The following is a 57,429-nucleotide window of genomic DNA, read 5'->3' as shown; positions in this document are numbered from 1 at the left end:
GTCCTTGAGAACGTCATCGGCAGGCGCAGTGCTTTTGTAGTAACCGACACGGTATTCGCCCGGCAGGTTGTTGACCTTCGGCGACCAGACCAGCTCGACCGGCAGTACGGTGCCATTGGTACCACTGCCGCTGAGCTTGAAGCCGTTACCGTGTTCCAGTTGCGACGTGTTCTGGTTGTACGCGCCAATCTGGGCGTAGAGCTCGTCATTGATGTTGTACTTCACGCGGATCGCCGCCTGCATCACCGGCCAGTTGTACCAGATGTTGGTGGCCCAGTTACCCACCTGGGATCCGCAGAACGCCAGGTTCTGGAATTCGCACGGGAAGGTGTTGAAGTCTTCACCTTCACCGAAGTAACCGGCTTTGACGTCCAGTTTGTTGTCGAGGAACTGGTGCTGAATCCACAACTGGGTCAGACGCACCATATGGCCACGACCGAAGACTTCCTGCGAGGAACTCAAGGTGCCGGCACGCGGATCGCCGATACGGTCGTTGGAGATGTTCTCACCGTTACGGTTGGTGAGCTGGATCTTGGCCTGGGTGTTATCCCAGCCGAACAGTTTCTCCAGGTCCAGCGCCGCGCCCAGGCCAAACTGGTCGGCGTAGCGCGCGGTCTTGTCATCGTTGAAACCGCCATGCAGGTTGCCGCCGACTTCACCGACGTAGTCCATCTTGATGTCGATGCCTTGCTCGATCAGCTTGGTACGCTCGCCACCCCAGTCGCCCGTCATCCACTTGGAATCGGAGCTGAACGCTTCATCGGCCATCGCATTGCCGGCCAGAACCAGTGCTGCCGCTGCTGAAACCTGGCAGATCAACCGGGCCTTGTTCTTCATCTTCATCCCTACTTCCTCGTTTTATTGTTATTAACTTTTCTTCTTTAACGCGGTTACATCGGTTGCGACGGATGTCTCCACCCAACGCATATCCCCCCCTGTAGGAGCAAGCTCGCTCCTACAGCTTTGTTCTTCAGCGGCCTTTGAATTGGGCCACGTTGTCAGCATGCGCCTCGGCTTTCGGCACGCCGGCAACCCCCAGCCGCTCCCCGCTCTTGGCATCGAACAGCAGCACTTTCGCCGGGTCGAATTGCAGGGTCAGGGTCTCGCCCACTGCCGGCGCCACGTCTGGCGCCAGGCGGCAGCAGACCTTGGTGTCGTTGAGGTTGACGAAGACCAGGGTGTCGGGACCGGTCGGTTCGGTGACCTGGACTTCGGCACGAATGGTCGGCAAACCGTTCGCTTCGCCGTTGGCCAGGATGATCTGCTCAGGGCGCATGCCGAGGATCACTTCGCGATCTTCGAGACCGGCGTCCTGCATGCCCAAAGGCAACTCGCAACGGGCCTGGCCGCTGTCGAGCAGCGCCAGCAGTCGACCGTCCTTGCGCTGCAGGCGCAGCGGGATGAAGTTCATCGGCGGCGAACCGATGAAGCTCGCCACGAACAGGTTGGCCGGGTTGTTGTAGATGTCTTTCGGCGTGCCGAACTGCTGGATGATTCCGTCCTTCATCACCGCCACTTTGTCGCCCAGGGTCATGGCTTCGATCTGGTCGTGGGTCACGTAGACCGTGGTGGTTTTCAGGCGCTGGTGCATCAGTTTCATTTCGGTGCGCATCTCGACCCGCAGCTTGGCGTCGAGGTTGGACAGCGGTTCGTCGAACAGATAAATCTTCGGCCGCCGCGCCAGGGCACGGCCCATCGCCACACGCTGTTGCTGGCCACCGGAGAGCTGGCCGGGCTTGCGGCTGAGCAGGTGCTCGATCTGCAACAGCTTGGAAACCCGAGCGACTTCTTCGTCGATTTCGGCGGTCGGCATTTTGCGGATCTTCAGGCCGAACGCGATGTTGTCGCGCACACTCATGGTCGGGTACAGCGCGTAGGACTGGAACACCATGGCGATGTCGCGATCCTTGGGGCTCATGCCGCTGATGTCGGCGTCATCCACCAGGATCGCGCCGCCGCTGATGGTTTCCAGGCCGGCGATGCAGTTCATCAGCGTGGATTTGCCGCAGCCCGACGGGCCGACCAGGATCAGGAATTCCCCGTCATCGATTTTCAGTTCGATGTTTTTCAGGGTGTCCGGCAAACCGGCGCCGTAGGTCTTGTTGACGTTGCGTAATTCGAGAGTTGCCATGTTCTACCCCTTGACCGCGCCGGACGTCAGCCCACGCAGGAAATACTTGCCAGCGAATATGTAGACCAGCAGTGTCGGCAGCCCGGCGATCATCGCGGCGGCCATATCAACGTTGTATTCCTTGGCCCCGGTGCTGGTGTTGACCAGGTTGTTCAGGGCCACGGTAATTGGCTGGGCATCGCCACTGGCGAAGACCACGCCGAACAGGAAGTCATTCCAGATCTGGGTGAACTGCCAGATCAGGCAAACCATCACGATCGGGATCGACATCGGCAGCAGGATTTTCAGGAAGATCGTGAAGAAGCCCGCGCCATCGAGCCGCGCCGCTTTGACCAGCGCATCCGGAATGCTCACGTAGTAGTTGCGAAAGAACAGCGTGGTGAACGCCAGGCCGTAGACCACGTGCACCAGCACCAGGCCGGTGGTGGTGTTGGCCAGGCCGATCTTGCCGAGGGTGAACGAGGCTGGCAGCAGCACGGTCTGGAACGGCAGGAAGCAGCCGAACAACAACAGGCCGAAGAACAGTTGCGAACCACGGAAACGCCACATCGACAACACATAGCCGTTCATGGCACCGATGAACGTAGAGATCAGTACCGCCGGCACGGTGATTTTCACCGAGTTCCAGAAGTAGCTGCCGACACTGTCCCAGGCCTTGATCCAGCCGATGCCGTCGATCACGGTCGGCCAGCTCAACAGGTTGCCGGTACGGATGTCTTCCGGGGATTTGAAACTGGTCAGCAGCATCACCACCAACGGGATCAGGTAGATCGCAGCGGCCAGCAACAAGGTTGCGTAGATCGCGATACGGCTGAAGCTGAGCGATGGTTTGCCGAGTTGATTAGTCATGACGTTTGCCTCGCAGCTCGGAGTACAGGTACGGCACGAGGATGGTCAGCACGGCGCCGAGCATCAGCATGGCGCTGGCCGAACCGATGCCCATCTGGCCACGGCTGAACGTGAAGGAATACATGAACATCGCCGGCAGGTCGGAGGAGTAACCCGGACCGCCCGCGGTCATCGCCGCGACCAGGTCGAAGCTCTTGATCGCGATGTGCGCCAGGATCATGAAGGCACTGAAGAACACCGGGCGCAGGCTCGGCAGGACGATCTTCAGGTAGATGGTCGGCAGGCTCGCCCCGTCGACTTGCGCGGCACGGATGATCGACTGATCGACACCGCGCAGGCCGGCGAGGAACATCGCCATAACAAACCCGGAGGCTTGCCATACGGCGGCGATCACCAGGCAGTAAACCACGCGATCCTGATCCACCAGCCAGTCGAGGCGGAAGCCTTCCCAGCCCCAATCCCGCAGCATCTTGTCCAGGCCCAGGCCAGGGTTGAGCAGCCATTTCCACGCGGTACCGGTGACGATCATCGACAGCGCCATCGGGTACAGGTAGACGGTGCGGATGAAGCCTTCCTTGCGAATGCGCTGGTCCAGCAGCACGGCGAGGAACACGCCCAGCACCAGGCTGATGCCGATGAACATGCCGCCGAACAGCGCGAGGTTCTTGCTCGCGACCCACCAGCGGTCGTTGTCCATCAGGCGCATGTATTGCTGCAGGCCGACCCACTTGTAGCTCGGCATGAAGCTGGAGTTGGTGAAGGACAGAATGAACGTCCAGATGATGTAACCGTAGAAGCCAACCAACACGATCAGCATGCTCGGCGCGAGTACCAACTTGGGTAGCCAGCGTTGCAGCGCATCGAACGGTGAGGCTTTGCTGAAAACCGCCACAGAGCTCATCGGGATAATCCAGGTTTAGATAAAAGGATCGGAGTGCGATCCCTTGTAGGAGCTGCCGCAGGCTGCGATCTTTTGATTTTGTTTTTGAAAATCAAGATCAAAAGATCGCAGCCTGCGGCAGCTCCTACAGGGGGGATGCCAAGGGATTACTGGGCCGCTTTGACAGCCGAGGCCAGTTGGGCGCTGGCCTTGGCCGGGTCTGCGTCCTTGTCGTTCATGAAGTTGGTGACCACGTCGAAGATCGCGCCCTGCACGGCCAGGGAAGTGGCCATGTTGTGCGCCATGCTCGGTTGCAGACCGCCGGTCTTGTCGTCCGCGACAAAGTCCTTCGCCGATTTCTGGGCGCACTCGTCGAAGCCGAGCTTGTCCATTTCGTTCAGCATGTCGTTACGCACCGGGATCGAACCCTTGTTCATGCTGAAGACTTTCTGGAAGTCGGTACCCAATGCGACCTTGGCCAGGTCTTGCTGGGCGGCGATGTCACCCTTGCGATCGGCCTTGAGCTTGAACACCGCCAGGGAGTCGATGTTGTAGGTGAAGGCTTTTTCAGTGCCCGGGAACGCTACGCACTGGTAGTCCTTGCCGGCGACTTTCTTCGCCGCAGTCCACTCGCTTTTTGCCCAGTCGCCCATCATCTGCATGCCGGCCTTGCCGTTGATGACGTCGGCGGCGGCGATGTTCCAGTCACGACCGGCGCGGTTCGGGTCCATGTAGCCGGTGATCTTTTTCAGCTCGGCGAACGACTGGGTCATCTGCGGGCCGGACAGGGTTTTCTGGTCCAGGTCGACCAGGGCTTTCTTGTAACCGTCGGCGCCCATGACCGAGAGCACCACGTCTTCGAACACGGTGCTGTCCTGCCAAGGCTGACCGCCGTGGGCGAGCGCGATGAAGCCGGCGGCTTTGAGCTTGTCGCCGGCGGCATAGAATTCTTCGAGGGTGGTCGGGGCTTTTTCGATCCCGGCTTTCTTGAATACTTGCGGGTTGATCCACAGCCAGTTGACGCGGTGGATGTTCACCGGCACGGCCACGTAATCGCCTTCGTACTTGACGGTGTCGGAGACTTTCTTCGACAGCAGGCCATCCCAGTTTTCCGACTTGGATACTTCTTTCAACGCGTCGGTGCTGAGCAGGCCAGTGCTACCCCACTCCTGGATATCCGGACCTTTGATTTGCGCGACGCCCGGCGGGTTGCCGGCTACGGCGCGACTTTTGAGTACGGTCATGGCCGTGGAACCGCCGCCACCGGCGACTGCGCCGTCCTTCCAGGTGAAGCCGTCTTTTTCGACTTGAGCCTTCAGGACATCGACTGCTGCTTTTTCACCACCGGAGGTCCACCAGTGAACGACTTCAACGGAACCTTTGGATTCAGCGGCAAGAACACTGAGGGGGAGCGCAGACAGGGAAGCGAGAGAAATGACAGTAGCGAGGCGAGAAATCGCATTCATCCAGGAGCACCTTTCTTGTTGTTATGCATGCAAGTCTATTGCTTGCGCTGCATAGGAGTTTAAACAGGGGATATCCCCTCGCAGGTAACGAAGGGATGCGCAAATGTCACCGCATGGTTACATAGAACCGCTCTGGGACAACTGCGCCAGCGCCGTGGCCATGCTCGGCGCCAGCGCCAGGCGCGGAATCAATACGGCTTGCCAGGCGTGGTAAAGGTCAGGTTTGCCGGGCCAGATATCGGCACTCGGGCGGTTCAGCGGGTCGAGTTCGTGATGCCAGCTGCCATCGCAGCGGTCGATGAAATGACTGTCACAAAATTCCCAGAATAGTCGGTACCAGTGCTCGTACTGCTCATCGCCAGTACGTTTGAGTAGCGCACTCGCGGCGGCACTGGCTTCGCAATGGGTCCAGTGCAGGCGATGGCGGACCACCGCTTTGTTGTCCCAGTCCAGGGTGTAGACAATCCCCGGCGCGCCGTCGATGCTCCAGCCGTGACGGCAATTGTGCTCGAAGAGTTTTTGCGCGTCGGTGACCAGCCAGCCGGGTGTGAGCATCCCTGCTCTCACCCGCGAAGCTTCGAGGTGCAGCAACAATCGCGCCCACTCGAAACCGTGGCCCGGGGTGGTGCCGTACGGGCGGAAGCCGTCGGCGGGGTTGTCGTGGTTGTATTCCCGCAGCGGCTGCCAGTCGCGGTCGAAATGCTCGATCACCAGGTAATCGTTGGCAGCGGCGTGACCATGGATCACTCGCTCGACAATCCGTTGGGCGCGGCTCAGCCAGCGGTTGTCTTCAGTGACATCGGCCAGGGCGAGGAAGGCTTCAGTGGCGTGCATGTTGCTGTTGGCGCCTCGGTACGCCTCCTCCTCGCTCCAGTCGCGATTGAAGGATTCGCGCATCGCGCCTTCTTCTTCGCTCCAGAAACAGGTGTCGATGATATCGATCGCATCATCGAGCAAGGCTTGCGCACCGGGGCGCTGCGCGACCACCGCAGAACTTGCCGCCAGCGCCACGAAGGCATGCAGGTAGGCGTTCTTGCCGGTGTTGCCATCGCGATGTTCGGCGGCCGCGAACCAGCCGCCATGCAGCGCGTCGCGCAACGGCCCGCGCAGCGCCGCAACGCCGTGATCCACCAGCTCGGCAAAACCCGGCAAGCCCTGAATATGGGCCATGGCGAAGCTGTGGGTCATGCGCGCGGTGTTCATGGTCTGGGCTTGCGCATCAGCCGCGAGACGGCCTTTTTCATCGAGGTTGCCGAAGCCTTCAGGCAGCTTCGAAGCCTTGGCGAAGGCCAGCAGGCGCAAGCCTTCGGTGGCGAGCCATTGCTGATGGGCAGGTGCGTTCAGCCAACTGCTGAAGGCCGGTTGGAAGGTGTCCATGGCGTACCTTTTTTGTTGTTATGACTGTGGGGCAGCATAAACAACGGACGAAGGCGGGCTTGTAACGAAGGGGGTGGGGTTTGTCACCACTCAGTGACAAAGAAAGATCAAAAGATCGCAGCCTGCGGCAGCTCCTACGCCGATCTCTGTAGGAGCTGCCGAAGGCTCGGGCCGCGTTCGGACGATCTTTTGATCTTTCAATCAACCGAACGCGGCAACTGCAGGGTCACCCGCAACCCGCCTTCACGCAGATTCTGCAAACTCACTTCACCGCCATGGCTATGGGCAATGTTGCGGGCAATCCCCAGCCCCAACCCATAACCCTGCTGCTGCCCGGCCAGGCGAAAGTGCGGTTCGAACACCTGCTCCAGCCGCTGCTCCGGTACGCCCGGCCCTTCATCATCGACGTGCAGGATGAACGCGCTTTCGTCGTCATCGATGTGCAGGTGCGCGTTCTGCCCATACTTCAACGCATTGTCGATCAGGTTGCCGATGCAGCGCTTGAGCGCCAGCGGTTTCCCCGGATAGGCCGCCAGCGCCCGCCCCTGCTGGGTCACGCGGCCGTTGCCGTTCGGCGCGAGATAGGGCTCCACCAGGCAGTCGAGCACATGGTTGAGGTCCACCGGCTCGATGTTCTCGTGGATATCGGTGTCTTTCACGCATTGCAGCGCGCCCTTGACCAGCAATTCGAGCTCGTCCAGATCGCGGCCGAACTTGGCTTGCAACTTCTCATCTTCCAGCAATTCAACGCGCAACCGCAGTCGGGTAATCGGCGTGCGCAAATCATGGGAAATCGCGCTGAACAACTGGCTGCGCTCGGTCAGGTAACGACTGATGCGCTCGCGCATGGTGTTGAAGGCGCGCCCGACCTCGACCACTTCGCTACCCCCGCCTTCGGCCACCGGTTCCACGTCGGCCCCCAGCGACAGGTCCCGCGCCGCCCGCGCCAGGCGCTTGAGCGGACGACTCTGCCAGTGCACCAGCAGGCCGATGAACAACAGCAGAAAGCTGCTGGTCAGGACGATGAACCACACCTGCTGCGCCGGCAGGCCCTGCTCTTCAAGACTGGTGTAGGGCTCGGGCAAAAGCGAGGCGATGTACAGCCACTCGCCCGGCGCCATCTGGATCTGCGTGACCAGTACCGGCGGGTTCACCGGTTCCAGGGTCAGCGCGTAGTGCGCCCATGAGCGTGGCAACTCATCGAGCTTCAGGCCGCCATTGAAGATGCGCAGGTCTTCCGGGCTGACGAAGGTCACCGAGATGTCGGCGTCCTGACCGAGGGACTGGCGTAGCACTTCGTCCACCGCTTTGAGCACCGCTTCTTTGCGCGGGGTGATGGGCAGCACTTCCATGCCCAGGGGTTTGTCATTGAGCGTCACCACGAACCGGGTGCCGCCCATGCTGCGCAACTGATCGAGCACCAAGGGCCGAAACGCCACTGGCAACGAACGAAAATAACTGACACTGGCCGTCATCGAATGGGCCAGGCTGCGGGCGCTGGTGACCAGGCCCTCGAGCTGCGTGGCACGCAGTTGCGATACCCAGATCACGCTCGACAACGCTTGGGCGAACAACACCGCCAGCAGGGTCAACAGCAACATCCGCCCGAGCAGCGAACGCGGCATCGGCACCTTGGCGGCGAGCTTGCGCAATAGCTTAGTGGCCATTGCTGGCAACCACATTGGCTGCCAATTGGTAGCCGCTGCCGCGCACGGTGCGGATCAGCCGTGGCGGTTTTTCCGTATCGCGCAGGCGCTGGCGCAACCGGCTGACCGCCATGTCGACGATGCGATCGAGGGGCATCAACTCACGGCCACGAGTGGCGTTGCCGATGGTGTCGCGGTCGAGGATTTCCTGCGGGTGATCGAGGAACAGTTTCAGCAGCGCGAAGTCGGCGCCCGAGAGAATCACCTCTTCGCCATCGATGTGAAACAGCCGATGGCTGACCATGTCCAGCCGCCAGTCATCAAAGGCCAGCACCTCACCGCCGCTACGTTCCTGACCAAACTGCGCGCGGCGCAGCAACGCCTTGATCCGCGCCTGCAATTCCCGTGGGCTGAACGGCTTGCCGAGGTAATCGTCGGCGCCCAGTTCCAGGCCGATGACGCGGTCGGCTTCATCGGAACTGGCGGTGAGCATGATGATCGGCACCTGTGCCTGGCGTGGATGCTGGCGAATCCAGCGACACAGGCTGAAGCCGTCTTCGTCGGGCAGCATCACATCAAGGATCACCAGATCGGCCGGCGCGTCGTTCAGCGCCTGGCGAAAACCGGCGCCGTCGGCGGTGGCACGCACCTGGAAACCGGCGCGGGTCAGGTAGGTGTCCAGCAACTCGCGTATCTCTTGATCGTCATCGACCAACAAAATCGACTTGTTGACTGAGCTCACGGGCGGCGTCCTTGTTGTTTGAATTGGGCGGATTATGCCTGATGCGCAAAATATACAAACACCACAGAAACAACTGTGGGAGCGAGCCTGCTCGCGAAAGCGGTTTTACATTCAACACATTCGTTGACTGACACACCGCATTCGCGAGCAGGCTCGCTCCCACATTTTGATCGCATTTTCAAACCGGAATAGATTGCTCCAGCGCTACACCTGCGCCGACGAGGCCCGAATACGGCGCCGTCACCAGCCACACCGGAATCCCCTTGAAGTAATCGCTCATGCAACCCTTGTCGGCGAAGCACCGGGCGAAACCGCTTTCGAGGAAGAAATCGGCAAACCGCGGAATCACCCCGCCAACGATGTACACGCCACCGCGACCACCGGTGGTCAGCACGTTGTTGCCGGCCACGCGACCGAGCCAGCAGCAGAACTGCTCAAGCACTTCCACGGCAATCGGATCGCCCGCCAGCCCGGCAGCGGTAATCGCTTCCGGTGTGTCGAGCACCGGCGTGTGTCCATCCACCGCACAAATCGCCCGATAGACGCGGGGCAAGCCGCCACCGCTCAGGGCTGTCTCTGCACTGACATGGCCAATTTCGTTGAAGATGTGCTGCCAGAGTTGAGTTTCACGCGGACTGCTCAATGGCAGATCAACGTGACCGCCCTCCCCCGGCAACGCGGCGAATCGGCCCTCGCCCAAATCGAGCAAGGTGCCGACACCCAGGCCGGTGCCCGGGCCAATCACCACCGCCGGACGCAACGTCTCCGGCGTGCCTTCGCAGACCACGCGGAATTCGCCGGGCTGCAAACGGGTCATGCCCAGGGCCATGGCCGAGAAGTCGTTGACCAGCAACAGTTGCTCGACCTGCAAGGTCTGGCAAAAGCCCTTGCGGCTCAGGCGCCAGTGATTGTTGGTGAACTTGAATTCATCGCCACTCACGGGACCGGCCACCGACAGGCACACCGAACCGATCGACCCCGGTGCCAGCCCCAGGCCATTGAGGTAGAGGCTGATTGCCTCCTCCGGGCTGGGGAAATCTGCTGTCGCCAGCACCTGGACCGATTCCAGTTGCTGGTTTTTCCACAACGCGAAACGTGCGTTGGTCCCACCGATGTCACCGACCAAAGCCAGTTTCAATTAAGCGTCTCCAGGGCAGAAGTGAAGGCGCTGGCGCCCTGCTCCGCCGAGCTGAAGGCCATGCGCATGAAACCAAACAGCTCGCGACCGGTGCCGATGTTGTTACCCAACAGACCTTTGGCCGGTGTGCGCGCTGCAAATTCTTCGGCATCCACCTTAAGCTCCAGGGTGCCTTTGACGCCATCGACGCGGATGATATCGCCCTCTTGCACCCGCGCCAAAGCGCCACCGACATAAGCTTCGGGGCTGACATGAATGGCCGCCGGAATTTTCCCCGACGCGCCGGACATGCGCCCATCCGTTACCAGCGCCACCTTGAAGCCACGGTCCTGCAACACGCCGAGGAACGGTGTCATCTTGTGCAGTTCCGGCATGCCGTTGGAGCGCGGGCCCTGGAAGCGCATCACTGCGACAAAATCCTTCTCCAGCAAACCGGCCTTGAAGGCATCGGCCAGGTCCTGCTGATCCTGGAACACCATGGCTGGCGCTTCGACGACCTGGTTTTCCACGGCCACGGCGGAGACTTTCATCACGCCACGACCGAGGTTGCCTTCCATCACCCGCAGGCCACCCTCTGCCGAGAACGCGCGGGCGACCGGGCGCAGGATGCTTTCATCGAGGCTGTCGGTCACGCCTTCGCGCCAGACCAACTGTCCATTGTCGAGGAACGGTTCCTGGGTGTAGCGGCTCAGGCCGTGGCCCATCACGGTGTTGACGTTTTCGTGGAGCAATCCGGCTTCCAGCAGTTCGCGGATCAGGAACGACATGCCGCCCGCCGCCTGGAAGTGGTTGATGTCGGCTTTGCCGTTCGGGTAGACGTGGCTCAGGGTCGGCACGACTTCGGAGAGGTCGGCCATGTCCTGCCAGGTCAGCTGAATGCCCGCCGCCATGGCGATGGCCGGCATGTGCAAGGTGTGGTTGGTCGAGCCGCCGGTGGCGTGCAGCGCAACAATCGAGTTGACCAGCGAACGCTCGTCGACGATTTCACCAATCGGGATGTAGTCACCGTTCTGCTTGGTCAAACGCGTGACCTGATGCGCCGCTTCGCGGGTCAAGGCATCGCGCAATGGCGTATTCGGGTTGACGAAGGACGCGCCCGGCAGGTGCAGGCCCATGACTTCCATCAACAACTGGTTGGTGTTGGCGGTGCCGTAGAAGGTGCAAGTGCCAGGGCTGTGGTAGGACTTCATTTCCGATTCCAGCAGCTCCTCGCGGGTCGCCTTGCCTTCGGCGTACTTCTGGCGCACGTCGGCTTTTTGCTTGTTGGAAATGCCCGAGACCATCGGCCCGCCCGGTACGAAGATCATCGGCAGATGGCCGAAGCGCAGCGCGCCCATCATCAGGCCCGGCACGATCTTGTCGCAGATGCCGAGCAGCAGCGCGCCGTCGAACATGTTGTGGGACAGCGCCACGGCCGTGGACAACGCGATCACTTCACGGCTCGGCAGGCTCAGTTCCATGCCCGGCTCGCCCTGGGTCACGCCATCGCACATGGCCGGGGTGCCACCGGCGAACTGGCCGACGGAGCCGATTTCGCGCAGGGCTTTCTTGATCAGTTCGGGGAAGACTTCGTACGGCTGGTGCGCCGAGAGCATGTCGTTATATGACGAAACTATCGCGATGTTGGCGGAGTTCATCATCCGCAGGCTGTGCTTGTCATCGCTGCCGCAACCGGCCACGCCGTGGGCGAAGTTGGCGCATTGCAGCTTGCCGCGCATCGGACCGTCGCTGGCCGCACCGCGGATCAATGCAAGGTAGGCCTCACGCGTGGCGCGGCTGCGGGCGATAAGCCGTTCAGTGACCTCAAGGACGCGGGGATGCATGTGTAGAACTCCAGGCTAACGGATGTGGCGACCTGATTGTCTATGTTGATCAAAGGCCGGTGTCGATGGGATGACAGACGGTTTGTTTGACCATTCGGACCAGTTGATTCAGGTCACTCGTTGTAGATCGAACAAAATATTGCCATCAAAAAGGCTTGTTTTCTATTTTTTTACGAATAATCTTGTAATTCCAACAACAAAACGACGGTAGCGCCGCAATATGACTCTTCGAATCGCAATCAATGGTTTTGGCCGCATCGGCCGTAATGTCCTGCGTGCACTCTATACCCAGGGCTACCGTCAGGATCTGCAGATCGTCGCCATCAACGACCTGGGCGACAGCGCGATCAATGCTCATCTGCTCAAGTACGACACCGTTCACGGCACGTTCGATGCCGATGTCCAGCACGATCTGGAGACCCTGACGGTCAACGGCGACCGCATTTCGGTCAGCGCCATCCGCAACCCGGCCGACCTGCCTTGGGCCGCGGAAAAAATTGATGTGGTGTTCGAATGCACCGGTCTGTTCACCGACCGGGCCAAAGCCGCCGCGCATATTACAGCCGGCGCGCGCAAAGTGATCATCTCGGCCCCGGCCAAAGGCGCCGACGCTACCGTGGTTTACGGGGTGAACCACGACATTCTGCGCCAATCGCACCAGATCATTTCCAACGCATCGTGCACCACCAACTGCCTGGCCCCGGTGGCCCAGGTGTTGCATCGCGAATTGGGTATCGAAAGCGGTCTGATGACCACCATCCACGCCTACACCAACGATCAGCACCTGACCGACGTCTATCACGTCGACCCGTACCGCGCCCGTTCGGCCACCCAGAACATGATCCCGAGCAAGACCGGTGCTGCCGAAGCGGTGGGCCTGGTGCTGCCGGAACTGGCGGGCAAATTGACCGGCATGTCGGTGCGCGTACCGGTGATCAATGTGTCGCTGGTGGACCTGACGGTGCAACTCAAGCGCGAAGCGTCGGCCGATGAGGTCAATGCGCTGATGAAAGAAGCCAGCCAGCACTCGAAGATCCTTGGGTACAACACCCTGCCGCTGGTCTCCAGCGACTTCAACCACAACCCGCTGTCGTCGATCTTCGACGCCAACCACACCAAGGCCAGCGGCAAGCTGCTCAAGGTATTGGCGTGGTATGACAACGAGTGGGGCTTCTCCAACCGCATGCTCGATAACTGCCTGGCGCTGTGCAACGCCGAGTAAGCGAAGCTTACGACTGTAGGAGCTGCCGAAGGCTGCTCCTACAGATACGTGCAATGCACAGCATCGTGTTCATGCCTTGGAGCCCCCCATGATCGGCATCAGCTTTACACAAAAGACCCTGGCGGCGCGCAAGCGTATCGCCCTGGTCGCCCATGACCACTGCAAGGTGTTCTTGCTGGACTGGGCCGAACGGCAAAAAGACAGACTGGCCCAACATGATCTGGTCGCCACCGGCACCACGGGGTTGTTGTTGCAACAACGCCTCGACCTGTCGGTGCAAAGCATGATCAGCGGGCCACTGGGCGGCGACCAACAGCTCGGTGCGCAAATCGCCGAGCAGCGGGTCGACATGCTGGTGTTTTTCTGGGACCCGTTCGAACCCCAGCCCCACGACCCGGATATCAAGGCATTGCTGCGGGTCGCGGCGGTGTGGAACATCCCGGTGGCCTGCAATGAATGCAGCGCCGACTACCTGCTCAGCAGCCCGTTGATGGATCAGGCACATACCCATCGGATTCCCGATTACGCGACCTATTTGCAGGGTCGTGCGTAAATGTGCTGTGGCCCGCAGTTCGCCGCGCCTGAGTGCCTGGCTGGGCAATCTGTGGATCTGGTCACGACCGGAATCACTGTCGCAAGTCACCTGAAGTCTCCTCAAGCCGCCCTGTAACAGCCGACAACGGCACACTTGAAAGTACCTACTTCCTGTTCGGATTTCTCCTACGTGTTTATCAGGTCATCCATGACCGGGTTTGGCCGTTAAGCACCATGAACCCCCACAACGAGAAGCTGACATGAATGTAAGTGCCGCTGCATCTTTTCAAGTTCCGTATCCGCAAACATTGAAGGCGAGCACGGAAAAAGCCCAGCCTGAGAAAGTCGACATTCCGGTAATGGATGACAGGTTAAGGTTGACCATCGAGAAACTCCGAGCTCCTCAAAGTGAAGCTAGAAATCTCAGCAGCGAAAAACTGAATGAGGTGGAGGAGTTTTTGAATGCGCTCGAACCACTTAACGAGTTCACTGACCTCCCCCCTCGGATAAAAAGCTACAGACATTCAATGATTAGGCATCATGAATTCTACGCAAGTTTGACGCTAAAAAAAATGGAAGGGATTTACTCCGATTTCAAAAAAGACCTGCAAAGCAAATGGTCTGGCTTGGCCAATAAAGTAATGGGCTTCACCGTGGCCGAAGACGGTCAGTTGAAAGTCACTTCGCCCCCCGACACACTGACTGCCAGGGATGAGGAGATATTGAATACCCTGTTGAACGAGACCAAAGGTTTGCAAACCCTGACACTCAAGCATGCCAAGCTCGTAATCGAACTGGTCCAAATGGATAAACCACAGTTCGAAGGCAAGGTGAATCTTGACCTGCGCAACTTCCATAAGATGATTGACTATGGATTATTGCTGAACAAAGGTGCGCTTGACCTGAGAAATTCAGACTCCTGGCTGGATCAATTGCATAAAAACGCTGAAAAATATCCGTTTGAAAAAAGGCAGGGGCTACACATCGAAGCCTGATCGTTTGATAAAGCCCGGTAACGCGGGTGTGCACTACCGCGTTACCGGGAATATAACAGGCCTAGTTACGCAACATATTTTGATAGCATATCTGAGCAAATGAAACGTTCCGCACGTTGTAACCTCCCACCCCCGAATCCTCTTTGCGTTGAACCTGGATCAACCAATACCCCAGGTTGTATTCAACTTCCCACTTATAGCGATACTTGCCACTGCTGGTCCAGAAAGGATCAGACTTCAACTGGCCATAACACCTGCCCAACTCAAGGGCTTGCACAGCGCTACCAGTGCTGTCCGTTATAAGGTCGAACCTTTCATCATCCGCCCCCGCCCCCTTGTTCAATATCAAGGTAGCGGTAGCACCTTCGAGCGGCTGCCCTGTCGAATCCCTCAACCGGACCGACCAGTTCAAGACTCTGTAGGCCTGTGTGGTCGCCCAGTAGTGCCGCAGATCACCGGTATCGCCCTGGACACGACTGTCGGCGTAGTAAGGCGCTGAACCAAACTCGAGCTTGTAGATATCACCTGCCACGAACGGGGCGGACGGCTTCTTCGAGATACGAACCTGAACTTCCTCATTCGGCTGTAAGCCAGACACCGTAAAGGGTACACCCCAAGGGATTACGGCCCATGTGCCATTTCGATTGTATTCCAGCGTCAATGGCCCGCCTTTCGTCCCACTCGCATGGATCCACACATCCTGTCCCCGCACCGCCATGAAGCTGTATTGCTTCACATCCGTTTCGTCAGCCAGACTTTCCTTGAGGGTGTTCAGTTTGTCCGGCAATACCGTTGCCGCCGAGGGAATTTGAGAGGCGATACCCGAAACAGCTGCCGAGCTCAGAAAAGACATCGCAGGTGCCGCACCTGCCGCCAATAACATCCCCCAAAACAACAACACCGAGCGAAGCCCGATCCCTTTAAAACAAGTCATACACATGAAGTCCTTCTCATTATTTTTTGTCAGATGCCAGAAGCGAAAACTTCCGCAAGCGTTCCACCGAGGTGGCCTGCGCATTTAAGCGGTCTGCCCTGAATGAGAAGCGGTACATATGTATTTCGTGAATTTCATTTTCGGCGCCACTGCCATGAAATGACTCCGCGCTTTTTCCTCTTTTTACCCCCATTTTCGGCACATTTTTCTGCGCAAACGTTCAACCACTACCGTTCGTCGAGTTGCCCCTCATGTAACCTCAGCGCCACGCCGATGTGCATTGGTCGGCGCTAAATGGATTTAGCGAGTGAGCCGCAACGGCCCACAGCCAACACTTCATCCATTCGCGAGTTCGCCTCATGTTCGACTCACTGTCCATTCGCCTGAAAATCGTCCTGCTGTCCGGTCTGTGCCTGCTGGGTGTAGTCGCCTTGATAGTGGGCATGAACATTTACCAGACCAATCAGAACGATGACCTGGTCAACGATTCCAGCAGCGCAATGCTTACCGCCAGTGTGCAGGACCTGCTTCAGGCCAAAGCCGCCGAGCAAGCGGTGCGGGTGCAGAAGACATTCGGTGAAACCCTGACGGTGGTGACCGCCCTCGCGGACCAGATCAAGGACATGCGCACCCTGGCCGCCAAGCGCGAGCTTGCGCCCGGTGCCCTGCGTGAAGAGTTGAACCAGAGCCTGAAAACCGCCTTTGAGCGTAACGGCAAAGTGCTGGGCATCTGGCTGGCGTTCGAACCCAACGGCCTGGACGGCAAGGACAACGAGTTCGCCAACGACGCCGCCCGCCAGTCTAACGAGATCGGCCGTTTTGCCACCTACTGGAGCCGTGCCGGTGGTGAGTCGCTGAACACCATCATGGTCGAAGAGGACATGACCAAAACCACCCTGAACCTCAGCGGCACGCCGTACAACGTCTGGTACACCTGCCCGCGGGACAGCCAGCGCACCTGCCTGCTCGACCCCTACGCCGATACTGTCGGCGGCAAGGAAGTGTTGATGACCACCATTTCCGTACCGCTGCTGGTGGATGGCAAGTCCATCGGCGTGGTCGGTATCGACATCGCCCTCGATGCCCTGCAAGCGGCGGCGGTTGATTCCCAGCGCGTGCTGTTCAACAGCGCCGGACACATGCTGATCGTCTCCGGCACTGGCGTGCTGGCTGCCTACAGTGTCGATGCCGGTAAAGTCGGCAAGAACATCGGCGACACCCTGGGCGCGGATGGCAAGGACATCCTGCAATTGCTCGCTACTGGCGCGCCGAAGATTCTCCAGCAAGGTGACCTGATCCGCGCGGTGTACCCGGTGAGTCCGATTGCCGATGCCAAGGCCTGGGCCGTGGTCATCGACCTGCCCAGGCAAGTGCTGCTGGCCGACTCGGTGAAGCTGCAGGCCGTGCTCGACGATGCCCAGCAAAGCGGCACGATCAAGGCGCTGTCGGTGGCGGTGATCGCCGGCCTGCTCGGGCTGTTGCTGATGTGGCTCACCGCGTCGGGCGTGACCCGGCCGATCAACAGCGTGGCACAAATGCTCAAGGCGATTGCCAGTGGCGACGGCGACCTGACCCAGCGCCTGCACTACAGCAAGCAGGACGAACTGGGCGAACTGGTGAGCTGGTTCAACCGCTTCCTCGACAAGCTGCAACCGACCATCGCGCAGATCAAGCAAAGCATCACCGATGCCCGTGGCACCGCCGACCAGTCTTCAGAAATCGCCCGCCAGACCAGCGAAGGCATGCAGGTGCAATTCCGCGAAATCGACCAGGTCGCCACCGCGTCCAACGAGATGAGCGCCACCGCCCACGATGTCGCCAACAGCGCCTCGAACGCGGCCAACGCCGCCAAGGGTGCCGACCAGTCGGCCCGCGACGGCATGTCGATCATCGAGCGCAGCACCCGCGACATCAATCAACTGGCCAACGAAGTCAGCAAGGCCGTGACCGAAGTCGAAGCCCTCGCGGTCAACAGCGAGCAGATCGGCTCGGTGCTGGAGGTGATTCGCAGCATCGCCGATCAAACCAACCTGCTGGCCCTCAACGCGGCGATTGAAGCCGCCCGTGCCGGCGAGAGCGGTCGCGGCTTTGCGGTGGTCGCCGATGAAGTGCGTAACCTGGCCAAGCGCACCCAGGATTCGGTGGAAGAAATTCGCCTGGTGATCGAACGCATCCAGTCCGGCACCCGCGGCGTGGTCGCGACCATGCATTCAAGCCAGACCCAGGCCCACAGCAACGCCGGGCAGATTCAGCAGGCGGTCCAGGCCTTGAGCAAGATCAGTGACGCGGTCACCGTGATCAGCGACATGAACCTGCAAATCGCCAGCGCCGCCGAGCAGCAAAGCGCCGTGGCCGAAGAGGTCAACCGCAACGTCTCGGCGATCCGCACCGTCACCGAAACCCTGACCGGCCAGGCCACCGAATCGGCACAGATCAGCAGCCAGCTCAACGCCCTGACCACCCAGCAGATGAAGTTGATGGATCAGTTCCGCGTTTAAACAATCGCCACAGGGATTTCATCTGATCTGGATTTTTTCAACTAAGATCGGGCTCTCGTTCCGGAGGGCCCTTCGATGACTGATCTGCTGACGTCCATTCAAGCTGCACTCGGTTTGCCTTACACCCCGATTCCATTCACGTCCAGCGGCGCCCTGCCCTCGGCGTTTGCCGTCACTGATCTGGCCTGCGCCAGCATGGCCACCGCCGGCCAGGCCGTCAGCGAACTGCTGCACCAACAAACCGGACGCCTGCCCGATCTTGAAGTTGACCGGCGTTTGGCGTCCTTCTGGTTCTCAACCTCGATTCGCCCGATCGGCTGGAGCGTTCCGCCGCTGTGGGATGCGGTGGCCGGTGACTACGCCACCCGCGATGGCTGGATTCGCCTGCACACCAACGCGCCCCACCACCGCGCCGCCGCCGAAAGCGTGCTCGGTGCCTGTACCGACCGTGCAGCGATGGCTTGCCAAGTGGCGCAATGGGCGAAAAGCGAGCTGGAGCAGGCGGTAGTCGATGCCGGTGGCTGTGCCGCCGAAATGCGCACCTGGGATCAATGGCAGACCCATCCTCAAGGCCAGGCGGTAAATGCCGAACCCTTGATTCATTTCACCAACCACCCTGGCCAGAGCGACAAACCGTGGGCGGGTTCAGTGGCCCGGCCACTGTCGGGCATCAAGGTGCTGGACTTGACCCGGGTACTGGCAGGCCCCATCGCCAGCCGCTTTCTGGCAGGCCTGGGCGCTGATGTCTTGCGCATCGATCCGCCGACCTGGAACGAGCCGGGGGTGGTGCCGGAAGTCACGTTGGGAAAACGCTGCGCGCGTCTTGATCTGAATGACAGGTCCGACCGCGGCATATTCGAATGCCTGCTCAAGGATGCCGACATTCTGCTCCACGGTTATCGCGCCGATGCACTGGAGCGACTTGGCCTGGGCATGAATGAGCGCCGGCAACTGAACCCAGGCCTGATCGATGTTTGCCTCAACGCCTATGGCTGGAGCGGCCCCTGGCAAAACCGCCGGGGCTTCGACAGCCTGGTGCAGATGAGCAGCGGCATTGCCGAAGCGGGCATGCGCTGGAAACAGGCGGACAAGCCGACACCGTTGCCGGTGCAGGCCCTCGATCACGCCACCGGGTATTTGATGGCGGCCAGTGCGATCAGGTTGTTGGCAGGACATTTGAGCAGCGGGATGGGGGGATCGGCCCGGTTGTCGTTGGCGCGTACGGCGAAGTTGTTGATCGAACAGGGTGCCGGCCCGAGTGAACCGTTGCGTGGCGAAGATCAAAACGATCAGGGGATACAAGTTGAGCAAACACCGTGGGGACCGGCGCATCGGTTGCACGCTCCGCTGAGGATCATGGGAACGCCTTTGCAATGGGCCTTGCCTGCTACTGAATTGGGTTCCCATCGCGCGCAGTGGTGGTGACGGTGAGATAGCCTTCGCTGGCAAGTCGGATCGCCGCAACGCAGTTCCTACAGGTATTCGCGGAGCACGGACGAATACGATCTACTGTAGGAGCTGGCTTGCCAGCGAAGGCGCCAGACCATTCAGCACAGAATCCGGATCAGCTCAGTCCGCCCGACTCAACGAAGTCCACAGCACCTGCGCCGCATACCCTCGATAAGGCCGCCAGCTTTCGGCTCGCGCCAAAAGCTGCCGCGCCGTCACCGGCCCACCCTCCAGCGCCGCCAATGCATTGATCAACCCCACGTCGCCATTGGGAAATCCATCCATCTCCCGCAACTGTCGCAACGCAATGTATTGCGCCGTCCAGTCGCCAATCCCGTGCAAGGCCAATAACCGCGCTACGCCTCCCTCCCGACCGGGCTCGAACAACCGTGGATCATCGAGTAATGCCTGGGCCACCCCCGACAACGTCCGGCCTCGGCTTTTCGGCATGCCCAGCGCGGCCAGATCTGCACCTGCCAAAACGCTGGCCTCGGGAAACACATGGGTCAACCCCGGCAACCGTGAATGGAATGGCGTGCCGTACTGCGCCACCAGTTTCCCCGCCAATTTGATCGCCGCCACCACTGTGATCTGCTGCCCCAGTACCGCGCGGATCGCCAACTCCAGGCCATCCCACGCCCCCGGCACACGCAGCCCGGGGTGCTCGGCAATCAGCCGCGCCAGCAGCGGATCAACTGCCAGGTGCCGGTGAATCGTGGACAGGTCGGCGTCCAGATCAAACATCCGCCGCACGCTTGCGACGATTGCAGGGACGGCGCCCGGATCAGGAAAATCCAGGGTCAACTCAAGGGCATCCAAGGTGCCAGGCTGGATCGAGAACATACCGCAAGCACCGTTCAAACCGATGCTGCGCGAATACACACCGTCGACCACCGTTTCCAACCCGACAATCGCCCGCGCCGACAAAAACCCGAGTAGCGCCGGCCAGTCATAGGGTGGCTGGTACGCCAGCAACAGCTTCACAGACTCAACAAGCCGCTGTACACGCCATAGGCCGCCAGCCCCGCATAACCCAGAGCGATGCCAGCAATCATCGAACCCACCACCAACGCGATCAACGCGCTCAGGCGAAGCTTGTTCGGTGATTGCGACATCGTTGCATCTCCATTTTTGGGGGCGGCAACTGCCGCGAAGTCGTCACATAACGGGCGGCAACTAAACTGATGAAGAGTAATAACGTTTATTGGATAACGCCAACAAGCTTCTTTTTTACTTGCACAAAATGGCTATTTTTACACCGATATAATCATTTGTTTTATACGTCTTTTTAATACATCAATTCAGTACAAAAAATGCATGAATAAAATTTGCAGATTTTGAAAAACCAACTAGCGTCATAATTCGAAACAAATGCTAAAAAGTTCTTGAATAATCTGCAGAAGCCTCTAGAACAGGCATTACAGGCAGCAACATTGTAAATGATGGCACTCCGCCAACAAACTGGGAACGCTCTCATTTAGTGATCTAAGTCAGCTGATTGAGCAGTCAACGGAATTAGTCTGTTGCCTCTCTTCTCCTGCATTGGAGTCATGCAATGTCTGAAGCTCCCGGAAAACTGAAACTCGGCGCGCTGGTTGCGTTAGTCGTGGGTTCGATGATTGGTGGTGGGATCTTTTCCTTGCCACAAAACATGGCCGCCAGTGCCGATGTCGGCGCCATTCTGATTGGTTGGGCGATCACCGCCGTCGGCATGCTCACCCTGGCGTTTGTGTTCCAGACCCTGGCCAACCGCAAACCCGACCTTGATGGCGGGGTTTACGCCTACGCCAAGGCCGGTTTCGGCGACTACATGGGCTTCTCGTCCGCTTGGGGGTACTGGATCAGTGCCTGGCTGGGCAACGTTGGCTACTTCGTCTTGCTGTTCAGCACGCTCGGCTACTTCTTTCCGCTATTTGGGGAGGGGAATACCCCTGCCGCCGTGATCGGCGCCTCGGTGCTGCTCTGGGCCGTACATTTCCTCGTACTGCGAGGAATAAAGGAAGCAGCGTTCATCAACCTGGTGACCACCGTCGCCAAGATCGTGCCGCTGCTGCTGTTCATGTTGATTGCATTGTTCGCCTTCAAACTGGACATCTTCACCGCCGACATCTGGGGCCTGAAGAACCCGGACCTGGGCAGCGTGATGGACCAGGTACGCAAAATGATGCTGGTCACCGTGTGGGTGTTCATCGGCATCGAAGGCGCGAGCATCTTTTCGGCCCGGGCGGAAAAGCGCAGCGATGTGGGTAAGGCCACTGTGATCGGCTTCGTCACCGTGCTGCTGTTTTTAGTGCTGGTCAACGTGCTGTCGCTGGGGATCATGACCCAGCCGGAACTGGCCAAACTGCAGAACCCCTCAATGGCCGCCGTGCTGGAACACGTGGTCGGTCACTGGGGTGCGGTGCTGATCAGCGTCGGTTTGATCATCTCGTTGCTGGGGGCGTTGCTGTCGTGGGTGCTGCTGTGCGCGGAGATCATGTTCGCCGCCGCCAGGGACCACACCATGCCGGCGTTTTTGCGCAAGGAAAACGCCAACCATGTACCGGTCAACGCCCTGTGGCTGACCAACGCCATGGTGCAGATTTTCCTGATCATCACGCTGTTCTCCGCCAGCACTTACCTGTCGCTGATCTACCTCGCCACCTCGATGATCCTGGTGCCGTACCTGTGGTCGGCGGCCTACGCGTTGCTGTTGGCGGTGCGTGGCGAAAGCTACGAAGGCGCGGCGGGCGAACGGCAGAAGGATCTCATCATCGGCGCCGTGGCCCTGGTCTACGCGATCTGGCTGCTGTACGCCGGCGGCATCAAGTACCTGCTGCTGTCCGCCCTGCTCTACGCCCCCGGCGTGATCCTGTTCGCCAAGGCCAAGCTGGAAATCAACAAACCGGTTTTCACCAACGTCGAGAAGCTGGTTTTCGCTGCGGTGGTCGTCGGCGCCGTGGTGGCGGCCTACGGTCTCTATGACGGCTTCCTGACTCTGTAACTCCCTTGTTTTGTCATCTGGAGGATCACTGTAATGACCACGGAAAAAGTTAAGTACGGCGTCCATTCCGAAGCCGGCAAACTGCGCAAAGTCATGGTTTGCTCCCCAGGCCTGGCCCATCAGCGGCTGACCCCGAACAACTGCGATGAACTGCTGTTCGATGATGTGCTGTGGGTGGCCCAGGCCAAGCGCGACCACTTCGACTTCGTCACCAAGATGCGCGAACGCAACATCGATGTGCTGGAAATGCACAACCTGCTGACCGACATCGTCGCCATCCCCGAAGCCCTGGACTGGATTCTGGAACGCAAGATCACCGCCAACTCGGTGGGTCTGGGCCTGATCAACGAAACCGCCTCGTGGCTGCGCAGCCTGGAGCCGCGCAAGATCGCCGAGTTCCTGATCGGCGGCGTATCGGGCGATGATCTGCCGACCAGTTTCGGTGGCAAGGCCATCGAGATGTTCCGCGACTTCCTCGGCAACTCCAGCTTCATCCTGCCGCCGCTGCCCAACACCCAGTTCACCCGCGATACCACCTGCTGGATCTACGGTGGCGTCACCCTCAACCCGATGTACTGGCCGGCACGCCGTCAGGAAACCCTGCTGACCACCGCCATCTACAAATTCCACCCCGCGTTCACCAACGCCGACTTCCAGATCTGGTACGGCGACCCGGACAAAGACCATGGCAACGCCACCCTTGAGGGCGGTGATGTGATGCCGATCGGCAACGGCGTGGTGTTGATCGGTATGGGCGAACGCTCGTCGCGCCAGGCCATTGCGCAACTGGCGGTGAACCTGTTCAAAAACAAGGCCGTCGAGAAAGTGATCGTCGCCGGCCTGCCGAAATCCCGCGCGGCGATGCACCTGGACACCGTGTTCAGCTTCTGCGATCGCGACCTCGTCACGATCTTCCCGGAAGTGGTGAACCAGATTGTCGCCTTCACCCTGCGCCCCGATGAAAGCAAGGCCGGTGGCATCGACATCCGTCGCGAAGAAACCAACTTCCTCGATACCGTGGCCCAGGCCCTGAACCTCAAAGCTTTGCGCGTGGTGGAAACCGGCGGCAACAGCTTCGCCGCCGAACGCGAGCAATGGGACGACGGCAACAACGTAGTGGCCGTGGAACCGGGCGTGGTCATCGGCTATGACCGCAACACCTACACCAACACCCTGCTGCGCAAGGCCGGTGTGGAGGTCATCACCATCAGCGCCGGCGAACTCGGCCGGGGACGGGGCGGCGGCCATTGCATGACCTGCCCGATCATCCGCGACCCGATTGACTACTAACCTGTTCACCTTAGGAGATCCAAAATGGCGTTCAATATCCATAACCGCAATCTGCTGAGCCTGGAACACCACACCCCTCGCGAATTGCGCTACCTGCTCGACCTGTCCCGCGACCTCAAGCGTGCCAAGTACACCGGCACCGAACAGCAGCATCTCAAGGGCAACAACATCGCGCTGATCTTCGAAAAGACCTCGACCCGCACCCGCTGTGCGTTCGAAGTTGCAGCCTATGACCAGGGCGCCAACGTCACCTACATCGACCCGAACTCTTCGCAGATCGGCCACAAGGAAAGCATGAAGGACACCGCCCGTGTGCTCGGGCGCATGTACGATGCCATCGAGTACCGTGGCTTCAAGCAGGAAATCGTTGAGGAACTGGCCAAGTTCGCCGGTGTGCCGGTGTTCAACGGCCTGACCGACGAATACCACCCAACGCAAATGATCGCCGACGTGCTGACCATGCGCGAACACGCCGACAAGCCGATCCACGAGATCAGCTACGCCTATCTCGGCGATGCGCGTAACAACATGGGCAACTCGCTGCTGCTGATCGGCGCCAAGCTCGGCATGGACGTGCGCATCTGCGCGCCGAAAGCCCTGTGGCCGGCGGACGACCTGGTGGCTCGCTGCAAGCAATACGCAGAAGAAAGCGGCGCGCGCATCACCCTCTCCGAAGACCCGAAAGCCGCCGTCAAGGGCGTGGACTTCATCCATACCGATGTGTGGGTATCGATGGGCGAGCCGGTCGAAGCCTGGGCCGAGCGCATCCAGCAACTGCTGCCGTATCAGGTCAACGCCGAACTGATGAAAGCCACCGGCAACCCACGCACCAAGTTCATGCACTGCCTGCCGGCGTTCCACAACAGTGATACCAAGATCGGCAAGCAGATTGCCGAACAGTACCCGCACCTGAAGAACGGCATCGAAGTGACCGATGACGTATTCGAGTCGCCAGCCTGCATCGCCTTCGAGCAAGCGGAAAACCGCATGCATACCATCAAGGCGATTCTGGTGTCGACGCTGGCGGATCTCTAACGGCTGATCATGTCCTCTTGATCGCTCACTGACCCGTAGGAGCTGCCGAAGGCTCCTACTCTAGAAGGACTAGCACCATGCGTATCGTCGTAGCTCTTGGCGGTAATGCCCTGCTCCGCCGCGGCGAACCGATGACCGCTGACAACCAGCGCGTCAACATCCGGATCGCCACCGAACAGATCGCCAAGATCCATCCCGGCAACCAACTGGTCATCGCCCACGGCAATGGCCCGCAAGTCGGCCTGCTGTCATTGCAAGCGGCGGCCTACACCTCCGTCACCCCTTACCCGCTGGACGTGCTCGGTGCCGAAACCGAAGGCATGATCGGCTACATCATCGAACAGGAACTGGGCAACCTGCTGGACTTCGAAGTGCCCTTTGCGACCTTGCTGACCCAGGTCGAAGTCGATGCCAATGACCCGGCCTTCAAGAACCCCACCAAGCCCATCGGCCCGGTCTACAGCAAGGCCGATGCGGAAAAACTCGCCGCCGAAAAAGGCTGGACAATTGCCCCGGACGGCGACAAATACCGTCGCGTGGTCGCCAGCCCGAAACCCAAGCGCATCTTCGAAATCCGTCCGATCAAATGGCTGCTGGAAAAAAGCAGCATCGTGATCTGCGCCGGTGGCGGCGGCATTCCGACCATGTATACCTCACCCGGCAAACTCGAAGGCGTCGAAGCGGTCATCGACAAAGACCTGTGCTCGGCGCTGCTGGCCGAACAGCTGGAAGCCGATCTGCTGGTGATCGCCACCGACGTCAACGCCGCCTTCATCGATTTTGGCAAACCCACGCAGAAAGCCATTGCCCAGGCACACCCCGACGAAATGGAAAAACTCGGCTTCGCCGCCGGCTCCATGGGACCGAAGGTGCAGGCAGCCTGCGAATTCGCGCGCCATACTGGAAAAGTGGCGGTGATCGGCTCGCTCGCGGACATCGAAGCGATCGTCCAGGGCAAGGCCGGCACACGCATCAGTACGGCGACACCGGGCATCAGCTATCAGTAAACAAAACTGCGGGGCCGGCCTGAGGCCTGCCCTGATTCAAGACCTTTTGAAGGAGAGTCAACAATGGCAACGTTCGAGCCGGGTCACCTGCACATCGAGCGACACGCGCTGAACAAGGACGACGTCAGCTACAACATCTACCTCGACTATGAAGTCAGTCAGGACCCCAAGGAAGGCAAAGGGATGCTGTTCAAAATGCACGGCAGCATTCAGAACAAAGACATGAGCGAGTCGTTCTTCCTGCCCAAGGACATGGCCTACAACTTCGCCAGCAACGTCACCAAGATTGCCGAGAAGTACGGTGTCCCGAAAACCCATAGCAACATCGGTTCGGTGCACAAACATTACGACGCCATGTTCGAAGACGTGCGGGTGCAGCTGAACATGAAATCGGGCGACCCGGTCAAACCCGAGCACCTGGAATAACGTTTGGAAGATCAAAAGATCGCAGCCTTCGGCAGCTCCTACAGGGGAATGCGTTCAGCGTAGGAGCTGCCGAAGGCTGCGATCTTTTCAAGCCATCCCCCATCGCCGATTTCACCTCCCCCCTCCTCCAAGGCATACTTGCCTCCCTCCGCACTGCAGAACCCAAGACCGCCCCATGCGTATCCACGTCAGCTTCATCGACCGCGTCGGTATCACCCAGGAAGTCCTGGCCCTGCTCGGCGGGCGCAATCTGAACCTGGATGCGGTGGAAATGGTCCCGCCCAATGTTTATATCGACGCCCCGACCCTGAGCGCGCAAGTGCTCGAGGAACTGCGCGATGCCCTGTTCAGCGTGCGTGGCGTACAAGCGGTGACGGTGGTCGACATCCTGCCCGGCCAGCGTCGTCACTTACAGCTCGACGCGTTGCTCGCAGCCATGACCGACCCGGTGCTGGCACTGGACAGCGACGGCAAGGTGCTGCTGGCCAACCCGGCCCTGATCGCCCTGTACGGCCGCGAACCGGACGGTGAAAGCGTGGCCGAGCTGTTTGCCGACCCGGCCTTGCTCGACGCCCTGCTCGAACACGGCTTTCGCCTGCCGCTGCGGGAAATCACCGTCAACGGCCAGACCTTATTGCTCGACGCCACACCGATCACCGACGCCGGCGCCCTGCTGACCCTGTATCAACCGAACCGCATCGGCGAACGCCTTTCCGCGCTGCACCATGACCACGCCGAAGGTTTCGACGCACTGCTCGGCGAGTCCCCGGTGATCCGCACCCTCAAGGCGCGCGCCCAGCGGGTGGCGGCCCTCGATGCACCGCTGCTGATCCAGGGCGAAACCGGCACCGGCAAGGAACTGGTGGCCCGGGCCTGCCACGCCATCAGCGCCCGGCACAGTTCACCGTTTCTGGCGTTGAATTGCGCGGCATTGCCAGAGAACCTCGCCGAAAGCGAACTGTTCGGCTACGCCCCCGGCGCTTTCACCGGCGCGCAGCGAGGCGGTAAGCCAGGACTGATGGAACTGGCCAACCAGGGCACGGTGTTTCTCGATGAAATCGGCGAGATGTCGCCGTACTTGCAGGCCAAATTGCTGCGTTTCCTCAACGACGGCAGTTTTCGCCGGGTCGGCGGTGACCGTGAGGTCAAGGTCAACGTACGGATCCTCAGCGCGACCCACCGCGACCTGGAAAAAATGGTCAGCGAAGGCCTGTTCCGCGAAGACCTGTTCTATCGCCTCAACGTCCTCAACGTTGAAGTGCCACCCCTGCGTGAGCGCGGCCAGGACATCCTGCTGCTGGCCCGCTATTTCATGCAGCAGGCCTGCGCGCAGATCCAGCGCCCGATCTGTCGCCTGGCGCCGGGCACTTACCCGGCGCTACTGGGCAACCGCTGGCCGGGCAACGTGCGGCAATTGCAGAACGTGATCTTCCGCGCCGCGGCGATTTGCGAAAGCAGCCTGGTGGACATTGGCGACCTCGACATCGCCGGCACCTCGGTAGCGCGCCAGAGCGACAATGACGTCGACAGCCTGGAACAGGCCATGGACGAGTTCGAGAAAACCCTGCTGGAAAAGCTCTACATCAGCTATCCCTCGACCCGGCAACTGGCGACCCGCCTGCAAACCTCCCACACCGCGATTGCCCATCGGTTGCGCAAGTACGGCATTCCCAACAAGGCCTGAGGCCTTGAGTCCACAGATGGCGGGCTATGTACACCAACCCGTGTAGGAGCTGCCGCAGGCTGCGATCTTTTGACTTTGATCTTATGGTGCCTGCGACAAGATCGCAGCCTGCGGCAGCTCCTACGGAACGGATTGTCACTTCGAAAACTTCTTCACCTGTTTAAAAACGACCTCTATCTGTACTGAAAGCGCTACAGCGGAACGATATCGCTACACCCCTCTCCGGTCACGGCTGTGCAAGGCTTTGATCCACCTCGGCTTTCATCCTAGACATATGCCGTATCGATTTCGCTACAACGATTGAATTTCAACCTTTGTCTAAACAACCTAAGTTATTGATAAATAACAGTAAAAACAACGTTGGCCGTGTTCTTGCTATGTACTCCCCCATAACCCGGGCATCGCCCAAGCATTCAATCGCGTCCACCAGACGAGTCTGGCCCCTTAGGAGTTTCCATGAGCGAGTTGCGTTTTACTGAAGATCACGAATGGCTGCGCACCGAAGCTGACGGCAGCGTCACGGTCGGCATCACCGCTTTCGCACAGAACGCCCTGGGCGACGTGGTTTTCGTTCAACTGCCTGAGCTGCAGTCCTACGACAAAGGCGCCGAAGCCGCCACCGTGGAATCGGTAAAGGCTGCCAGCGGCGTGTACATGCCGCTGGACGGCGAAGTGCTGGAAGTGAACCCGGCGCTCGACAGCAGCCCTGAACTGGTCAACGAAGATCCGCTGGGCGAAGGCTGGTTCTTCCGCTTTAAACCTGCCGATGCCACCGCTGTCGGCCAACTGCTGGATCAGGACGCCTACGACCGCCTGATCAAAGCCCAAGCCGAAGCCTGAGGAGCACCGACATGACTCAAATAAATTTGACCACCGCCAACGAATTCATCGCCCGTCACATCGGCCCGCGCGCCGGTGACGAGCAAGCCATGCTCAACAGCCTCGGCTTCGACTCCCTGGAAGCCCTGAGCGCCAGCGTGATTCCCGACAGCATCAAGGGCACCAGCGTCCTCGGCCTGGAAGACGGTTTGAGCGAAGCCGATGCCCTGGCCTTGATCAAGTCCATCGCGACTAAAAACCAGCTGTTCAAGACCTTCATCGGCCAGGGCTACTACGGCACCCACACGCCGTCGCCGATCCTGCGCAACCTGCTCGAAAACCCGGCCTGGTACACCGCCTACACCCCGTACCAGCCAGAAATCTCCCAAGGCCGTCTCGAAGCGCTGCTGAACTTCCAGACCCTGATCAGCGACCTTACCGGCCTGCCGATCGCCAATGCCTCGCTGCTGGACGAAGCCACCGCCGCTGCCGAAGCCATGACCTTCTGCAAACGCCTGAGCAAGAACAAGGGCAGCCACGCCTTCTTCGCCTCCGTGCATTGCCACCCGCAGACCCTCGACGTGCTGCGCACCCGTGCCGAGCCCCTGGGCATCGACGTGGTGGTTGGCGACGAGCGCGAACTGACTGACGTGACGCCGTTCTTCGGCGCACTGCTGCAATACCCGGCGAGCAACGGTGACGTGTTCGATTACCGCGAGCTGACCGAACGCTTCCACGCCGCCAATGCCCTCGTTGCCGTGGCTGCCGACCTGCTGGCCCTGACCGTGCTGACCGCGCCGGGCGAATTCGGCGCCGACGTGGCCATCGGCAGCGCACAGCGCTTCGGCGTGCCGTTGGGCTTCGGTGGCCCGCACGCGGCGTACTTCTCCACCAAGGACGCGTTCAAGCGTGACATGCCGGGCCGCCTGGTCGGTGTTTCCGTAGACCGTTTCGGCAACCCGGCCCTGCGCCTGGCCATGCAGACCCGCGAGCAACACATCCGTCGCGAGAAAGCCACCAGCAACATCTGCACCGCGCAAGTGCTGCTGGCCAACATCGCCAGCATGTACGCCGTGTACCACGGTCCAAAAGGCCTGACGCAAATCGCCAATCGCGTGCATCACCTGACTGCGATCCTGGCCAAAGGCTTGAGCACATTGGGCCTGAGCGTCGAGCAAGCGAGCTTCTTCGACACCCTGACCGTGAAGACCGGCGCGCAAACCGCCGCCCTGCACGACAAGGCGCACGCCCAGCGCATCAACCTGCGCGTGGTCGATGGTGAGCGCCTGGGCCTGTCCCTGGACGAAACCACCACTCAGGCCGACGTTGAAACCCTGTGGAGCCTTCTGTCCGACGGCAAGGCCCTGCCGGACTTCGCCGCCCTCGCCGCCTCGGTGCAGAGCGCCATCCCGGCCACGCTGGTACGTCAGTCGCCGATCCTCAGCCACCCGGTGTTCAACCGCTATCACTCGGAAACCGAGCTGATGCGTTACCTGCGCAAACTGGCGGACAAGGACCTGGCGCTGGACCGCACCATGATCCCGCTGGGTTCGTGCACCATGAAACTCAACGCCGCCAGCGAAATGATCCCGGTGACCTGGGCCGAGTTCGGTGCCCTGCACCCGTTCGCCCCGGCCGAGCAAAGCGCCGGCTACCAGCAATTGACCGACGAGCTGGAAGCGATGCTCTGCGCCGCCACCGGTTATGACTCGGTTTCGCTGCAACCGAACGCCGGCTCCCAGGGTGAATACGCAGGTCTGCTGGCGATCCGTGCCTACCACCAGAGTCGTGGCGAAGACCGTCGCGACATCTGCCTGATCCCGTCGTCGGCCCACGGTACCAACCCGGCCACCGCACAAATGGCCGGCATGCGCGTGGTCGTCACCGCCTGCGATGCCCGCGGCAACGTCGACATCGAAGACCTGCGCGCCAAGGCCATCGAGCACCGCGAACACCTCGCTGCGCTGATGATCACCTACCCGTCGACCCACGGTGTGTTCGAAGAAGGCATCCGCGAAATCTGCGGCATCATTCATGACAACGGCGGCCAGGTGTACATCGACGGCGCCAACATGAACGCCATGGTCGGCCTCTGCGCCCCGGGCAAGTTCGGCGGCGACGTTTCGCACCTGAACCTGCACAAAACCTTCTGCATCCCCCACGGCGGTGGCGGCCCGGGCGTCGGCCCGATCGGTGTGAAATCGCACCTGGCGCCATTCCTGCCGGGCCACGCACAGATGGAGCGCAAGGAAGGCGCCGTTTGCGCGGCACCGTTCGGCAGCGCGAGCATTCTGCCGATCACCTGGATGTACATTCGTATGATGGGTGGCGCGGGCCTCAAGCGTGCTTCGCAGCTGGCGATCCTCAATGCCAACTACATCTCCCGTCGCCTCGAAGAGCACTACCCAGTGCTGTACACCGGCAGCAACGGCCTGGTGGCGCATGAGTGCATCCTCGACCTGCGCCCACTGAAAGACAGCAGCGGCATCAGCGTCGATGACGTCGCCAAGCGCCTGATCGACTTCGGTTTCCACGCGCCGACCATGTCGTTCCCGGTGGCCGGCACGCTGATGATCGAGCCGACCGAAAGCGAATCCAAGGAAGAACTGGACCGCTTCTGCGACGCCATGATCCGCATCCGCGAAGAAATCCGCGCAGTGGAAAACGGCACCCTGGACAAGGACGACAACCCGCTGAAAAACGCGCCGCACACCGCCAAGGAACTGGTCGGCGAGTGGTCGCACCCGTACAGCCGTGAGCAGGCGGTGTACCCGGTTGCGTCGTTGATCGAAGGCAAGTACTGGCCGCCGGTCGGTCGCGTCGACAACGTGTTCGGCGACCGCAACCTGGTCTGCGCCTGCCCGTCGATCGAAAGCTACGCTTAAACCAATGAGTGGGGCGGAATCATCCGCCCCACTCAAGAACACCGCAAATCTCCTGTAGCACAGCATCTCCCGTGATACGCCTATAACAAGAAACCGGAGAACCACCATGTCGTTAAGCGTGTTCGACCTGTTCAAGATTGGCATCGGCCCCTCCAGCTCCCACACCGTCGGTCCGATGCGCGCCGCTGCGCGTTTCGTCGAAGGCCTGCGCCGTGAAGGGCTGCTGACGGCCACCACCTGCGTCAAGGTCGAGCTGTACGGCTCGCTCGGCGCCACCGGCAAAGGCCACGGCAGTGACAAGGCTGTGTTGCTGGGCCTGGAAGGTGAACACCCGGACACCGTGGATACGGAAACCGTCGCCGCGCGCCTGCAAGAAATCCGCAGCAACGGACGCTTGAACCTGCTCGGCGAACACAGCATTGCGTTCAACGAGAAAGAACACCTGGCGATGATTCGCAAACCGTTGGCGTATCACCCCAACGGCATGATTTTCCGCGCCTTCGACGCAGCGGGCCTGCAAGTCCGTAGCCGCGAGTACTACTCGGTCGGCGGCGGTTTTGTGGTCGATGAGGACGCCGCCGGCGCCGATCGCATCGTCGAAGACGCCACCCCCCTGACCTTTCCGTTCAAAAGTGCCAAGGATCTTCTCGGTCATTGCGTCAAATACGGGCTGTCGATCAGCCAGGTGATGCTGACCAACGAAAGCGCCTGGCGCCCGGAAGCGGAAACCCGCACCGGCCTGCTGAACATCTGGCAAGTGATGCAGGACTGTGTCGCCGCCGGATGCCGTAATGAAGGCATCCTGCCCGGCGGGCTGAAGGTCAAGCGCCGGGCCGCCGCGCTGCATCGGCAGTTGTGCAAGAACCCGGAATCGTCGTTGCGCGACCCGCTGTCAGTGCTCGACTGGGTCAACCTGTACGCCCTGGCGGTCAATGAAGAAAACGCCAATGGGGGGCGCGTGGTCACCGCCCCCACCAACGGCGCGGCCGGGATCATTCCAGCGGTGCTGCATTACTACATGCGCTTTATCCCGGGTTCCAATGACGACGGCGTGGTGCGTTTTCTGCTCACTGCCGCGGCCATCGGCATTCTGTACAAGGAAAACGCTTCGATCTCCGGCGCCGAAGTCGGCTGCCAGGGCGAAGTCGGCGTTGCCTGCTCGATGGCCGCCGGTGCCTTGTGCGAAGTGCTTGGCGGCACTGTGCAACAAGTGGAGAACGCCGCGGAAATCGGCATGGAACACAACCTCGGACTGACCTGCGACCCGATTGGCGGGCTGGTGCAAGTGCCTTGCATCGAGCGCAACGCCATGGGCTCGGTCAAGGCCATCAATGCCGTGCGCATGGCCCTGCGCGGCGACGGGCAACACTTCGTTTCCCTCGACAAGGTCATTCGCACCATGCGCCAGACCGGCGCCGACATGAAAAGCAAATACAAGGAAACCGCCCGTGGCGGTTTGGCGGTCAACATTATCGAGTGCTGATGTGCGCTCATCTGCACCCTTCTTCAGGAGCTGAATATGTCCACCGAACAACTGTTGAAAACCCCGTTGCACGCACTGCACATCGAACTCGGCGCGCGCATGGTGCCGTTCGCCGGCTACGACATGCCCGTCCAGTACCCGCTGGGCGTGATGAAGGAACACCAGCACACCCGCGACCAGGCCGGGCTGTTCGATGTCTCGCACATGGGCCAGATTCGCCTGACCGGCGCCAATGCCGCCAAAGCCCTGGAAACCCTGGTGCCGGTGGACATCATCGACCTGCCGGTGGGCATGCAGCGCTACGCCATGTTCACCAATGCGACGGGCGGCATCCTTGACGACCTGATGGTCGCCAACCTGGGTAATGACGAACTGTTCCTGGTGGTCAACGCCGCCTGCAAGGATCAGGACCTGGCACATCTGCGCAAGCACATTGGCGACCAGTGCACGATCGAGCCGCTGTTCGAAGAGCGCGCCCTGCTCGCCCTGCAAGGCCCGGCAGCCGTGACCGTGCTGGCACGCCTGGCCCCTACAGTTGCAAAGATGACCTTCATGCAGTTCGCCCGCGTGAAGCTGCTGGGCGTGGACTGCTTTGTCAGCCGTTCGGGTTACACCGGTGAAGACGGCTACGAAATTTCCGTACCCGCCGCCAACGCCGAAGCACTGGCTCGCGCACTGCTCGCTGAAGCCGAAGTGGCCGCCATCGGCCTTGGCGCTCGCGACTCCCTGCGCCTGGAAGCCGGCCTGTGCCTGTACGGCCACGACATGAACACCGACACCACCCCGATCGAAGCAAGCCTGCTGTGGGCGATCTCCAAGCCACGTCGCGCTGATGGCGCACGGGCCGGCGGCTTCCCTGGCGCCGAAAGCGTATTCGCCCAGCAACAGGCAGGCGTGAACCGCAAACGTGTAGGTTTGTTACCGCAGGAACGTACACCCGTGCGTGAAGGCGCCGAGATCGTCAACGAAGCCGGCGACATCATCGGTAGCGTCTGCAGCGGCGGTTTCGGGCCAACCCTGGGCGGGCCGCTGGCCATGGGTTATGTCGACAGCGCTTATATCGCACTGGACACACCGGTTTGGGCGATCGTTCGTGGGAAAAAGGTGCCTTTGCTTGTAAGCAAAATGCCATTTGTTCCACAACGCTACTATCGCGGCTGATTGACTGTTCCTATAAGTAACGCGGTTGCGTTAACGGTGCACTAATGTGTAACGCAACCGCCATATAACAGTGCATCGTTTGGCTATAAGCTTCGATTATGAACTTTGCTTATAACGATCGAAAACATTTGAACAGGGTTAGCGAATAAGGCCGCACTAGTGGACTTACTTTGCCATCAACCTGAGGAAATACGGGGCCCTCACAGGGCTTGTTTTTTCTCCCGTAGTTGGCGTAGAGTTTGTTCACTGTGTTTGCATGGGTCGCTTGGAATCGTGACCTGGGCAGTAGCCTACAAGTTAGCTACATCCCGTTCGACGTCTTCTTACTCTCCTGCAACCAGCCCCAGTACTCTTTCATGAGAAGGAGACTGTCATTAATTTTTTGCGTCAAAGGAAATAAGAAATGTCCCAACGTCAGAGCGGTACCGTCAAGTGGTTTAACGACGAGAAAGGTTTTGGTTTTATCACTCCTGAAAGCGGTCCGGATCTGTTCGTGCATTTCCGCGCTATCCAGGGCAACGGCTTCAAGAGCCTGAAAGAAGGCCAGAAAGTGACTTTCATCGCCGTGCAGGGCCAGAAAGGCATGCAGGCTGACGAAGTACAAGCGGAAGGTTAATCTTCTGTAACGAAAAAGCCCCTGATGCTGACATCAGGGGCTTTTTTGTGCGCGTAAATCCGTAAAATGGCTTCTTTTTTCGCCGAGAGCCTGCCATGTCGAAACACCTGCTTACTCCCCAGGGCGACTTTCCTGCCGCTGGCCTGGGTCGTCGCCTGGCAGCCATGTTCTATGATTTCCTGCTGTGTACCGCCCTGCTGATCGTCACCAGCGGCATCTACAAGATGATCCAGATGGCGATCATCGGCGAAGAAAGGATGCGCACCCTGACCGAAGCGGGTGCGCTGGACGGCGATCCCCTGCTCTCGACGGTGCTGTTGTTCGTACTGTTCGGCTTCTTCGCCAAATTCTGGACCTGGTCCGGTCAAACGCTGGGCATGCAGGTCTGGTGCATCCGCGTGCAGAACGCCGATGGCTCATCCATCAGCCTGTGGCAGGCGTTGCTGCGCTTTGTCGTGTCGCTTGCTTCGGTGCTGTGTGTTGGTCTGGGATTCTTCTGGTCGTTGTTCGACAAACAGAAACGCAGCTGGCATGACATGTATTCCAATACCGAACTGGTGCGGATTCCGAAGAAGACCAAGTAACGCCCACAAAAAAGATCGCAGCCTTCGGCAGCTCCTACAGGGTTTCATTTACACCTGTAGGAGCTGCCGAAGGCTGCGATCTTTTGCTTTCTGGCTTTTAAGCGTTACCGGCCAGCTTCATCCGCGCCGCCTGGGTGAAATCGAGCATGCGCTTGAGCGGGCGGATCGCCTGAGGGATCAGCGCCGGGTCGACAAAGATTTCGTTCGCCCCTTCCTTCAACGCCTTGAGCGTGCGCTCAAGGGTGTTCATGGCCATCCACGGGCAATGCGCACAACTGCGGCACGCCGCGCCGTTACCTGCCGTCGGGGCTTCGATAAAGACCTTGTCCGGGCACAGCTGCTGCATCTTGTAGAAGATGCCGCGGTCGGTCGCCACGATCAGCGTCTTGTTCGGCAGGCTCTGTGCCGCCGCGATCAACTGACTGGTGGAACCCACGGCATCGGCCAGTTCAATCACCGATGTCGGCGACTCCGGGTGCACCAGGATCGCAGCATCCGGGTACAGCGCCTTCATGTCTTCAAGCTGCTTGGACTTGAACTCTTCGTGAACGATGCAGGCACCGTCCCACAGCAGCATGTCAGCACCGGTCTGGCGCTGGATGTAGGTCCCCAGGTGCTTGTCCGGGCCCCAGATGATGGTCTCGCCGTTGTCCATCAGGCTTTCGACGATTTCCAGCGCACAGCTTGAGGTCACCACCCAATCCGCTCGGGCCTTTACCGCAGCCGAAGTGTTGGCGTACACCACCACCGTGCGTTCCGGGTGTTGATCGCAGAACGCGGAAAATTCGTCCACCGGGCAACCCAGGTCGAGCGAACAGGTCGCTTCGAGCGTCGGCATCAGCACGCGTTTTTCGGGGTTGAGGATCTTGGCGGTCTCACCCATGAACTTCACGCCGGCGACGACCACGGTCTTGGCCGGATGGGCGTTGCCGAAACGGGCCATCTCCAGCGAGTCGGAGACACAGCCGCCCGTCTCTTCGGCCAGCGCCTGAATGACAGGGTCACAATAGAAGTGGGCCACCAGCACCGCGTCCTGAGCCTTGAGCTCGGCAGCGATGGCGGCACGGTAATAAGCCTCTTCATCGGCGGTCAGCGGCTTGGGCTGCTTGGCGTCGAGGTGGGCTTGAACCAGAAGGCGTTCGGAAATTTGCGTCATGTTCGCAAGACCTGCAGGCGCATTCGCGCGAAAGTCGAGTATACACCCGGCTCCGGACCCTACAGGGTACCGCCGGGAAAGTGAGTATTCATCAGGCACGGACAGCGTTGAAGCTGCGCAAGGCTACAGAATATCCGACGGATGCAAAAGATGATTCTGACCTGCGCAGCCTGGCGCATCGCTGAATTAAATCGCAGGCAGAAAAAAATCCGGAAATCCTCACATACGTGGGCCCTCCAGATCTTTAAAACTGCTTGAAAATGGTGGGTCATGTGGAATTCGGGATCACTTTGCACCTGTACTGATCGGACATCGACATGACAGTCGATGCACACATGATCGAAAAACCGGAAGAATCCTACAAAACCAATGACCCATCTCCTACAAAAATAGGAATGACACACTGTTTGGGGCTGGATAGCCTCTGTCGAGCAGAAAGAAACTTATTTGCACTAAAACCCTGCAATGGTTTGTCCCGCTATGCCTTCATCAATATCGATACCGAACCCAAACCGCTGTTCCTCGACGTCGATAACCCGTTGTCCTTAGACGGCATCAGCAACGCCCTGAGGAACGCTGTCCACGTAAAGTTCTCAGAAATGAGACCGTGCCCTGATGGGCTTTGGCTTGAAGAAGAGCGGGGGCGTTTCTGCTGTGAAATACGCACGACATTTTCCACATGCGAGGCTCTTGCGACATGAGTAACGAGAATTCAGGCTCTTGCGCAAAAGCCGACCAGGAAACCAGACACTCGTTTTTGTACTTGTTTTTGACCATATTCATCCCCTTTGGCCTCGGGCATTTTGTGTCCTACCTGTTTCGCACGGTCAACGCCTTGATCTATGTGGATCTGGAGCGGGAACTGCACCTGCCCGCCAGCAGCCTGGGCCTGCTTACCGGTGTGTACTTTCTGACTTTCGCCGCAGCGCAGATTCCGCTGGGGGTCATGCTCGACCGCTACGGTCCGCGTAGCGTGCAGGCACCCATGCTGCTGTTCGCTGTGTTGGGCTCGCTGATTTTCAGCTTCTCCCATACGGAACTGGGCTTGATCATTGGTCGCGGCCTGATCGGCCTAGGTGTTGCTGGCTCGCTGATGAGTGCGATCAAAGCGTGTGCCATCTGGCTGCCTGCCGAACGCCTGCCGCTGAGTACAGCATGCCTGTTATCTGTGGGCGGCTTGGGCGCAATGGCGTCCACCACGCCGTTGCATGAACTGCTCAAGTGGATCTCATGGCGTGAAGCATTCTTGATTCTGGCGCTGCTGACTTTGTTCGTCTGCGTAGTCATTCATCGGAGCGTGCCGCGCACCTACAACCCCAAACACACCACTCTTGCCGAAATGTCCAAGGCAGTGGGAAGGCTTTACTCCTCCTGGGTATTTTGGCGACTGGCGTTGTACTCGGTGTTTGCCCATGCGATCTACATGTCGGTGCTGTCGCTATGGATGGGGCCGTGGCTACGCGATGTCGCACATTTGAACGAGTCCAGTATGGCCAACACCTTGCTCTGGGGCACCGTGGCGATGGTGGCAGGCTCGCTGGCCTTCGGCTCGTTCACCGACTACCTGCGGCGCTTTGGTGTGCAGCCGATCATGGTGTGCGGCGCCGGGGTTTCAATCTTCATCGTATTTCAATCACTGATGATCAGCGGACTACCCGTATCGCCGCTACTGATTGCTATGGGGTTCAGCTTCTTCGGCACTTCCACCACCATGAACTACGCGATCGTGGCTCAGTCGGTATCCCCTGAACTTGCCGGGCGGGTCAGTTCGTCGTTCAACCTGGTGGTGTTCGTATTGGCGTTCGTCTTGCAATGGTTGATGGGGGAAATCCTGAACCTGTGGCCAAGATCTGGACAAGGGCATCCAGTGGAGGCTTATCAGTGGTCGCTGGGAGTGATGATCGCGTTGCAGGTACCAGGGGTGTTGTTGTGGCTGAGTTTTAAACCGTGGGAACTGAAAATCGCGGCGACGCGGTAAAACCGGGCAACCATTAATACCTTAGCGAAAGCCCCACCCTCCAGACCTGCCAGCACTGAATTTCAGGCAAAAAAAAACCCGGAAATCCTCACTTGCGTGGGCCTTCCGGATTTTCTAAACCGCCAAAAATGGTGGGTCGTGTGGGATTCGAACCTACGACCAATTGGTTAAAAGCCAACTGCTCTACCAACTGAGCTAACGACCCGCTGTGTGGTGGCGCGTATAATACTGATTTTTAAGGACTATTCAACACCTATTTTGAAATAAATCAAAAATAAGGGGTTGGATCGCTGATTCCGGCCGCCGCAAAGCCTTCTGCACGCAGTCGGCAGCTGTCGCACTTGCCGCAGGCGCGACCGTTATCGTCGGCCTGATAGCAGGAAACGGTCAGACCATAATCCACGCCAAGCTTAACGCCGGCCTGGACGATCTGCGCCTTGCTGAGGTTTTGCAGCGGTGCCTGGATGCGGAAGCCATTGCCTTCCACGCCGGCCTTGGTTGCCAGGTTGGCCATGCGCTCGAACGACTCGATGAACTCGGGACGGCAGTCCGGGTAACCGGAGTAATCCACCGCATTGACACCGATGAAGATGTCACGTGCGCCGAGTACTTCAGCCCAGCCCAGGGCCAGGGACAGGAACACCGTGTTACGCGCAGGCACGTAAGTCACCGGAATGCCCTCACCCAACTCTTCCGGAATATCGATGCTGCTGTCGGTCAGCGCCGAGCCGCCCATGCCGTTCAGGTTCAGACCGATCACCTTGTGCTCGACCACACCCAGGTCCCGCGCCACACGCTCGGCGGCATACAGTTCGGCGTGAGAGCGCTGACCGTAGTCGAAGCTCATGGTGTAGCAGCTGTAGCCTTCGGCGCGCGCCATGGCCACGACGGTCGCCGAGTCCAGGCCACCGGACAGCAGGATGACCGCACGTTTTTCAGCAGTATTGAGTTGTTCAGTCATTTCAGCGCCCCGGCTCGTCATTCCATAGATATTTATGCAGTTGCAACTGCAAACGCACTGGCAGATTGTCCGCCACCACCCAGTCCGCCAGGTCCCTGGCATTGAGATCATGGTGACTTGGCGAGAACAGGACTTCGCCGGCACGCTGTTCCAGACCGTACTGGATCAGCTTGGAAACGGACCAGTCATAGTCCTCCCGCGAGCAGATGACAAACTTCACCTGATCGTTGGGCGTGAGCAGCTCAATGTTTTCGTAGCGATTGCGGTGTGCTTCCTTCGAACCCGGGGTTTTCAGGTCGACAACGCGACTGACCCGGGAATCTACTGCCGAGATATCGATAGAGCCACTGGTTTCCAGTGACACTTCGTAACCGGCGTCACACAGGCGCTTGAGCAAGGGAATGGCGTTGGGTTGCGCCAGGGGCTCGCCGCCCGTGACACAGACGTATCGCGGACGAAAACCGGCGACCTGCTCGAGGATATCGTCGAGGGTGCGGATGGTCCCGCCGGTGAACGCGTAGGCGCTGTCGCAGTATTGGCAACGCAACGGACAACCGGTCAGGCGCACAAAAACAGTGGGCAGCCCGGCAGTCCGAGTTTCACCCTGCAACGAGTAGAAAACTTCGGTGATTCTCAATGTGTCTTGCATAGTCGCCACGGGCGTAACAGCTAAACAGGCTGTCCGCCTCCGTCAGGCACTTCAAGGAACCCCGGCAATGCGCAGATCCCAAAAAGCGTGTTTCAGAAAAAGGGTGTGAATTCTAACGAAAAAACCCGCGACAAGCGCGGGTTTCTTCAAAACAGGTCAAGCAGGCTTACATTTTCTGCAGATCGCGCTGGGCCAGTTGAGCGGCGGAAGTGCCCGGATATTGGGACACAACCTGCTGCAGAATACCTTTGACCCGGTCGGTATGACCCAAGCGGCGCTCCACATCAGCGAGCTTGTACAGCGAATCAGGCACTTTGGCGTGCTTGGGATACAGCTGCGAAACCTTGGCAAATGCCTGACCTGCACCTTGCAGATCGCCCTTGGCCAGGTTCACTTCGCCCAACCAGTACTGGGCATTGCCCGCATACTGGCTGTTCGGGTATTTGCGCAGGAATGCGGCGAAAGCCTGACTGGCCTTGTCGAAATCCTTGGCCTTGATCAGGTCGAAGGCAGCATCGTAATAGAGCTTTTCCTTCGCCGGATCTGCCGGCTCGCCACCTGCGGCAGGTGCTTGAGCGGCGGCTGCGCCAGCTGCCGCACCTGCGGCTGCACCGGGGGCATTCAAATCACCACCGGTGGAAGAATTCTGAGGATTCGCGGCTGGTGCAACGCCGGTTCCTATGCGCCGATCAAGATCCTGGTATCGCTCCAGGTTTTCCTGCTTCATGCGCGCTACATCATTTTGCAGAACTTCAATCGCACCTTGCTGGCGCTCGATCTGTTGCTGCATTGATTGCAGTTGGTTGAACAGTTCGCCCTGTGCCGAGACAGGGGCCGAAACCCCTCCCCCGGCATAGGCGCCGTTCGTACCGTAACCCGCAGGCGGATAACTGCTCCCGCTATTGTTATAGCCGGAGTTGTCCTCGACCACAGGAACCGCAGCCCACACCGCAAACGGTGCGAGGCTGAGAGCCAAAACAGTTACAGCACGACGGCACGTTCGCATGACGAATTACTTACGCAGTTCGACGCGACGGTTTTGAGCCCAGGACTGCTCGTCGTTGCCGGTAGCAACTGGACGCTCTTCGCCGTAGGAAACCAGTTCCAGCTGAGCTGGGGAAACGCCTTGCAGTACCAGGTAGCGCTGAACGGCTTTCGCACGACGCTCGCCCAGAGCCATGTTGTACTCACGAGTACCACGTTCGTCGGTGTTGCCTTCCAGAACAACGCGAGCGCCGTTTGCTTTCAGGTCTTTGGCGTGAACGTCCAGAGCGCGCATGGCTTCTGGCTTCAGGTCCGAACTGTCGTATTCGAAGTAGAAAGTGGTGATAGCGCGCAGTGCAGCTTCTTCGCTCAGGGAGCCGTCAACTGCACCAGTGTTTGCGCCGTAACCAGCGTTTGGATCTACCGCGCCTTCACCGGCATTGTCGCCGCCTTTGGACGAGCAACCTACAGCTACAGCCATGGCCAGTGCCAGCGCAGCAAATTTACCAAACTTCAGCATTTCCATCGTGAAACTCCTAATGAACCCCAGTGTGTTAAGTACAACGTATAGCGCCGCGTCAGTTCAGGTAAGGGGACCAGGAAGGTTCTCTGACTTCGCCTTGTGCGGTAGGAAGCGGGAGCCTTACGCGTCCATTGATGGACACGAGCATCAAGACTCCCCGGCCCTGCTGGCGGGTGGCGTAGATTACCATGGTGCCGTTGGGCGCGACAGTAGGCGACTCGTCCAGAGTGCTATCAGTGAGGATTTTTACACTACCGCGCTGCAAATCCTGGGCCGCCACCTTGAAATTGGTGAAGCCATCCTGACGGTGAATCATGACAAGCGTCTTTTCATCAGCCGACAGTTTAGGGTTGGCGTTGTAGTTACCGACGAAAGTCACGCGTTCGGCACCGCCACCACCGGCACTGGTCTTGTAGATCTGCGGCTTGCCGCCACGGTCGGACGTGAAGTAGATGGTCGAGCCATCCTTGCCCCAGAACGGTTCGGTGTTGATGCCAGGACCGTTGGTAACGCGGCTGATCTGACGCGAACCCAGGTTCATCACATAGATGTCCGGGTTGCCGTCTTTGGACAGCACGAACGCCAGGCGATTGCCATCCGGCGACCAGGCTGGCGCGCCGTTCAGGCCTTCGAAGTTGGTGATCTGCTCACGGCGACCGGTGTCGATGTTCTGCATGAAGATGCGTGGACGCTTCTGCTCGAAGGAGACATAAGCGATGCGCTTGCCATCCGGTGCGAAACGCGGCGACAGGATCGGCTCGCGCGACTGCAGCAGGGTCACGGCGCGAGCACCGTCATAGTCCGAACGTTGCAAGGTGTAGCGAGTGTTGTTCTCGGAGAAACGCTCGGCCGTTACATACAGCAGGCGAGTCGAGAAGGCACCCTTGATACCTGTGAGCTTTTCGAACGACTGGTCAGAGATGTAGTGCGCCATGTCGCGCAACTGATCGACGCCGCCCGACACGCTGCCGGTCAGCACTTGCTGTTCGGTGGCGACGTTGAACAGTGCGTATTGCACCTGCAGGCGACCGCCCGCCGGCACAATGCTGCCGACCATGACGTACTGGGCACCCAGCGCCTTGAAGTCACGGAAGATGATTTCGCTGGCCTGGCTCGGCTGGCTGATCATGTTCTGCTTTGGAAGCGGCGAGTAGTAACCCGAGTTGCGCAGGTCGTTACCGATGATTTCCGCCATGTCGTCCGGCAGCACGCTACCGCCCTGGAAGCCAAACGGTACTACGGCGATCGGGGTCGCCCGATCGCTGCCACTGGTAACCAGAATGTTTTTCTCATCTGCCATCGCCATCCCTGCCATGCAGCAGATAACGACCAGCATTCCTCGAAGAAGGTTTCTCACAAGGCTAGATCCTCAGGTGTGAATGTCATCTTGAATGAACGATACGGAGCGAAATCACTCGGCTTCATTCCCTGCATTTCTGTCAAACGTCCAATATTCTTCACCGCTGCAACAGCCGAGGCGTCAAACGGACCGTCGCCACTGGACCTGGACACGCTGACCGAAGTCACCGTACCGTCCGGCAACATGCCGATTTGCAATACGACCGTCATGCCTTTGCGTGCCGAAGGTGGACGAGCCCAGCCTTCTGCTGCACGCGCACGAATCAGGTCATCGAAACTGCCGGCGACTTCGTCGCCCTGCTCATCGGCCAACGCCTGCTGACGCTGCGGCGTGTCGGAAAGCAAATCTGCCAGGGCCTGGGCCTTTTTGTCTTCGGCGGATTTACGTGCCGCGTCCTGCGATTTCTTCTTCGCAGCATCGGCAGTAGCTTTCTTCTTCGCTTCCTCGGCGACTTTCTTCTTCGCCTCTTCAGCTTCAGCTTTCTTCTTGGCGTCTTCCGCGGCTTTCTTCTTCGCGTCTTCGACGATCTTTTTCTTGGCTTCTTCAGCGGCCGCTTTCTTGGCCTCTTCTTCCGCAGCTTTCTTGGCTTCTTCTTCAGCTTTCTTCTTGGCTATATCAGCCAATTGTTTCTCTTCTGCCTTCTTGGCTTCCGCGGTTTTCTTCGCATCGTCGGCTTTTTTGGCTTCATCAGCCTTTTTCGCCTCGTCCGCTTTCTTCGCCTCGTCGGCCTTCTTGGCCTCGTCAGCCTTCTTGGCTTCTTCGGCCTTTTGAGCCGCCTCTTCTTTCTTTTGTTCCGCAGCCTTCACCGCTTCCTGCTCGACCTTTTTCTGTTCCATCTGCTCGACTTCGGTCTGACGCGCAGCAGATTTCTGCGCCTCACCGGCAATCTTCTGATTGGTCTGGGTGGTCGCCCGACTTTTCGATTTCAGCTGGTACAAGGTCGCCTGGACAATCGGCTTGGCCGGCGGCAGTTCCGGGGTAAAGGCAAAGCTGACGAACAGCATGCCGAACACCAGCACGTGCAAGCCAATCGCCCAGACACTAGGCCAGAAGTAGCTTTCCGAGGCGGACGGCTCTCGCTGTTGCTGCATCAGGGCGCCTCGGTAATCAAGCCAACATTACCGACCCCGGCCTTCTGCAACCCGCCCATGGCCCCCATGACGGAGCCGTAATCGACACTCTTGTCGCCGCGGATGAAGACCTGGGTACGCTTGCCGCCTTCGTTGCCGACGCGAATGATCTTGGTCACCGCGTCAGTCATCTGCGGCAGGGTCATGGCCCGATCCTGCTGCTTTTCGGTGTCGACTTCGCTGCCAAGGTTCCAGTAGTAGGTCTTGTCGGATTTGATGGAAATGGTCAGGACCTGGGTGTTGTTGTCCTGCGGCAAGGCTTCGCTGGAAACCTTGGGCAGATCAACTTTCACGCCCTGATTGAGCATCGGCGCGGTCACCATGAAGATGACCAGCAGCACCAACATCACGTCGATGTAAGGCACCACGTTCATCTCGGCGACCGGCTTGCGCTTTTTGCGAGCTCGAGCGATTAAAGCCATTGGAAATTACCTGCTTATTCTTCGCTGGTGTGCACTTTGCGGTGCAGGATCGCCTGGAACTCGTCGGCGAAGGTGTAGTAGCGGCCCAGCAGGGTTTCACTGCGAGCAGCAAAACGGTTGTAAGCGATAACGGCTGGAATGGCGGCGAACAGACCGATCGCGGTGGCGATCAGTGCTTCGGCGATACCCGGGGCCACAGTGGCCAGGGTCGCTTGTTGGGCGGTCGCCAGACCGCGGAAGGAGTTCATGATGCCCCAGACCGTACCGAACAGACCGATGTACGGGCTGACGGAACCAACGGTGGCCAGGAAGGGCAGGCTCTGCTCGAGCTTTTCTTCTTCGCGGGAAATGGCAACGCGCATGGCACGCGCCACGCCTTCCATGACCGCTTCCGGGTCAACGCCTGGCTGCTGGCGCAGACGGGAGAATTCCTTGAAACCGGCACGGAAGATTTGCTCGACGCCCGAATCAGGGTCCGGATTGCTGCCGGCCTGACGGTACAGCTTGGACAGGTCGATACCTGACCAGAAGCGCTCTTCGAAGCTCTCCAGGGCACGTCGACCGGCGCGCAGCAGGTTGCTGCGCTGAAAGATCATGATCCATGAGGTCACCGATGCGGCTACCAGGATCAGCATTACCAGTTGCACCACGATACTGGCATTGCTGACCAGGCTCCACATGGAGGAATGGTCGACGACGTTAGCTTCCACGCTTTATCTCCTGCTTTGAGTGTGTACCCGCGCCGCTCACGTCGGCAAAGGCCGCTCGTAGAGCTTCGGGAATGGCCCGGGGTTTCAAACTTTCAGTGCGCACACAGGCCACCAGAAACTGCCCTTCGCAGAGCAGTGCATTATCCGTTGCCCGCCTGACCTGCTGCTTGAAGCGCAGGCTGGCACGGTTCAATTCGATTACTTCAGCGCTTACCAGCAGTTCGTCATCCAGTCGCGCCGGCGCGTGGTAGCGCGCTTCGCTGGAATGCACGACGAACAACAGGTCCTCCCCGGCAAGCTGCGATTGGGCAAAGCCCAGATCTCGTAGCCGCTCGGTTCGAGCCCGTTCCATAAACTTGAGGTAATTAACGTAATACACGATGCCCCCCGCATCGGTGTCCTCGTAATAAACGCGACAACGATGTGCGAAAGGCTCAAGCCCGTTTTGCGCGCGCATACTCTAGTGCTTACTCCTCAGGTTGCCAATCCGGCATGGCAACTGTTTTTCATTGTTCTGCGGCTTTCACGTGAAAGTACGGTCCTGGGACCCTACATTGCCCGAAAAAATCAGCACGCAATGTTAATTAATCGTCAGCGGCATCGAGAAACTCGTCTACCACGGGCATTTCGCCCAATCGTGACGGAATGTTTAAACCGAAATGCAGGTAGGCATGCCGCGTCACCACTCGCCCCCGTGGCGTGCGCATGATGTAGCCCTGCTGGATCAGATAGGGCTCCAGCACATCTTCAATGGTGTGACGTTCTTCGCTGATGGCGGCAGCCAGGCTGTCGACCCCGACTGGCCCGCCGTCGAACTTCTCGATCATGGTCAACAACAGACGCCGGTCCTGGTGGTCGAAGCCACGCTCGTCGACATCCAGCAGGTTCAGCGCCAGGTCGGCAATCGGCTTGGTGATGTGGCCTTTGGCGCGAACCTCGGCGAAATCGCGCACCCGGCGCAACAAACGGTTAGCGATTCGTGGAGTGCCACGGGCACGGCGGGCGATTTCGAAAGCACCTTCCGGGTCCAGCGGCAAACCAAGGATGCTTGCCGAGCGACTGACAATTGTCGACAGGTCGGCGGTGTTGTAGAACTCCAGGCGCTGGACGATCCCGAAACGGTCTCGCAACGGGTTGGTCAGCATCCCCGCCCGCGTCGTTGCGCCGACCAGGGTGAACGGCGGCAGATCCAGCTTGATCGAACGCGCGGCCGGGCCTTCGCCGATCATGATGTCGAGCTGGAAATCCTCCATGGCCGGGTACAGCACCTCTTCAACGATAGGCGACAGGCGATGGATTTCGTCGATAAACAGCACATCGTGAGGCTCAAGGTTGGTCAACAGCGCCGCCAGGTCACCAGGTCGCTCCAGCACCGGCCCCGAGGTGCTCTTGATCGACACGCCCATTTCCTGGGCGATGATGTTGGCGAGGGTGGTCTTGCCCAGGCCGGGCGGCCCGAAGATCAGCGTGTGATCCAGGGATTCGTTACGACCGCGAGCAGCCTGAATGAACAACTCCATCTGCTCGCGAACGGTCGGCTGGCCAATGTATTCGGCCAGGCTGACCGGGCGAATGGCACGGTCCTGGACTTCTTCGCGCTCACGCGGGCTGTGCGTGGCAGCGATCAGACGATCAGCTTCAATCACTTAGATCATTCCCTTCAAGGCGCGGCGGATCATGTCTTCACTGCTCAAATCTTTCTCCTTGATCGCAGACACCGCCTTGCTCGCTTCCTGGGGCTTGTAGCCCAGGGAAATCAAGGCGCTGACGGCGTCAGTCTCGGCAGTGTTCACCGGGGCCGGTCCATCCGGCTGGTTCGGCACCAGGGCGAACATGGCCGGTACGGTTTCCCAGGCCTTGAAGCGATCCTTGAGTTCCACCAGCAAGCGTTCGGCGGTTTTCTTGCCGACGCCCGGGACCTTGGTCAGCGCCGACGTGTCCTGGGACTGTACGCAACGAACCAGTTCGTCGACTTCCAGGCTCGACATCAAGGCCAGCGCCAGTTTCGGCCCGACACCATTGAGGCGGATCAACTCGCGAAAAAAGTCGCGCTCACGCTTGCCGACAAAACCATAGAGCAACTGTGCGTCTTCGCGCACGACCAAATGGGTGTGCAAGGTCAGCGGTTCACCGACCGACGGCAAGCGGTAAAGGGTCGTCATGGGCACTTCAAGTTCATAGCCCAGGCCATTTACATCCAGAATCAGATGCGGAGGCTGCTTCTCAGCCAGGGTGCCGCGCAAACGTCCAATCACGTTACAAATCCTTGAGCGTTGGCCAGCTCTGGGCCAGCGACTGATAGAGCGAGGGAATGCCGCCGACAACCCAGGCGAAACACCCCACTCCATAAAAATGATTGCTGATGCTATCAGAGACGCAGGCGCCCGCCACGACTGCGTGCTGCGCCCAGACCATGGGGCAACAGGCTGGAGCGGGTATGAGCATGGCAGATGGCGATGGCCAGGGCGTCCGAAGCATCGATCTGCGGTTTGCTGGTCAGCTTGAGCATGTGCATGACCATCATCTGCACCTGCTCCTTATTGGCCGCGCCGGTGCCTACGACCGCCTGCTTGACCTGGGTTGCGGTGTATTCGGCAATTTCCAGGCTTTCCTCGGCACCTGCCACGATCGCGGCGCCACGGGCCTGCCCCAGTTTCAGGGCGGAATCGGCGTTACGGGCCATGAACACCTTTTCGATCCCCATGGTCACCGGATGGTAAGTCTGAATGATCTCCCGCACCCCGCGATAAACAATCTGCAGTCGCTCATGCAGCTCGCCGGCACCGGTACGAATGCAGCCGGAAGCCACATACTCGCAGCCACGGCCGGTATCGCGAACCACACCATAACCGGTGATGCGCGAACCGGGGTCGATACCAAGAATTAAAGTCATAACGCCTGCAAAAGGAATTCGCGGTTGCCTGAGGATAACCGTGTAGGAGCTGCCGAAGGCTGCGATCTTTATCGATAGATCAACCGAGCTGTGCAGCCACCGACTCCGGGATATCCGCGTTGGAATAGACGTTTTGCACGTCATCCAGGTCCTCGAGCATGTCGATCAGCTTGAGGACTTTCTCGGCGCCTTCCAGATCGAGTTCGGCGCTGGTGGTCGGCAACATGACGATTTCCGCGTCGTCACCTTTGAAACCCGCCGCTTCCAGTGCGTTACGCACGGAATAGAACCCGGCAAACGAGGTGAAAACGTCGATCGAACCGTCTTCGTTGGTCACCACGTCATCAGCGTCAGCTTCCATGGCCGCTTCCATCAGTGCGTCTTCGTCAACGCCAGCCGCGAAGGAGATCTGCCCCTTGCGTTCGAACAGATAGGCCACCGAACCATCAGTCCCCAGGTTACCACCGCACTTACTGAACGCGTGACGAACGGCGGCTGCGGTGCGATTACGGTTGTCGGTCATGCATTCGACCATCACCGCCACGCCGCCTGGACCGTAACCTTCGTAGGTCAGCTCGACCACGTCGTCCGTGTCGGCAGCCCCGGTACCACGGGCGACAGCACGATCGATGATGTCGCGGCTCATGTTGGCACCCAGGGCCTTGTCCAGAGCCAGACGCAGCCGCGGATTGGAGCCCGGGTCGCCGCCGCCCTGACGGGCTGCAACGGTCAGTTCACGAATCCACTTGGTGAAGATCTTGCCCCTCTTGGCATCCTGACGTTCTTTGCGGTGCTTGATATTCGCCCACTTGGAATGACCTGCCATAACTCGCTCCGAATTCTCTTTGAAACATTGCCCGCTGCGCTGCATTGCGCCGGCCGACAAACAATAGTCTTGAACAGCTCTAACTATAAAGAAAGGGCGCATCCGCAGATGCGCCCTTCAGGTCAACCTTACTCGGCTTTAGGCGTTTCACGCAGACGAATGTGCAGTTCGCGCAATGCCTTGGCGTCCACCTGGCCCGGTGCCTGAGTCATGACGTCTGCCGCGCTCTGGGTTTTCGGGAAGGCGATCACTTCACGGATCGACTGGGCGCCGGTCATCAGCATCACCAGACGGTCCAGGCCGAAGGCCAGACCACCGTGCGGCGGTGCACCGTATTTCAGGGCATCGAGCAGGAAGCCGAATTTCTCTTCCTGTTCCGCTTCGTTGATGCCCAGCAGACGGAACACCGACTGCTGCATCTCTTTACGGTGGATACGGATCGAACCGCCACCCAGCTCGGTACCATTCAATACCATGTCGTAGGCACGGGACAGAGCGCCAGCCGGGTTGGCTTCCAGCTCTTGCGGGGTGCACTTCGGTGCGGTGAACGGGTGGTGCAAGGCGGTGAAGCTGCCGTCGTCGTTTTCTTCGAACATCGGGAAGTCGACGACCCACATTGGCGCCCACTTGCAGGTCAGCAGGTCCAGGTCGTGGCCCAGCTTGATCCGCAGTGCGCCCAGGGCTTCGCTGACGATCTTCGCCTTGTCGGCGCCGAAGAACACGATATCGCCGTCGACTGCACCGACGCGATCGAGGATCACGTTGAGGCTGGCCTCAGGGATGTTTTTCACGATCGGCGATTGCAGACCGTCAACACCGGCAGCGCGCTCGTTGACCTTGATGTACGCCAGGCCCTTGGCACCGTAGATACCGACAAACTTGGTGTAATCGTCGATCTGCTTGCGCGGCATGCTCGCCCCGCCAGGTACGCGCAAGGCGGCGATGCGGCATTTCGGGTCGTTGGCCGGGCCGCTGAACACCTTGAAGTCGACTTCCTTGAGCTGATCGGCCACGTCCACCAGTTCCAGCGGGTTACGCAGGTCTGGCTTGTCGGAACCGTAGCGGCGCATGGCTTCTTCGAAGGTCATGTGCGGGAAATCGCCGAATTCCAGATCCAGCACTTCCTTGAACAGGTTGCGGATCATTTGCTCGGTCAGGCCCATGATCTCTTTTTCATCAAGGAAGCTGGTCTCGATGTCGATCTGGGTGAATTCCGGCTGACGGTCGGCCCGCAGGTCTTCGTCACGGAAGCACTTGGCGATCTGGTAGTAACGATCGAAGCCGGCCACCATCAGCAGTTGCTTGAACAGCTGCGGTGATTGCGGCAAGGCGAAGAACGAACCGGCGTGCGTGCGGCTCGGTACCAGGTAGTCACGCGCACCTTCAGGGGTGGCGCGGGTCAGGATCGGCGTTTCCACGTCAAGGAAGCCGTTCTCGTCCAGGAAGCGACGGATGCTGGTGGTCATGCGCGAACGCAGGCGCAGCTTCTCGGCCATTTCCGGGCGACGCAGGTCGAGGAAGCGATAGCGCAGGCGGGTTTCTTCGCCGACGTCGGAGAACTCGTTCAACGGGAACGGCGGGGTCTCCGATTCGTTCAGCACTTCCAGCTCGTAGCCCAGCACTTCGATCATGCCTGACGCCATGTTGGCGTTGGTCGCACCGGCCGGACGCAGGCGAACCTTGCCGGTGATCTTCACGACGTACTCGCTGCGCACGCGATCGGCTGCGGCGAAGGTTTCAGCGCGGTCCGGATCGAACACGACCTGGGCCAGACCATCACGATCACGGATATCGAGGAAAATCACCCCACCGTGGTCACGGCGACGATGGACCCATCCGCAAAGGGTAATTTCCTGGCCGTCCAGGCTTTCGTTCAGTTGGCCGCAATAATGGCTGCGCATCATGGTCGTGGTTTCACTTCTCGTAATTCGAAATTCGGTGGAGATCCTACAGCAGCCCCGCCTTTAAAAAAGTCGCCGGGTGATGCAAGAGCACGCATGTCGTTCAACTCAGGTTCCAGACCTTAGTCAGCTTTGTCGCCGCCGGCCAGGTTCTTCTTGGAACCGGTCTTGAAATCGGTTTCGTACCAACCCGTGCCGCTGAGGCGGAAGCCCGGCATGGACAGCAACTTTTTAAGCTCTGGCGCCTGACAGGCAGGGCAGTCGACCAGCGGTGCATCGCTGATCTTTTGAATGGCTTCCAACTGATGACCACAGGAAGCACATTGATAATCGTACATCGGCATGGAGTTGTCTCGGCGATCAGATTGCTACCGCACACGCAGGGTTTTGCGGCAAAGAGCGGGATTATATCCATTAAATGCGGCCTGTGCAGCCGTAAGACTGCACAGACCGACACTCTGCTGCTTTCGCCGCCCAGGCTAGGCCGTGACGATGCCCCCCCCTTCCTTGAGGCTGTGCACGACGCAGACAACCCGCACCAATCCACTGAAGTTCCTTACCCCGCCGTGACGCAAGTGAACTTCGCGATCCACATGAGATAACAGGCTACTGACCGAGCAACCATTGGCCCGGGCCATCGCCCCCAAAATATCCCAATAAACCTGTTCAAGCCGCAAACAGGTTGCGAAGCCATTCAATCGTACGGAGCGGGACAAGGGCTGGGCCAACCCCATATCGAACTCGCGAACAAACGGATCGACTCTTACATCCCTGTGCGAACCGTATCGCCCCTCTTCTTGCCGTTCATAAACCATAACGCTGACACTCCTTTGCCATCCTGGTTTCGTTAAGAACAACTGTCTGTCGACATATAAAAACGCAGGTGCAGAGGTATAGCCAGACGACTTCCTGACCTTCGACGTAGGACAAGCCAACAACTCTTGGCAGATCCTGGAGAACGTCCTACTCCGGACAATTTCCCACACAGTGAAGTGACGCGCCCTTCAGAAGTGCCGTATTGAATAGCGTAGGAAAGTAGACCGCGAACAACGCCTCAAGGCGTCATCCGCGCACGCGGGTGTTACTGATCAGCCGTAAGTACCGCAACCCCGCAACCCGGGGCAACCTGCGGAAAATCATCCCCAAAGAGCCGCCGGACGCCCTGATTTGAGTAGCCTGCAGCTTTGCTGTTAAATAGACAGCGTGTCGCCAGTGCCTATTTTTCCGGGTATGGCGCATAGGCTGATACCGGGCACGTGTCCAACGCCTCTTTATTATCTTGAAGCGAACCGTGCGCCATCAGCTCTTCCTTGTGAGCTGTCTTAACGTGAGTTAATTAAAATGTTGAAAATCGTCCATCTGTTGATAGGCGCAGCGGCCTTGCTGCTGTCCTTCATCCCTAGCCTGCAATCCGAAGCCTTACCTTACCTGCAACAACCTGACGCGCTGTACCTGGCCCTTTTCGGCCTGCTCAACCTCACGCTTGCACCTGTCATCCCTTACTGGAACAAAGGTCCGCGCCACCAACTGCAAAACCTGGTCAGCGTCCTGCTGGCCCTGAGTGTGGTCCTGCAAACCCTGACGCTGATCGCACCGATGCCTGTCATCGCGGGTCAACCTGCCGTTCTGTTCAGCCTGGTCGCAGCCCTGATCGCTGTTGCCCTGCATCTGGGTATCAGCTTCTACAAATCGTCACCGGCCGCCGCCTCGCCAAGCTACGACATGAGCAACCGCGATACCGGCACCGTCAAATGGTTCAACACGTCCAAAGGCTTCGGTTTCATTTCCCGCGACTCCGGCGACGATATCTTCGTCCACTTTCGGGCCATTCGCGGTGAAGGTCACCGCGTCCTCGTAGAAGGCCAGCGCGTGGAGTTCTCTGTCATGAATCGTGACAAGGGCCTGCAAGCCGAAGATGTGATCGCCGCACTGCCACGTCGCTGATTCAAGGCGAAAAAAACCGCGCACAGCCGAGCTGTCCGCGGTTTTTTTATGCCTGCGTGTTGCTTAATAGTGCGGCGGCGGCGCTTCCTCCTCGAACGACTCGAACTGGCCGACCATTTCCTCCTGCCGCTTGAGCAGCGCAGCCATCTGCAGTTGCAGACGCTCGACCACCCGCTGCTGCGCGACCAGCACATCATTCAATGCCTGGATGGTGTCATCCTGAAAGGCCAGACGGCTTTCGAGATCGGTAACGCGTTCTTCCAGGATCATGGTTCAGCCCTCCAGAAACGTAAAATCATCGGTCAATATCAGGCGCAAACGTTCGCGAATGGCGGCGATTTGCTCCGAACTGTAGGATTTTGCCGGATGTTTACCCCAAACCGGCGCTGGCCAGGCGGCATCTTCGCGCTTGCGCACAATCACATGCATGTGCAACTGACTGACGACATTACCCAGCGCCGCAACATTCAATTTGTCCGCATTGAACGCGTCCTTGAGCGCTTGCGACAGCGCCGTCGTCTCCTGCCAAAGCTGCTGCTGGTCTGCGACATCCAACTGAAATATCTCACTGATAGCCTCACGACGAGGCACCAGGATGAACCAGGGATAGTTCGAATCATTGGACAGCAGCAACCGGCAGAGTGGAAAGTCCCCAATCGGTAACGTGTCTTGTTGAAGTCGTGGATCTAAAGCGAACACTGCGCGTACTCCCGCCGGGCCATCATTTTTCAGCTTAGCGCCCATCCTGACGGGACGGCGCGCCAAACGACCGGACGGCAGCATACCTGCGAACGGCGCATGCTTCACGACGAACCTGGCACAGAGGTCACGAGCGCCTGCGAAAAGCTGACACCCCGCCCCCGAATGAGACATTTTTCGCTGCTGCGCACCACTACAGAACCGATCAGCCGGCAAAAAACGCCGAAATGACTGATTAGCAACGAAGAGTTCGCGCCAGACAAGCGGTCAACAGGAATGAATTCATTACAAGGTTAAAAAATTTTTTGCACCAAAACCGCACAGTGGGTCTACGCTGAGTGCTTCGACATCCGCCTTCTACTCACTGGCGGGGTGAACCGGTAACATTTTTGTTTGTAAGGCAGTCGACCAGAAGGGTGCAACATGATGCCAGGCAAGGCGTCAAGCCCAAACTAAACGCGCTTGCCCCCCCGGTTTCATGAGGTTTTTACAGCGCCAGACAATCATTTGGAAAAAAGCTGCAACAAAATTCGAATTTGTGCACGCTTGTTGCATTCATACCCAACATCGCCTGATGTGACACCCGCTGGAAGCGGAGGCCCTCAGGCAAAAAAAAACAGTGGCAAGGTAGCCCGATGGAGATTCAAACGTTTCACCAGGACTCTTTTTACCGGCGCCAAGACTCAGAAAACAGCATAAAAGCTGTCAGCCCTGTTGCGTCGGAGCGGAAAATTTGCGACATCTACCACGCTGTTTGCGACAGGGTCGTAAAGAAGGCGAAAGGTTAGATACGCAAGTATCGCCAACATTGTCGGCGTGATATAAGTTTGCGCCGACACAAAAAGAAAGAGCCGCCCAGATAATAAATCAGGTGGGACGGCAGTACTCTTCTAAAACCAAAGGAGCAAATCACGATGCGCGTGATGAAGTGGAGCATGATCGCACTGGCAGTTGCAGCAGCAGCCAGTACTCAGTTGGCAGTAGCCGCACCTTTCGTAAGCGACCAGGCCGAAGCCAAAGGTTTCGTTGAAGACAGCAAACTCGACTTGCTGGTTCGCAACTACTACTACAACCGTAACAAGAAAGACGGCGCAGTCGATGACAAAGACTGGACCCAGGGCATTCAGGGCATGTACAGCTCGGGCTACACCCAAGGTCTGATCGGTGTTGGCGTTGAAGCTTGGGGCCAACTGGCCATTAAGCTGGACGGTTCCGACAAATATGCAGGTTCCGGCAACATGTCCGTGGACTCTGATGGCGAAGTCAACAACAGCCAGGGCAAAGCCGGCGCTGCCGCCAAGTTCCGCATCTCCAAGACCGAGCTGAAAATCGGCGACATGCAGCCAAGCACCTCTCCGGTGTTCGCTGTAGGCGGTTCCCGTATCCTTCACCAGACTGCCAGCGGTATCCAGCTGCAGAGCAGCGAAGTTAAAGACCTCGACCTCGAAGCCGGTCACTTCTACTCGGCAACCAGCCAGGACCGCAACGCTCGTGACGGCGAACTGTTCGCTACTTACGCTGGCGTGACAGCCAACTCCATCGACTACTTCGGTGGCAAGTACGGCATTACCCCGGACCTGAGCGTATCGCTCTACGGTGCCAAGCTCGAAGACGTCTGGAACCAGTACTACGCCAACGCGAACTACACCCTCGCACTGGGCGGCGATAACTCGATCAACTTCGACGGTAACATCTACAACACCAAGGATACCGGTAACGCTAAAGCAGGCGACATCAGCAACACCGCCTACTCCCTGGCCGCTGCTTACTCGTTCCTGAAAGCACACACCCTGACCCTGGCGTTCCAGAAGGTCAACGGCGATACCCCGTTCGACTACATCGGTGTGGGTGACAACAACCGTGGTGGCGACTCGATTTTCCTCGCCAACTCCATTCAGTACTCTGACTTCAACGCCCCTGGCGAGAAGTCGGTACAAGCCCGTTACGACCTGAAAATGGCCGAGTACGGCGTACCTGGCCTGAGCTTCATGGTCCGTTACGTGAATGGTTGGAACATCGATGGTACCAACACTCCATCGAACAGCACCTACACCGGTCTGTACGGTGCAGACGGCAAACACCACGAAACCAACGTGGAAGCCAAGTACGTCGTTCAATCCGGCCCAGCCAAAGATCTGTCGTTCCGCATCCGTCAAGCATGGCACACCGCCAATGCTGACGAAGGCGAAGGCGATATCTCTGAGTTCCGCCTGATCACCGACTACCCGCTCAACATTCTGTAATCGCAGAAAGTTAGTTCGCGGTAATCAAAAAAAGGCCCATCTTCGGATGGGCCTTTTTCGTTGTCTGCTGTACAACATTTAACCAAACAGACTCTGCAGTACATGCCTGACCAAGAAGTCAGGCACTAACCGCACACCTCTTACTGCACCGCCGACTCCTGAACCACGCGAATAACCCGCTGTGGAAATGGAATATCGATGCCGGCCTCTCTCAGACGATCACGGGACAGTTCGTTGAACATGAACATCACATCCCAATAATCCGCCGTCTTCACCCAGACACGCAGGGAAACAGTGATAGAACTGTCACCCAATGTCGAAATGACTGCCTGAGGTGCCGGGTCAATCAATACACGCGGATCCTTGGCCAGTTCCAGCAACACTTCTCGGGCTTTCTGCAAGTCCGCTTCGTAATCGACGCCTACATCAAACACCACTTTGCGGGTCGGCTGACGATTGGTGTTGGTGATAATGCCGTTCGACAGATTACCGTTGGGCACGATGATAGTTTTGTTGTCACCGGTGCGCAGTACGGTATGGAAAATCTGGATGCTGTCGACAGTACCGGCGACACCCTGAGCCTCGATCCAGTCACCGATACGAAACGGGCGGAACAACAGAATCAGCACGCCGCCGGCGAAGTTCGCCAGGCTGCCCTGCAAGGCCAAGCCAATGGCCAGGCCTGCCGCACCAATCGCCGCGACAAACGAAGTGGTTTCCACGCCGATCATCGAGGCCACGCTGACGATCAGCAGGATCTTGAGGATGATGTTTGCCAAGCTGCTGATAAAGCCTTGCAGCGCCAGGTCGGCATTACGCAATGCAATCAGGCCGCCGAGCTTTTTCGTGACCTTGTTGATCAGCCACCAGCCGATGGCCAGGGTGATGACCGCCAGCAGTACACGGCTGCCGTATTCCATGATCATCGGGATCCAGGTTTGGGATACCTTGACCAGATTGTCTACCTCGGCATTTAAGTCCATCTACTCTCTCCTGTTTCCGGCTACCCGGCATGCGTAAAAAAAGCGGCAGAAAGATCGAGCCGCGACGGGCTCAATCGTTTCTGCCGTTGCTTGGGCCTCCGACGTCGCAAACGCCAAGAGGTTCCCGCTTTCAAAGGTCAGTCGCGGAAGTTGTTGAACTGCAGTGGCATACCGAATTCCTTGGCCCGTAGCACCGCAATGGCTTCTTGCAGGTCGTCACGCTTCTTGCCGGTAATACGAACCTGCTCGCCCTGAATGGCAGCCTGGACCTTGAGCTTGGCATCTTTGACGTGAGCGACGATTTTCTTCGCCAGTTCCTTGTCGATACCTTCCTTGAGGACGGCTTCCTGTTTCATCAGCTTGCCCGACGCGAACGCGTCCTTGACTTCAAGGCACTGCACGTCGATTTT

General features: G+C 59.0%; 55 protein-coding genes, 1 tRNA gene and 1 pseudogene (2 of these 57 cut by a window edge). 22 read left to right on the top strand and 35 right to left on the bottom strand.

Annotated features, from left to right (window positions below):
- The 10 genes from AC1D19_RS07185 to edd form a co-directional block, all read right to left on the bottom strand.
- Positions 1 to 843 carry the 5' portion of a carbohydrate porin gene (locus AC1D19_RS07185; RefSeq protein ID WP_477762799.1) on the bottom strand. It extends 504 nt beyond the left edge of the window, so only the first 843 of its 1,347 coding nucleotides appear in the window; the start codon lies at positions 841 to 843; the stop codon falls past the left edge of the window.
- A 127-nt stretch (positions 844 to 970) separates the two neighbouring features.
- Positions 971 to 2,131 (bottom strand): ABC transporter ATP-binding protein, encoded by a 1,161-nt coding sequence (locus AC1D19_RS07180; RefSeq protein WP_477755240.1) that lies wholly within the window; start codon positions 2,129 to 2,131, stop codon positions 971 to 973.
- Between the two features lie 3 nt (positions 2,132 to 2,134).
- Positions 2,135 to 2,980: a carbohydrate ABC transporter permease gene (locus tag AC1D19_RS07175; protein WP_477762798.1), complete on the bottom strand. Its 846-nt coding sequence runs from the start codon at positions 2,978 to 2,980 to the stop codon at positions 2,135 to 2,137.
- On the bottom strand, positions 2,973 to 3,881 hold the full coding sequence (locus AC1D19_RS07170) for a carbohydrate ABC transporter permease (RefSeq protein ID WP_008032969.1): 909 nt from the start codon (positions 3,879 to 3,881) through the stop codon (positions 2,973 to 2,975). Before AC1D19_RS07170 ends, AC1D19_RS07175 begins: the two co-directional genes overlap by 8 nt.
- A gap of 146 nt (positions 3,882 to 4,027) precedes the next feature.
- The gene (locus AC1D19_RS07165; RefSeq protein ID WP_477755238.1) at positions 4,028 to 5,326 is read right to left on the bottom strand and encodes an ABC transporter substrate-binding protein; all 1,299 of its coding nucleotides are present in this window, start codon (positions 5,324 to 5,326) and stop codon (positions 4,028 to 4,030) included.
- A gap of 117 nt (positions 5,327 to 5,443) precedes the next feature.
- Positions 5,444 to 6,703, bottom strand: a complete 1,260-nt coding sequence (locus AC1D19_RS07160; protein WP_477762797.1) for a D-mannose isomerase — start codon at positions 6,701 to 6,703, stop codon at positions 5,444 to 5,446.
- A 197-nt stretch (positions 6,704 to 6,900) separates the two neighbouring features.
- Positions 6,901 to 8,328: an ATP-binding protein gene (locus AC1D19_RS07155; RefSeq protein WP_477755244.1), complete on the bottom strand. Its 1,428-nt coding sequence runs from the start codon at positions 8,326 to 8,328 to the stop codon at positions 6,901 to 6,903.
- Positions 8,329 to 8,359: 31 nt separating this feature from the next.
- The gene (locus AC1D19_RS07150; RefSeq protein ID WP_223548771.1) at positions 8,360 to 9,091 is read right to left on the bottom strand and encodes a response regulator; all 732 of its coding nucleotides are present in this window, start codon (positions 9,089 to 9,091) and stop codon (positions 8,360 to 8,362) included.
- A gap of 178 nt (positions 9,092 to 9,269) precedes the next feature.
- Positions 9,270 to 10,229, bottom strand: coding sequence for a glucokinase (locus tag AC1D19_RS07145; protein WP_477762796.1), 960 nt, complete (start codon positions 10,227 to 10,229; stop codon positions 9,270 to 9,272).
- The gene (edd, locus tag AC1D19_RS07140; protein ID WP_223445794.1) at positions 10,226 to 12,052 is read right to left on the bottom strand and encodes a phosphogluconate dehydratase; all 1,827 of its coding nucleotides are present in this window, start codon (positions 12,050 to 12,052) and stop codon (positions 10,226 to 10,228) included. The genes AC1D19_RS07145 and edd overlap by 4 nt, the downstream gene beginning before the upstream one ends.
- Before the next feature lie 220 nt (positions 12,053 to 12,272).
- On the opposite strand from edd, the gene gap reads away from it, so the two are divergent.
- The 3 genes from gap (at position 12,273) to AC1D19_RS07125 (ending at position 14,803) form a co-directional block, all read left to right on the top strand.
- Positions 12,273 to 13,274 (top strand): type I glyceraldehyde-3-phosphate dehydrogenase, encoded by a 1,002-nt coding sequence (gene gap / locus AC1D19_RS07135; protein ID WP_477762795.1) that lies wholly within the window; start codon positions 12,273 to 12,275, stop codon positions 13,272 to 13,274.
- Between the two features lie 88 nt (positions 13,275 to 13,362).
- Positions 13,363 to 13,827, top strand: coding sequence for a methylglyoxal synthase (locus tag AC1D19_RS07130; protein ID WP_477762794.1), 465 nt, complete (start codon positions 13,363 to 13,365; stop codon positions 13,825 to 13,827).
- Between the two features lie 241 nt (positions 13,828 to 14,068).
- On the top strand, positions 14,069 to 14,803 hold the full coding sequence (locus AC1D19_RS07125) for a hypothetical protein (protein ID WP_477762793.1): 735 nt from the start codon (positions 14,069 to 14,071) through the stop codon (positions 14,801 to 14,803).
- Between the two features lie 61 nt (positions 14,804 to 14,864).
- Here AC1D19_RS07125 and AC1D19_RS07120 read toward each other — a convergent pair whose 3' ends face one another.
- On the bottom strand, positions 14,865 to 15,737 hold the full coding sequence (locus AC1D19_RS07120) for a hypothetical protein (protein ID WP_477752512.1): 873 nt from the start codon (positions 15,735 to 15,737) through the stop codon (positions 14,865 to 14,867).
- Positions 15,738 to 16,096: 359 nt separating this feature from the next.
- Between AC1D19_RS07120 and AC1D19_RS07115 the strand changes: the two are divergent.
- The 3 genes and pseudogenes from AC1D19_RS07115 to AC1D19_RS07105 form a co-directional block, all read left to right on the top strand.
- A pseudogene (locus AC1D19_RS07115) lies at positions 16,097 to 17,377 on the top strand (methyl-accepting chemotaxis protein); the annotation flags it as partial.
- Between the two features lie 102 nt (positions 17,378 to 17,479).
- Complete coding sequence (locus tag AC1D19_RS07110) at positions 17,480 to 18,235, top strand: methyl-accepting chemotaxis protein (RefSeq protein ID WP_477762827.1); 756 nt, start codon at positions 17,480 to 17,482, stop codon at positions 18,233 to 18,235.
- A 75-nt stretch (positions 18,236 to 18,310) separates the two neighbouring features.
- On the top strand, positions 18,311 to 19,660 hold the full coding sequence (locus AC1D19_RS07105; RefSeq protein WP_477762792.1) for a CoA transferase: 1,350 nt from the start codon (positions 18,311 to 18,313) through the stop codon (positions 19,658 to 19,660).
- Positions 19,661 to 19,804: 144 nt separating this feature from the next.
- Here AC1D19_RS07105 and AC1D19_RS07100 read toward each other — a convergent pair whose 3' ends face one another.
- Both AC1D19_RS07100 and AC1D19_RS07095 read right to left on the bottom strand, forming a co-directional pair.
- Entirely contained in the window at positions 19,805 to 20,668 is an 864-nt protein-coding gene (locus AC1D19_RS07100) for a DNA-3-methyladenine glycosylase family protein (RefSeq protein WP_477762791.1), read from the bottom strand.
- Positions 20,665 to 20,799 carry a hypothetical protein gene (locus tag AC1D19_RS07095; RefSeq protein ID WP_477752567.1) on the bottom strand — a complete coding sequence of 45 codons (135 nt, stop codon included), beginning with the start codon at positions 20,797 to 20,799 and terminating at the stop codon, positions 20,665 to 20,667. Before AC1D19_RS07095 ends, AC1D19_RS07100 begins: the two co-directional genes overlap by 4 nt.
- A gap of 440 nt (positions 20,800 to 21,239) precedes the next feature.
- Here AC1D19_RS07095 and arcD point away from each other — a divergent pair, with 440 nt between their 5' ends.
- The 12 genes from arcD (at position 21,240) to AC1D19_RS07035 (ending at position 35,657) form a co-directional block, all read left to right on the top strand.
- Positions 21,240 to 22,667: an arginine-ornithine antiporter gene (gene arcD, locus AC1D19_RS07090; RefSeq protein WP_477752515.1), complete on the top strand. Its 1,428-nt coding sequence runs from the start codon at positions 21,240 to 21,242 to the stop codon at positions 22,665 to 22,667.
- Positions 22,668 to 22,700: 33 nt separating this feature from the next.
- Positions 22,701 to 23,957, top strand: coding sequence for an arginine deiminase (arcA, locus tag AC1D19_RS07085; RefSeq protein ID WP_477752516.1), 1,257 nt, complete (start codon positions 22,701 to 22,703; stop codon positions 23,955 to 23,957).
- Positions 23,958 to 23,981: 24 nt separating this feature from the next.
- A complete protein-coding gene (locus AC1D19_RS07080) occupies positions 23,982 to 24,992 on the top strand; it encodes an ornithine carbamoyltransferase (RefSeq protein ID WP_477762790.1) in 1,011 nt (336 codons plus the stop codon).
- A 77-nt stretch (positions 24,993 to 25,069) separates the two neighbouring features.
- Complete coding sequence (gene arcC / locus AC1D19_RS07075) at positions 25,070 to 25,999, top strand: carbamate kinase (RefSeq protein WP_477762789.1); 930 nt, start codon at positions 25,070 to 25,072, stop codon at positions 25,997 to 25,999.
- A 63-nt stretch (positions 26,000 to 26,062) separates the two neighbouring features.
- Positions 26,063 to 26,425 carry a DUF5064 family protein gene (locus AC1D19_RS07070; RefSeq protein WP_477752518.1) on the top strand — a complete coding sequence of 121 codons (363 nt, stop codon included), beginning with the start codon at positions 26,063 to 26,065 and terminating at the stop codon, positions 26,423 to 26,425.
- A 175-nt stretch (positions 26,426 to 26,600) separates the two neighbouring features.
- Positions 26,601 to 28,109, top strand: coding sequence for a sigma-54-dependent transcriptional regulator (locus AC1D19_RS07065; RefSeq protein ID WP_477762788.1), 1,509 nt, complete (start codon positions 26,601 to 26,603; stop codon positions 28,107 to 28,109).
- 456 nt (positions 28,110 to 28,565) lie between these two features.
- Entirely contained in the window at positions 28,566 to 28,949 is a 384-nt protein-coding gene (gcvH, locus tag AC1D19_RS07060) for a glycine cleavage system protein GcvH (RefSeq protein WP_477762787.1), read from the top strand.
- Positions 28,950 to 28,960: 11 nt separating this feature from the next.
- Complete coding sequence (gene gcvP / locus AC1D19_RS07055) at positions 28,961 to 31,813, top strand: aminomethyl-transferring glycine dehydrogenase (protein WP_477762786.1); 2,853 nt, start codon at positions 28,961 to 28,963, stop codon at positions 31,811 to 31,813.
- 106 nt (positions 31,814 to 31,919) lie between these two features.
- On the top strand, positions 31,920 to 33,296 hold the full coding sequence (locus tag AC1D19_RS07050; RefSeq protein WP_477762785.1) for an L-serine ammonia-lyase: 1,377 nt from the start codon (positions 31,920 to 31,922) through the stop codon (positions 33,294 to 33,296).
- Positions 33,297 to 33,332: 36 nt separating this feature from the next.
- Positions 33,333 to 34,457 (top strand): glycine cleavage system aminomethyltransferase GcvT, encoded by a 1,125-nt coding sequence (gene gcvT, locus AC1D19_RS07045; RefSeq protein ID WP_477762784.1) that lies wholly within the window; start codon positions 33,333 to 33,335, stop codon positions 34,455 to 34,457.
- A 403-nt stretch (positions 34,458 to 34,860) separates the two neighbouring features.
- Entirely contained in the window at positions 34,861 to 35,073 is a 213-nt protein-coding gene (locus AC1D19_RS07040; RefSeq protein WP_007931076.1) for a cold-shock protein, read from the top strand.
- Positions 35,074 to 35,168: 95 nt separating this feature from the next.
- Positions 35,169 to 35,657 (top strand): RDD family protein, encoded by a 489-nt coding sequence (locus AC1D19_RS07035; protein ID WP_477752523.1) that lies wholly within the window; start codon positions 35,169 to 35,171, stop codon positions 35,655 to 35,657.
- Positions 35,658 to 35,754: 97 nt separating this feature from the next.
- On the opposite strand, the gene nadA is transcribed toward AC1D19_RS07035, so the two are convergent.
- Positions 35,755 to 36,813, bottom strand: a complete 1,059-nt coding sequence (gene nadA, locus AC1D19_RS07030) for a quinolinate synthase NadA (RefSeq protein WP_007995624.1) — start codon at positions 36,811 to 36,813, stop codon at positions 35,755 to 35,757.
- A 317-nt stretch (positions 36,814 to 37,130) separates the two neighbouring features.
- On the opposite strand from nadA, the gene AC1D19_RS07025 reads away from it, so the two are divergent.
- The gene (locus tag AC1D19_RS07025) at positions 37,131 to 37,514 is read left to right on the top strand and encodes a hypothetical protein (protein ID WP_477762783.1); all 384 of its coding nucleotides are present in this window, start codon (positions 37,131 to 37,133) and stop codon (positions 37,512 to 37,514) included.
- Positions 37,511 to 38,791: an MFS transporter gene (locus AC1D19_RS07020; protein WP_477762782.1), complete on the top strand. Its 1,281-nt coding sequence runs from the start codon at positions 37,511 to 37,513 to the stop codon at positions 38,789 to 38,791. The genes AC1D19_RS07025 and AC1D19_RS07020 overlap by 4 nt, the downstream gene beginning before the upstream one ends.
- Before the next feature lie 129 nt (positions 38,792 to 38,920).
- Here the strand turns inward: AC1D19_RS07020 and AC1D19_RS07015 are convergent.
- The 17 genes from AC1D19_RS07015 to AC1D19_RS06935 form a co-directional block, all read right to left on the bottom strand.
- Positions 38,921 to 38,996 (bottom strand) — tRNA-Lys (locus tag AC1D19_RS07015).
- A gap of 63 nt (positions 38,997 to 39,059) precedes the next feature.
- Entirely contained in the window at positions 39,060 to 39,752 is a 693-nt protein-coding gene (gene queC, locus AC1D19_RS07010) for a 7-cyano-7-deazaguanine synthase QueC (RefSeq protein WP_034149150.1), read from the bottom strand.
- Position 39,753: 1 nt separating this feature from the next.
- The gene (gene queE, locus AC1D19_RS07005; protein ID WP_477762781.1) at positions 39,754 to 40,401 is read right to left on the bottom strand and encodes a 7-carboxy-7-deazaguanine synthase QueE; all 648 of its coding nucleotides are present in this window, start codon (positions 40,399 to 40,401) and stop codon (positions 39,754 to 39,756) included.
- A 166-nt stretch (positions 40,402 to 40,567) separates the two neighbouring features.
- Positions 40,568 to 41,407, bottom strand: coding sequence for a tol-pal system protein YbgF (ybgF, locus tag AC1D19_RS07000; RefSeq protein WP_477762780.1), 840 nt, complete (start codon positions 41,405 to 41,407; stop codon positions 40,568 to 40,570).
- Positions 41,408 to 41,413: 6 nt separating this feature from the next.
- A complete protein-coding gene (gene pal, locus AC1D19_RS06995) occupies positions 41,414 to 41,911 on the bottom strand; it encodes a peptidoglycan-associated lipoprotein Pal (RefSeq protein ID WP_003178634.1) in 498 nt (165 codons plus the stop codon).
- A 52-nt stretch (positions 41,912 to 41,963) separates the two neighbouring features.
- Complete coding sequence (gene tolB, locus AC1D19_RS06990) at positions 41,964 to 43,244, bottom strand: Tol-Pal system beta propeller repeat protein TolB (protein WP_167362903.1); 1,281 nt, start codon at positions 43,242 to 43,244, stop codon at positions 41,964 to 41,966.
- Positions 43,245 to 43,261: 17 nt separating this feature from the next.
- Positions 43,262 to 44,359, bottom strand: a complete 1,098-nt coding sequence (tolA, locus tag AC1D19_RS06985; protein WP_477762779.1) for a cell envelope integrity protein TolA — start codon at positions 44,357 to 44,359, stop codon at positions 43,262 to 43,264.
- Positions 44,359 to 44,811, bottom strand: coding sequence for a protein TolR (gene tolR / locus AC1D19_RS06980; RefSeq protein ID WP_162135951.1), 453 nt, complete (start codon positions 44,809 to 44,811; stop codon positions 44,359 to 44,361). The genes tolA and tolR overlap by 1 nt, the downstream gene beginning before the upstream one ends.
- 23 nt (positions 44,812 to 44,834) lie before the next feature.
- Positions 44,835 to 45,530 carry a protein TolQ gene (gene tolQ, locus AC1D19_RS06975; protein WP_008147369.1) on the bottom strand — a complete coding sequence of 232 codons (696 nt, stop codon included), beginning with the start codon at positions 45,528 to 45,530 and terminating at the stop codon, positions 44,835 to 44,837.
- The gene (gene ybgC / locus AC1D19_RS06970; RefSeq protein ID WP_057713518.1) at positions 45,520 to 45,987 is read right to left on the bottom strand and encodes a tol-pal system-associated acyl-CoA thioesterase; all 468 of its coding nucleotides are present in this window, start codon (positions 45,985 to 45,987) and stop codon (positions 45,520 to 45,522) included. The genes tolQ and ybgC overlap by 11 nt, the downstream gene beginning before the upstream one ends.
- A 127-nt stretch (positions 45,988 to 46,114) precedes the next feature.
- Positions 46,115 to 47,176 (bottom strand): Holliday junction branch migration DNA helicase RuvB, encoded by a 1,062-nt coding sequence (gene ruvB, locus AC1D19_RS06965; RefSeq protein WP_046042209.1) that lies wholly within the window; start codon positions 47,174 to 47,176, stop codon positions 46,115 to 46,117.
- On the bottom strand, positions 47,177 to 47,785 hold the full coding sequence (ruvA, locus tag AC1D19_RS06960) for a Holliday junction branch migration protein RuvA (RefSeq protein ID WP_008052450.1): 609 nt from the start codon (positions 47,783 to 47,785) through the stop codon (positions 47,177 to 47,179). It abuts the gene before it with no gap.
- 113 nt (positions 47,786 to 47,898) lie between these two features.
- Positions 47,899 to 48,423, bottom strand: coding sequence for a crossover junction endodeoxyribonuclease RuvC (gene ruvC, locus AC1D19_RS06955; protein WP_008015799.1), 525 nt, complete (start codon positions 48,421 to 48,423; stop codon positions 47,899 to 47,901).
- A gap of 79 nt (positions 48,424 to 48,502) precedes the next feature.
- Positions 48,503 to 49,249 carry a YebC/PmpR family DNA-binding transcriptional regulator gene (locus AC1D19_RS06950; protein WP_477762778.1) on the bottom strand — a complete coding sequence of 249 codons (747 nt, stop codon included), beginning with the start codon at positions 49,247 to 49,249 and terminating at the stop codon, positions 48,503 to 48,505.
- A gap of 128 nt (positions 49,250 to 49,377) precedes the next feature.
- Complete coding sequence (gene aspS, locus AC1D19_RS06945) at positions 49,378 to 51,153, bottom strand: aspartate--tRNA ligase (RefSeq protein ID WP_477762777.1); 1,776 nt, start codon at positions 51,151 to 51,153, stop codon at positions 49,378 to 49,380.
- A gap of 119 nt (positions 51,154 to 51,272) precedes the next feature.
- Positions 51,273 to 51,494: an FmdB family zinc ribbon protein gene (locus AC1D19_RS06940; RefSeq protein WP_032829812.1), complete on the bottom strand. Its 222-nt coding sequence runs from the start codon at positions 51,492 to 51,494 to the stop codon at positions 51,273 to 51,275.
- Positions 51,495 to 51,629: 135 nt separating this feature from the next.
- The gene (locus tag AC1D19_RS06935; RefSeq protein WP_477762776.1) at positions 51,630 to 51,965 is read right to left on the bottom strand and encodes a ribbon-helix-helix domain-containing protein; all 336 of its coding nucleotides are present in this window, start codon (positions 51,963 to 51,965) and stop codon (positions 51,630 to 51,632) included.
- 526 nt (positions 51,966 to 52,491) lie between these two features.
- Here AC1D19_RS06935 and AC1D19_RS06930 point away from each other — a divergent pair.
- Entirely contained in the window at positions 52,492 to 53,094 is a 603-nt protein-coding gene (locus tag AC1D19_RS06930; protein ID WP_477762775.1) for a cold-shock protein, read from the top strand.
- Positions 53,095 to 53,157: 63 nt separating this feature from the next.
- Here the strand turns inward: AC1D19_RS06930 and AC1D19_RS06925 are convergent, their stop codons facing one another.
- Both AC1D19_RS06925 and AC1D19_RS06920 read right to left on the bottom strand, forming a co-directional pair.
- Positions 53,158 to 53,364: a SlyX family protein gene (locus tag AC1D19_RS06925; protein ID WP_477752528.1), complete on the bottom strand. Its 207-nt coding sequence runs from the start codon at positions 53,362 to 53,364 to the stop codon at positions 53,158 to 53,160.
- Positions 53,365 to 53,367: 3 nt separating this feature from the next.
- Complete coding sequence (locus tag AC1D19_RS06920) at positions 53,368 to 53,793, bottom strand: HIT family protein (protein ID WP_477762826.1); 426 nt, start codon at positions 53,791 to 53,793, stop codon at positions 53,368 to 53,370.
- A 914-nt stretch (positions 53,794 to 54,707) separates the two neighbouring features.
- Here AC1D19_RS06920 and AC1D19_RS06915 point away from each other — a divergent pair.
- Positions 54,708 to 56,036: an OprD family porin gene (locus AC1D19_RS06915; RefSeq protein ID WP_477762774.1), complete on the top strand. Its 1,329-nt coding sequence runs from the start codon at positions 54,708 to 54,710 to the stop codon at positions 56,034 to 56,036.
- 140 nt (positions 56,037 to 56,176) lie between these two features.
- On the opposite strand, the gene AC1D19_RS06910 is transcribed toward AC1D19_RS06915, so the two are convergent.
- Entirely contained in the window at positions 56,177 to 57,019 is an 843-nt protein-coding gene (locus tag AC1D19_RS06910; protein ID WP_108215091.1) for a mechanosensitive ion channel family protein, read from the bottom strand.
- A gap of 137 nt (positions 57,020 to 57,156) precedes the next feature.
- Positions 57,157 to 57,429 carry the 3' portion of a YajQ family cyclic di-GMP-binding protein gene (locus AC1D19_RS06905; protein WP_007977344.1) on the bottom strand. The gene runs 213 nt beyond the window's last position, so only the last 273 of its 486 coding nucleotides appear in the window; its start codon lies off the right edge, out of view; the stop codon is at positions 57,157 to 57,159.

The sequence above is a fragment of the Pseudomonas sp. P1_C12 genome (assembly GCF_056406435.1).
Note: the sequence above shows the minus strand (reverse complement) of the source record. Positions and strands in the feature narration are given on the sequence as shown.

Coding starts and splice junctions, on each gene's coding strand:
- AC1D19_RS06915 (WP_477762774.1), top strand. CDS start 54,708: ATGCGCGTGATGAAGTGGAGCATGATCGCACTGGCAGTTGCAGCAGCA.
- tolA (WP_477762779.1), bottom strand. CDS start 44,359: ATGCAGCAACAGCGAGAGCCGTCCGCCTCGGAAAGCTACTTCTGGCCT.
- AC1D19_RS07155 (WP_477755244.1), bottom strand. CDS start 8,328: ATGCCGCGTTCGCTGCTCGGGCGGATGTTGCTGTTGACCCTGCTGGCG.
- AC1D19_RS07125 (WP_477762793.1), top strand. CDS start 14,069: ATGAATGTAAGTGCCGCTGCATCTTTTCAAGTTCCGTATCCGCAAACA.
- AC1D19_RS06925 (WP_477752528.1), bottom strand. CDS start 53,364: ATGATCCTGGAAGAACGCGTTACCGATCTCGAAAGCCGTCTGGCCTTT.
- gcvP (WP_477762786.1), top strand. CDS start 28,961: ATGACTCAAATAAATTTGACCACCGCCAACGAATTCATCGCCCGTCAC.
- AC1D19_RS06910 (WP_108215091.1), bottom strand. CDS start 57,019: ATGGACTTAAATGCCGAGGTAGACAATCTGGTCAAGGTATCCCAAACC.
- queE (WP_477762781.1), bottom strand. CDS start 40,401: ATGCAAGACACATTGAGAATCACCGAAGTTTTCTACTCGTTGCAGGGT.
- AC1D19_RS07165 (WP_477755238.1), bottom strand. CDS start 5,326: ATGAATGCGATTTCTCGCCTCGCTACTGTCATTTCTCTCGCTTCCCTG.
- AC1D19_RS07170 (WP_008032969.1), bottom strand. CDS start 3,881: ATGAGCTCTGTGGCGGTTTTCAGCAAAGCCTCACCGTTCGATGCGCTG.
- AC1D19_RS07035 (WP_477752523.1), top strand. CDS start 35,169: ATGTCGAAACACCTGCTTACTCCCCAGGGCGACTTTCCTGCCGCTGGC.
- ruvC (WP_008015799.1), bottom strand. CDS start 48,423: ATGACTTTAATTCTTGGTATCGACCCCGGTTCGCGCATCACCGGTTAT.
- AC1D19_RS07080 (WP_477762790.1), top strand. CDS start 23,982: ATGGCGTTCAATATCCATAACCGCAATCTGCTGAGCCTGGAACACCAC.
- aspS (WP_477762777.1), bottom strand. CDS start 51,153: ATGATGCGCAGCCATTATTGCGGCCAACTGAACGAAAGCCTGGACGGC.
- AC1D19_RS07020 (WP_477762782.1), top strand. CDS start 37,511: ATGAGTAACGAGAATTCAGGCTCTTGCGCAAAAGCCGACCAGGAAACC.
- gcvT (WP_477762784.1), top strand. CDS start 33,333: ATGTCCACCGAACAACTGTTGAAAACCCCGTTGCACGCACTGCACATC.
- arcC (WP_477762789.1), top strand. CDS start 25,070: ATGCGTATCGTCGTAGCTCTTGGCGGTAATGCCCTGCTCCGCCGCGGC.
- gcvH (WP_477762787.1), top strand. CDS start 28,566: ATGAGCGAGTTGCGTTTTACTGAAGATCACGAATGGCTGCGCACCGAA.
- nadA (WP_007995624.1), bottom strand. CDS start 36,813: ATGACGCAAATTTCCGAACGCCTTCTGGTTCAAGCCCACCTCGACGCC.
- AC1D19_RS07180 (WP_477755240.1), bottom strand. CDS start 2,131: ATGGCAACTCTCGAATTACGCAACGTCAACAAGACCTACGGCGCCGGT.
- AC1D19_RS07160 (WP_477762797.1), bottom strand. CDS start 6,703: ATGGACACCTTCCAACCGGCCTTCAGCAGTTGGCTGAACGCACCTGCC.
- AC1D19_RS06950 (WP_477762778.1), bottom strand. CDS start 49,249: ATGGCAGGTCATTCCAAGTGGGCGAATATCAAGCACCGCAAAGAACGT.
- AC1D19_RS07025 (WP_477762783.1), top strand. CDS start 37,131: ATGACAGTCGATGCACACATGATCGAAAAACCGGAAGAATCCTACAAA.
- AC1D19_RS07130 (WP_477762794.1), top strand. CDS start 13,363: ATGATCGGCATCAGCTTTACACAAAAGACCCTGGCGGCGCGCAAGCGT.
- pal (WP_003178634.1), bottom strand. CDS start 41,911: ATGGAAATGCTGAAGTTTGGTAAATTTGCTGCGCTGGCACTGGCCATG.
- AC1D19_RS07095 (WP_477752567.1), bottom strand. CDS start 20,799: ATGTCGCAATCACCGAACAAGCTTCGCCTGAGCGCGTTGATCGCGTTG.
- AC1D19_RS07070 (WP_477752518.1), top strand. CDS start 26,063: ATGGCAACGTTCGAGCCGGGTCACCTGCACATCGAGCGACACGCGCTG.
- AC1D19_RS07065 (WP_477762788.1), top strand. CDS start 26,601: ATGCGTATCCACGTCAGCTTCATCGACCGCGTCGGTATCACCCAGGAA.
- gap (WP_477762795.1), top strand. CDS start 12,273: ATGACTCTTCGAATCGCAATCAATGGTTTTGGCCGCATCGGCCGTAAT.
- AC1D19_RS06930 (WP_477762775.1), top strand. CDS start 52,492: ATGTTGAAAATCGTCCATCTGTTGATAGGCGCAGCGGCCTTGCTGCTG.
- arcD (WP_477752515.1), top strand. CDS start 21,240: ATGTCTGAAGCTCCCGGAAAACTGAAACTCGGCGCGCTGGTTGCGTTA.
- edd (WP_223445794.1), bottom strand. CDS start 12,052: ATGCATCCCCGCGTCCTTGAGGTCACTGAACGGCTTATCGCCCGCAGC.
- AC1D19_RS07110 (WP_477762827.1), top strand. CDS start 17,480: ATGCAGGTGCAATTCCGCGAAATCGACCAGGTCGCCACCGCGTCCAAC.
- AC1D19_RS07050 (WP_477762785.1), top strand. CDS start 31,920: ATGTCGTTAAGCGTGTTCGACCTGTTCAAGATTGGCATCGGCCCCTCC.
- AC1D19_RS06940 (WP_032829812.1), bottom strand. CDS start 51,494: ATGCCGATGTACGATTATCAATGTGCTTCCTGTGGTCATCAGTTGGAA.
- AC1D19_RS07040 (WP_007931076.1), top strand. CDS start 34,861: ATGTCCCAACGTCAGAGCGGTACCGTCAAGTGGTTTAACGACGAGAAA.
- AC1D19_RS07105 (WP_477762792.1), top strand. CDS start 18,311: ATGACTGATCTGCTGACGTCCATTCAAGCTGCACTCGGTTTGCCTTAC.
- tolB (WP_167362903.1), bottom strand. CDS start 43,244: ATGCTGGTCGTTATCTGCTGCATGGCAGGGATGGCGATGGCAGATGAG.
- queC (WP_034149150.1), bottom strand. CDS start 39,752: ATGACTGAACAACTCAATACTGCTGAAAAACGTGCGGTCATCCTGCTG.
- AC1D19_RS07175 (WP_477762798.1), bottom strand. CDS start 2,980: ATGACTAATCAACTCGGCAAACCATCGCTCAGCTTCAGCCGTATCGCG.
- ybgF (WP_477762780.1), bottom strand. CDS start 41,407: ATGCGAACGTGCCGTCGTGCTGTAACTGTTTTGGCTCTCAGCCTCGCA.
- ybgC (WP_057713518.1), bottom strand. CDS start 45,987: ATGCGCGCGCAAAACGGGCTTGAGCCTTTCGCACATCGTTGTCGCGTT.
- AC1D19_RS07120 (WP_477752512.1), bottom strand. CDS start 15,737: ATGACTTGTTTTAAAGGGATCGGGCTTCGCTCGGTGTTGTTGTTTTGG.
- arcA (WP_477752516.1), top strand. CDS start 22,701: ATGACCACGGAAAAAGTTAAGTACGGCGTCCATTCCGAAGCCGGCAAA.
- AC1D19_RS06935 (WP_477762776.1), bottom strand. CDS start 51,965: ATGGTTTATGAACGGCAAGAAGAGGGGCGATACGGTTCGCACAGGGAT.